We start from the raw sequence: 56479 nt of genomic DNA, 5'->3' as shown, positions 1-56479 counted from the left end.
GCTGATTGCCGATGTGGGTCAGCAGTACCACCTTGTTGACGCCGTGGGCCTTCAAGTTGTCGATGGTGGCCTGTGCGGTGGCCACTTCCTTGGCAAAGTGCAGTTTGCCGGTATTGGGTGCGATGTCTGGCATATCCTCCAGCACCAGACCTACCACGGCCACAATCTGTTTGCCGGCCGGCAGGTTCTCAAGGTTGGCGACCGGGGTTTTCTGATTACCATCAAAGGCAAACAGCACATAGGGCTTGAGATTGGTCGCCGCCTTCAAATCCGGATCCTGGCTGGTATCGACGTTGGCCGCCAGCACCGGGAAGTTCACCGCCTTGATAAAGCGGGCCAGTTTCTGGTTGGTCAGATCGAACTCGTGGTTACCGAGCGCCATGGCGTCAAGGCCAAATTGGCTCAGCAGGTCGGCATTGGCCATTCCTTCATTGAGCTTGAAATAACCACTGCCTTGCCAGGCATCCCCGCCGTGCAGGGTCAGCAGAGCCTGATTTTGGCGCTGGGCATCGGCTTGCATGGCCTTGGTCATGGTCAACAGCCGGGGGTATCCGCCAAAACGCGTGTAGAGCGTGTCTCCCTGCTTGTTCCCGTCGACATTCAGCGCCGGGTTACTGATGGTGGCGTTGACCGGATCGAACTGGGAATGGGTGTCATTCATGTGGGCAATATTGAGCACAAAGCTGTGCTCTTCTTTGCCCTGCTGGCAGGCAAACAGCAAGCTGCACAGGGTTGCGACAAGCAGGGGGCGGGATGGAAACATGGCGTACTTCCTCACGGCCTTAACAATTAACGGGGAAAAGGGAGGTCGATAATAACGCATCAGAAAAGCGAAAACCGCCCTCAGGCGGTTTTCGTTAGAATCTTTTTATCAATGCTCAAACATGGCAGAGATAGATTCTTCATTACTGATGCGGCGAATGGCTTCAGCCAGCATGGAGGCCAGGCTCAGTTGCTTAACCTTGCCGATAGCCTTCATCTCTTCGGTCAGCGGGATCGAGTCAGTGATAATTACTTCGTCAATCACGGAGTCCTTGATATTTTCCAGTGCATTACCGGAGAAGATCGGGTGAGTGGCATAGGCAAACACGCGCTTGGCTCCGCGCTCTTTCAGCGCTTCGGCAGCCTTGCACAGGGTACCGCCGGTATCGATCATGTCATCAACGATGATGCAGTCGCGATCCGCCACGTCGCCGATCAGGTGCATGACCTGGGAGACGTTGGCGCGCGGACGGCGCTTGTCGATGATGGCGATGTCGGTGTCATCCAGCAGCTTGGCGATAGCACGGGCACGAACCACGCCGCCGATGTCCGGAGAGACCACCACCGGTGACTCCAGGTTTTTGACCAGCATGTCTTCGAGCAGCACCGGGCTGCCAAACACGTTGTCCACCGGCACATCAAAGAATCCCTGGATCTGTTCAGCGTGCAGATCCACGGTCAGTACGCGGTCAACCCCGACACTGGAGAGGAAGTCAGCGACTACCTTGGCAGTGATGGGCACCCGGGCAGAACGCACGCGGCGGTCCTGACGGGCATAGCCGAAGTAGGGAATCACGGCGGTGATCCGGCCGGCAGAAGCACGACGCAGCGCATCCACCATCACGATCAACTCCATCAGGTTGTCGTTGGTCGGGGCACAGGTGGATTGAATGATGAAGATATCGCCACCGCGTACATTCTCGTTGATTTGTACGCTGATCTCGCCGTCGCTAAAGCGACCTACGGCAGCATTGCCGAGCTTGATAAAGAGGCGGTCTGCGATCTTCTGAGCCAGCTCCGGTGTAGCGTTACCGGCAAAGAGCTTCATGTCAGGCACGGTTTGAAACCTCAGGGTTGCATCCAGTAGTGGGGGTGGACTTGTGGTCCAATCATTCGGGGCAAACGATTCATCAAGCTGACGAACCAACAGCCTGGCCTGGGAAATGGACCGCTCACAGTTTAACCGATTGTGAGCCCCGCCGCGACGCCTTCACGAACCTGTTGCAAGGTGTTGGCCAGAGGTGATATGTTCACGCCCTTGGCGACAAACCCCGCCAACCCGTCCGGCAGTTTTGCCAACACTTCCCGAGCCAGGCTCTCGTCTTCGAATGCTGCGAAGACGCAGGCTCCAGTGCCCGTCATTCTTGACGGCGCGTATTCTAGCAACCAGCCGAGCGCATTGGCAACCTCGGGGTGGCGCTTTTTGACAAGCCCTTCGCAATCGTTTTTCCACTCTCCTGCCAACAAATCCTGCAATCCCATTTTGGGGGTATTTCTCGGCAGATCCGGATCCTTGAAAATGGCGGCGGTGGCTACATGGCAATCGGGTTTCACCACCAGATACCAGCGTTCGGGCAAGGTGACAGGCTGTAATTTTTCCCCCACGCCTTCGGCAAAGGCCGCTACACCCCGAACAAATACCGGCACGTCGGCACCCAGCGCGACACCCATTGCAGCCAGCGCTTCGGTATCGAGGCCCGCGTGCCAGAGCTCATTGAGTGCGACCAGTGTCGTCGCCGCGTCCGATGAGCCGCCACCAATTCCGCCCCCCATCGGCAGCCGCTTGGTCAGCGTGATCCGCGCGCCTTTGGGGCTTGGGAGCCTTGCCTGCAACATGCGGGCGGCGCGGATAATCAGATTCTCTTCATCCGGCACACCCGGCAGGGCCGGAGAGAGGGTCAGCTCTAACGATCCGTCCAGCACCTCAACGTGCAGGGTGTCGCCATGCTCGAGGAAGATGAACAGGGTTTGCAGCTCGTGGTAGCCGTCAGGACGGCGGCCATTGACGTGCAAAAACAGGTTCAGCTTGGCGGGTGCCGGCCAGGCAGTGGCACTCATTTCAGGCTCCACTCGTTGACTTGCAGCTTGATGCGGGTGCCCTCACCTTGCAGTGACAGCTGTTGCGGCAGGCGATAGCCATCCTGATCCTGATAACTCTGATAATCAATTTGCCAGTCGCCATCTTTCACGCTAGCCAGGCTCTGGTCTGGATTGAGGGTGAAATCGGCCGAGCCGGGTAGCCCTTTAATCCAGAGCGGCAGGCCGTCGATGGGGAGATCCCAGCCGGTCAGCTCATAAACCAGTTCACTGGCATTGTCGCTCTGATGCACCTTGCCTTCCCGATCCACCAAGGTGAGCTGGCCATGCTGGCGAGTCAGCTCGAGGATGTGGGTCCCAATCAGGCTGGTCAGATTGAGGCGGTAGTCATCCCCATCCTGCTGCCAGTTGAGGCGGGCGCTGCCCTTCTCCTTAGCGGTGATGATGGCCAGTTTGCCCGAGAGCTGCCAATGGTTCAGTTGCTCAAGACGAGTGCGCTCCTGAGTCCAGTTGACTTGTGAGCGCTGGGGTTGAGGTGTGGTAACACAGCCGGTGGCCAACAAGGCGGCAACCAGCAGAAGAAAACGAAAACGCACGCTAATCTGCTCCGGATGGGAATTTGCCACAGTATAAGTGGCAGCTCAGTTGCTTTTAAAGGGGCGCCCTTTCCCGTAGAATTGATGACCCTGATATTGTCCTGTTTCAAGGATTATCCGACTGTCCCATGAGTCTGCTTGCGCTAGGAATTAACCACAAGACGGCCAGTGTCTCCCTGCGTGAGCGGGTAGCATTCGGGCCTGACAGCATCAAGCAGGCGGTGCACGAGCTGGTGCAACAGCCTGGGGTCAACGAGGCGGTGATCGTCTCGACCTGTAACCGTACCGAACTCTATTGCAACCTCGAGTCGGGCCAGGGTGAGCAGGTATTGCAGTGGCTGCAGCAGTTCCATGCCCTCGAGGCAGGCGAGCTGGCCAATGCGATTTATACCCATCATGACGAAGAGGCGGTGCGGCACCTGATGCGCGTCTCTTGCGGGCTGGACTCCCTGGTGTTGGGAGAGCCGCAGATCCTCGGCCAGATCAAGCAGTCTTACAACACGTCGCAGCAGGAAGGCGGCCTCAAGGCGATTCTGGAGCGGTTGTTCCAGAAGGCGTTTTCGGTGGCCAAACGGGTGCGAACTGACACCGAAATCGGTGCCAGTGCGGTGTCGGTGGCATTTGCTGCCGTGACGCTGGCGCGCCAGATTTTCCCCGACTTGTCGCAAACCCGGGTACTGCTGGTGGGTGCCGGCGAGACCATCGAGCTGGTGGCCCGTCATCTGTATGAGCAGAACGTGACCCGGATGATGGTGGCAAATCGAACCCTGCAGCGTGCCCAAGGGTTGGCGCAGGCGTTTGGTGCCCAGGTGATGACGCTGGATGCGATTCCTGAGCACCTGCACGAAGCGGATATTGTGATCAGCTCGACGGCGAGCCCGCTGCCGATTATCGGCAAGGGGATGGTCGAGCGGGCGCTCAAGCAGCGTCGCCACCGGCCTATGTTCCTGGTGGACATCGCAGTGCCGCGTGATATCGAGGCCGAAGTTAACGAGCTCTCCGATGCATACCTCTACACGGTCGATGACCTGCAGGGGATCATCGAGCAAAACCTCGAAGCGCGCCGCCGCGCTGCCCAGCAGGCAGAGCGTATCGTGCTCGAGGAGCGCGACGAGTTCATGGGTTGGTTCCGCTCGCTGCATGCGGTTGACCTTATCCGGGATTACCGCCAGCAGGCGCAACGGCATGCCGATGACGAGCTGGTGCGTGCCTTGCAAGGGCTGCAACAGGGCGAATCGCCTGAGGCTGCCCTGCGTCAGCTGGCTCACCGGCTGACCAACAAACTGATTCATGCTCCGACCCAGGCGCTGCGCGATGCCGGCCAGCAAGGGGATCAGGAGCGCTTGGCCCTGCTGCGAAGTGCCCTCGGCCTGCAGCAGGAGTGACCTTGCGGCCATTCTTGGCCATATCTAATTTTTTCGAGAGAACCATGCATCCGTCAGTGATCCGCAAACTGGAGGGGCTCATCGAGCGCCACGAAGAAGTTCAGGCCCTGCTCGGCGAGCCCGATGTCATCAACGATCAGGATCGCTATCGCGGTCTGACCCGCGAATACTCCCAACTTGAGGAGATCGTGACCGGCGTGCGCCGCTACCGTCAGGCCGAAGAGGACCTCGAAACCACCAAGCTGATGCTGGAAGAGGATGATCCCGAACTGCGTCAGATGGCGCAAGAGGAGCTGCCAGAGGCGAAGGCCAATCTGGAAACGCTGGAGCAGGAGCTGCAGATCCTGCTGCTGCCCAAGGATCCCAAAGATGACAACAACTGCTATCTGGAAATCCGCGCCGGCGCCGGTGGCGATGAAGCCGCGATCTTTGCTGGCGACCTCTATCGCATGTATTCCCGTTATGCCGAGCGCCAAGGCTGGCGTATCAGCATCGTCAGCTGCAACGATGGCGAGCACGGCGGCTACAAAGAGGTGATTGCCAAGGTCGATGGCGAGCATGTGTACGGTCGCCTCAAGTTTGAATCCGGCGGCCACCGGGTGCAACGAGTCCCCGAAACCGAGTCGCAAGGGCGGATCCATACCTCGGCCTGCACCGTGGCGGTGTTGCCCGAAGTGCCGGAAGCCGAGCAGATCGAGATCAATCCGGCGGATTTGAAGGTTGACACTTTCCGTGCCTCCGGGGCTGGCGGCCAGCACATCAACAAGACCGATTCGGCCATCCGGATTACCCACCTCCCGTCCGGGTTGGTGGTGGAGTGCCAGGACGAGCGCTCCCAGCACAAGAACCGCGCCAAGGCGATGGCGGTGCTCTCTGCCCGTCTGCAGGCCGCCGAGGATGAACGCCACCGCGCCGCCGAGCAGAGCACCCGTCGCAATCTGGTCGGCTCGGGGGATCGCTCTGAGCGCATTCGCACCTACAACTACCCGCAAGGACGTTTGTCGGAGCACCGCATCAACCTGACCCTCTACCGCCTGACCGAGATTCTGGAAGGGGATCTCGACTGCGTGATCGTGCCGCTGGTACAGGAGTATCAGGCCGATCAGCTGGCCGCGCTGGCGGAAAACAACTGATGCAGATTGGGCAGGCGCGCGCCTGGTTGCTGGCCGAGCTGGCGGGTGGCGAATCGCCCCGTGCCGATGCCGATGTGCTGCTGTGCCATCTGCTTGGTTGCGACCGCGGCTATCTGATGACCTGGCCCGAGCGCGAGCTGACCCCTTTGCAGCATCAGACGCTGGTGCAGTGGCTGGCGCGCCGCCAAGCCGGTGAGCCAGTGGCTCATATCATTGGCGTGCGCGAGTTCTGGTCTTTGCCGCTGAATGTCACCCCCGCGACTTTGATTCCGCGTCCGGACACCGAAGTGCTGGTCGAACAAGCGCTGGCGCGTCTGCCGGCAACGGCGGCCCGGGTGCTGGATTTGGGCACCGGCACCGGTGCCATTGCGCTGGCTATCAAGTCGGAGCGGCCACACGACGAGGTGTGGGCGGTTGATGCGTCGGCAGATGCCGTCGCTCTGGCACGGCAAAACAGCGCACAGTTGCAGCTGCCGCTTACCCTGCGTCACGGCTCCTGGTTTGCGCCGCTGGGTGATGCCGGCCCCTTTGATTTGATTGTCTCCAACCCCCCCTATATAGATGCGAGCGACCCCCATTTGGGCCAGGGAGATGTACGCTTTGAGCCGCTCAGCGCGCTGGTCGCCGCTGACGAAGGGCTGGCCGATTTGCGCCATATCATTGATGTGGCTCGTCTTCATCTTGCTGAAAACGGCTGGTTACTGCTGGAACACGGCTGGCAGCAGGGCGATGCTGTGCGCCAGCTGTTGGCTGATGCAGGCTATCAGGCGGTGGAGACGGTGCGCGACTACGGCGACAATGATCGGGTCACGCTGGGGCGCTGGTCTGCCCGACGTTGAGGGCGCGATTGCCGCTAGTATCACTACTGCCAATGTCAACCTCAGATACCCATTTTGCGAGGCAGCCGTGAATAACGCTGTCTGTAACTGGCTGACCATTCACCTCGAATATATCCTTTTGAGGCTCATCTGTTTCCCCGCTTACTGCTGCCCGCAACCAGAGGTGCAGTCCCGTCGAGTAAGGAGGCAATGGAGGCTAAGGCCGCCTGATAGGCGGTATCAATAACAGCTGTAGCATGCAGCTGAGGCAATGATGAAAATAGTGCACATAGACGAATGGACCGATTTCGACACCGAGGCGATTGCCGATCTGGCATTGTCGGTGGCCGATGAGGTTTATGGTAATGACAGCGCCTTGTTTGGGCAGGCTCGCCTGACCGAGCTGAGCCACCGGCTGGAGAAGACGCTGCAGGCCAACGATGCCAGCGAAGGGCGCCGGCAACTGCTCGGTTTGCTCTATCGCGAGCTCGGGTTCAGTGGTGACTGGCAGGACTATTTCGCCCCCGGCCACTGTAATCTCGATGCCGTGTTGCAAAACCGGCGCGGCATTCCGGTTAGCTTAGGCATTGTGTTGATGCAACTGGGGCGTGATTTGGGCCTGCAGGTGCATGGCATCTGCTTTCCCGGCCATTTTCTGGTCTGCTTTATCGAGGCCGGTCAACCCGTCTATGTGGATCCTTTCAATGGAGAAGAGCTGTCACTGCATCAAGTAGAGTTGCTGCTACGCGGCGCACTCGGTAATCTTGCCACCCTCAGCAGCCATTATCTGAAACCTTCCAGCCATTGGGAGATCATTGAGCGATTGCTTAATGTCTGTAAGGCTGCGTTGCTGCGCGAGAATCGTATGACCGAAGCACTGCGCTGCAGCGAGCTGCTGCTGCGCATGAAACCGGGTGATCCGCTCGAAACCCGCGATCGCGGTTTTATTTACGAGCAGCTCGAATGCCCGCAATTTGCGGCAGACGATTTTGAATACTTTATTGAACAGTGTCCGGACGATCCGGTGGCCGACATGCTGCGCCTGCAGCTGCAGACCCTCGACCTTCGTCCCAGAATCCTCCATTAAGGAACCGTGATGGAACAGAAAACCGTCAAGATCAATGGGCTTGAAGTGGCCAACGACAAGCCGTTCGTGCTGTTTGGCGGCATGAACGTGCTGGAGTCGCGCGATATGGCGATGGCCGTGTGCGAACGTTATGTAGAAGTGACCACCAAGCTGGGTATTCCGTTCGTGTTCAAGGCCAGCTGGGACAAGGCCAACCGCTCTTCCATCCACTCCTATCGGGGGCCGGGTCTGGAAGAGGGGATGAAGATTTTCCAGGAGCTCAAAGCGACCTTCGGTATGCCGGTGATCTCTGATCTGCACGAGCCGTGGCAAGCCAAACCGGTGGCCGAGGTGGTGGACGTGATCCAGTTGCCGGCTTTCCTGGCGCGCCAGACCGATCTGGTGGAGGCGATGGCCCGCACCGGTAACGTCATTAACATCAAGAAGCCGCAGTTCCTGAGCCCCAGCCAGATGAAGAACATCACCGAGAAGTTCGAAGAGTGCGGCAACGAGCGCCTCATTCTGTGCGAACGCGGTGTGAACTTCGGCTACGACAATCTGGTGGTCGACATGCTGGGCTTTGGTGTGATGCAGCGCAGTACTGGCGGCTATCCGGTGATTTTCGACGTGACCCACTCCCTGCAGTGCCGCGATCCGCTGGGTGCCGCCTCCGGTGGTCGCCGTGATCAGGTGACCGAACTGGCCCGTGCAGGTATGGCTATCGGTCTGGCGGGGCTGTTTATCGAGTCTCACCCCGATCCCAAGGCGGCCCGTTGTGATGGCCCGAGCGCCCTGCCGCTGGAGAAGTTGGAAGGGTTCTTGCGTCAGATGAAAGCGGTCGATGATCTGGTTAAGAACTTCGAGCCGCTCGATACCGCTTCCTGATCTGCCGATTCTGATCGTCATAGCATCAATGCCCCGCACTGCGGGGCATTTGCATTTTTATATCTCTTCGGAGGTGTTTTTCTTGGCAGATAAAAATAATCAAAGACCAAACATGTGGTGGTTGCCGTGGTGTTAATGTTGTTAAATCTGTTGCGTGATTGATGTCGCTAAAATGTCTTTTTTTAACATGTAAAAGTAGCGCCTGTTGTGATGAGTGAACGGCATGATTCGGGCAGAGCAGGTATATCGCCGCGAATGCTGCATCCGTATTTCTTGCCATGACACAACACATTCTATTAATGACAGGACGTTAAGCATCATGAGCAAGAAAATAGTCAGCAGCCTCTACTTTCAGGTGTTGTTAGCCATTACATGCGGGGTCATCCTCGGGCACATATATCCGGATCTTGGCACCGACATGAAACCGCTCGGCGATGGGTTCGTGAAACTGATCAAGATGGTCATCGCACCGGTCATCTTCTGTACCGTGGTCACCGGCATTGCCGGCATGGAAAACATGAAGGCCATCGGCCGCACCGGCGCCATTGCGCTGCTCTATTTTGAAGTTGTCAGCACCATCGCCCTCATCATCGGGCTGTGTGTGGTTAACCTGTTGCAGCCGGGCTCGGGCATGCATGTCGATGCTGCGACGCTCGATACCAGCGGGATTGCCGCTTATACGGCGCAGGCAAAACAGCAAGGCATTGTGGCGTTCCTGCTGGATGTGATCCCAGCCAGCGTGATCGGCGCCTTTGCCAGCGGAAACATTCTGCAGGTGTTGCTGTTTGCCGTACTGTTTGGCTTCTCACTGCATCATGCTGGTGAAAAGGGCCAGCTGGTGTTCAACGTGATTGAGAGCTTCTCCCAAGCCATCTTCGGCATTATCAACATGATCATGCGTCTGGCTCCTATTGGCGCCTTCGGTGCCATGGCCTTTACCATCGGCAAATACGGCGTTGGCTCGCTGGTGCAACTGGGCCAGCTGATCATTTGTTTCTACATCACCTGCCTGTTGTTTGTGTTTCTGGTGCTGGGTTCGATTGCGCGTGCCTGTGGTTTTAGCATCGTGCGCTTTATCCGCTACATCCGTGAAGAGTTGCTGATCGTGCTGGGTACCTCTTCTTCCGAATCGGTGCTGCCGCGCATGCTGACCAAGATGGAGCAACTGGGCTGCAAGAAATCGGTGGTGGGTCTGGTGATCCCGACCGGCTACTCGTTCAACTTGGATGGCACCTCTATCTACCTGACCATGGCGGCCATATTCATTGCCCAAGCCACCGATACGCCGCTGGATCTGTTCCATCAGATCACCCTGCTGCTGGTGCTGCTCATCTCCTCCAAGGGGGCCGCCGGTGTCACCGGCAGTGGTTTCATCGTGCTGGCGGCGACCATTTCGGCGGTGGGTCACCTGCCTGTGGCCGGTCTGGCGCTGATCTTGGGGATTGACCGTTTCATGTCAGAAGCGCGCGCCCTGACCAACTTAGTGGGTAACGGCGTCGCCACCGTGGTCGTGGCCCGTTGGTGTGGTCAGCTCGATAGCCAGCAGTTGCATGCCGAGCTGAATGCCTCCGGTAACGCGTCTGCGGCAGGCTCACTTGAGCGTCAAGGCAGCGATGCCTGATTGAACCGTGCCGGCCCTTGCGCCGGCACTTTCCTCTCCAGCCGCCGGCTCTGGCGGCTATCCGGTTGTTCTGTCGCCACTTTCCCCCGCAGTTTGCCGCTACGCTTGCTTTTGTCTTTCCCGCGAATATGGGAAACTAGGCCGCTTGAAGGAGACACATGGCATGCGGCTATTTACCCTGATTCTGCTGGCCCTGCTCGGCGGGCTGCAATATCACCTCTGGCTTGGCAAAAATGGATTGCAGGACTACTACAAAATGTCCGACACCGTGGCGCGCCAACAGCAGGACAATCAGGCGCTCAAAGAGCGTAATGGCCTGATTTACCGTGAAATTGCCGATCTGACCAGCGGCCTCGAAGCAATTGAGGAGCTCTCGCGCAACGATCTGGGCTACATCCGTCAGGGCGAAACCTTCTATCGCATCATTCCCAAACACGACGACAAGAAGAGCGAGGAGCTGGCCGATGACTGAGTCAGTTCAGCTGGCTGTGGTCGTGCCTGCGGCGGGTGTGGGTAGCCGAATGGGCGCCGACGTGCCCAAACAGTACCTGGCACTGGCCGGTCAGACCATCATCGAACATACCCTGTCACGACTTCTGTCGCATCCGGCTATCAGCCGGGTGATTGTGGCGCTGGCGCCGGATGACAACTGGTTTTCCCGTTTACCGCTGGCCTGCGATCCCCGTATCGAGCGGGTGGTAGGTGGCGCCGAGCGCGCCAGTTCGGTCCTCAATGCCCTGCAGGTCGTGACCGAATCCTGGGTGCTGGTTCACGATGCCGCCCGTCCCTGTATTACCCATGCAGATCTGGATCGGTTGCTGGCTCAGCGCAGTCATCTGGATGGCGCCATTCTCGGCAGCCGGGTGCGTGACACCATGAAGCGCAGCGATGCCGAGGGTGCCATCATCGCAACCGTGGATCGTGACCAGTTGTGGCATGCCCTGACTCCGCAGATGTTCCCGACGGTGCGGCTACGCAATGCACTGCAGCGTGGTCTTGAGCAGGGCGCCCTGATTACCGACGAGGCGTCGGCCATCGAGCTGGACGGCGGCTATCCGCGCATGGTGGAAGGGCGAGCGGATAACATCAAGGTCACCCGTCCCGAAGACCTGGCTCTGGCCGCACTCTATCTGCGTCAGCAAGACGCGCACTGAATTTTCTATCTGGCGGGGTCAGCCCCGCGTCTTGGAGGTGTTAGCGTGATCCGGATTGGACATGGTTTTGACGTGCACAAGTTCGGTGGCGAAGGCCCCTGCATGCTGGGCGGCGTGGCCGTTCCCTACGTGCAGGGTCTGGTCGCCCACTCCGACGGTGACGTGGTTCTGCACGCCGTCAGCGATGCCCTGCTCGGCGCGATTGCTGCCGGTGACATCGGTCGCCACTTCCCCGATACCAGTGCCGAATTCAAGGGTATCGACAGCCGGATCCTGCTGCGCGACGTGTTCGCCCGGGTCAAGGCGGCCGGTTATCGTATCGGCAATCTGGATGTCACCATCATCGCCCAGGCCCCCAAGATGGCTCCGCATATCGACGCCATGTGCGCCGTGCTGGCGAGCGACTTGGAGTGCGAACTGAACCGGGTCAACGTCAAGGCGACCACGACCGAACAACTCGGCTTTACCGGCCGCAAAGAGGGCATCGCCACCGAAGCTGTGGTGCTGCTGGTGAAACAATAATGCTGGAACAACTTACCTATCTGCATGGTCAACCGGCCGCCCGTGGCGTACTCAAGGCTGAGCCCGCTGATTTTATTGTGCTCGAAGATCTGGGTTTTGAGCCGTGTGGCGAAGGGGAACACATCTTCGTGCGGGTGCGCAAAACCGGTGAAAACACGGCGTGGGTAGCAGGACTGCTGGCCGATGCGGCAGGCGTTGAGCGTCACGCCGTCACCTGGGCGGGTTTAAAGGATCGCCATGCCGTGACCGAGCAGTGGTTCGGCATTCATCTGCCGGGCAAGGCCGAGCCGGATCTGCGGGTCATCGAGAGTGACAGCATTCAGATCCTCGAGATCAAACGCCACAACCGCAAGCTGCGTACCGGTTATCTCAAAGGTAATCACTTCACCCTGCGCCTGACTGCGCTAGAGCAGACCGATGGCTTGGACGCGCGCCTGCAGGCCGTTGCTGCCGCCGGTGTGCCTAACTACTTTGGCGAGCAGCGTTTTGGTCGCGGCGGTAATAACCTCGAGGCCGCCAAGGCCATGTTTGCCGGTAAGCGGATCAAGGATCGTAACAAGCGCTCGCTCTACCTCTCTGCGGCACGCAGCATGCTGTTCAATACCGTGGTGACGGCCCGCATCGAGCAGGGTTTGGCTCACACGCTGCTCGCCGGTGACTGCCTGATGCTCAAGGGGTCGCACTCCATTTTCAGCGAGGCTGAGGCTACGCCTGAGCTGGCAGCGCGTCTTGCCAGTGGTGACGTGCAGCTGACCGCTCCGCTGTGGGGTCGTGGCCGACTGGCTAGCCAAGGCGATGCCGCTGTATTTGAAGAAACAGCACTCGAGGCGCTGGCCGAGTGGCGTGACGGGCTGGAAAAAGCCGGTCTGGAGCAGGAGCGTCGTCCTCTGCTGCTGCGCCCCGAAGCGATGAGCTGGTCGCTCACGGCTGAGGCGCTCACGCTCTCTTTCTTCCTGCCGGCCGGTGCATTTGCCACCAGCGTGGTGCGTGAACTGCTCGATGCCCGCGAAGCTGACCATCAAGCCCCGGAGAGCCGCGATGCGCATTCTGGTGAGTAATGACGATGGCGTGCATGCCCGCGGGATCAGGGTGCTGAGCCAGGCACTCAGTGAGTGCGGCGATGTGACGGTGGTGGCGCCGGATCGCAACCGCAGTGGTGCGAGCCACTCGCTGACACTGGAAGTGCCGCTGCGGGTCAGTCGTATTGAAGAGACCGGTTTTTATGCGGTGAAGGGCACACCCACCGATAGCGTGCATCTGGCGGTGACCGAGCTGCTCAAACCGGAGCCGGACATGGTGGTGGCCGGTATCAATCACGGCGCTAACCTGGGCGATGATGTGATCTATTCCGGTACCGTGGCCGCGGCGACCGAGGGGCGTCATCTTGGTTTCCCTTCACTGGCGATTTCGCTGGTGGGCGAGACCCATTTCGAGACGGCCGCCCATTTTGCTGCCAAGCTGGTCAGGGCGTTGATACGCCATCCATTGCCGTCGGATCAGATCCTCAATGTGAATGTACCGGATCTACCGATTGACCAGATCCGTGGCATGAAGGTGACTCGACTGGGCAACCGGCACCGTGCCGAAGCGGCGATCCGTGAGCAAGATCCCCGTGGCCAGAATATTTACTGGATTGGCCCCCCCGGTCCGCGTCAGGATGCAGGCGAGGGGACTGATTTTGCTGCGATTGAGCAGGGGTATGTCTCAATCACTCCGCTCACCATCGATATCACGGCATATCGCAGCATGAGCAACCTGGAGGCCTGGTTGGCACAACAAGGATGAAGGTGTGATTGAGCAGCGCCTTTTGAATCAGTTGATTGCGAAGGGGATTTCGGATTATCGCGTGTTGGCTGCGATAGCCGAGATCCCCCGCGAGCTTTTTGTGGATGAAGCCATGGCCCATCAGGCGTGGGATAACACCGCGCTGCCTATTGGTCATGGTCAAACCATCTCCCAGCCCTATATGGTCGCCCGTATGACCGAGCTGGTGATGGAGAACAGCCCAGGTCGGGTGCTCGAGATTGGTACCGGCTCTGGTTACCAGACCGCGATATTGGCGCGCCTCGTTCAACATGTGTACACAGTTGAGAGAATAAAATCACTTCAATATCAGGCGCGTAGGCGATTGCGTAACCTGGATTTGCACAACATCTCGACCAAGCACGGCAATGGTTGGGAGGGATGGCCGTCGAAAGGTCCGTTTGATGCGATTCTGGTTACGGCGGCTGCCAGCGAGATCCCTGAGGCCCTGACCGCTCAGTTGGCCGACGGTGGACGTCTGGTGATCCCGGTCGGGGAGAACCAGCAGGCCCTGATGCTCATCGAGCGGGCCGGTTCCCAACTGCTTTCACGGGCGCTGGAGCCCGTTCGCTTCGTCCCTCTTGTCAACGGAGAGCTGGAGTGAAACTTTTTTCGCGCCTCTATCAGGGCGTGATGCAGTGGTCGCGCCACCGTCATGCCTCTTACTATCTGTCTGGTACTGCATTTATTGAATCCATTTTCTGGCCCATCCCGGTCGATGTGATGTTGGCGCCCATGGCGCTCGGCAAACCCGACAAGGCGTGGCGCTATGCCATGCTGGCAACCCTGTTTTCGGTGCTGGGGGCTCTGTTTGGCTATGCACTGGGCTATGCACTGTGGGATCCTGTGGTGCAACCCTTGGTGGAGGCGGTGGGCTATCAGGATAAAATCGGCGTTGCTGAACAGTGGTTCCAGCAGTGGGGGATCGGTGTGATCTTCATTGCCAGTTTTACCCCCATCCCTTACAAGGTATTTACCGTCACCGCCGGCCTGATGCACATGGCATTGCTGCCGTTTCTGCTGACCTCACTGGTGGGTCGGGGGCTGCGTTTCTTCCTGGTGGCAGGGCTGATGCGCTGGGGTGGTGAAAAGATGGAGCGCAAGCTGATGCACTATATCGATGTGCTTGGCTGGCTCTGTATTGTATTGGCCGTCGTGGCCTATTTCTGGTTGAGGAAGTAAGGAAAGATTATGAGTCTGTACCTGTGGCAAAAGAGCGGGGTGCTGCTGTTGTCCGGTCTGCTGTTTGCCTGCGTCAATAGCCAGGCACCTGCACCCGTCGATAGCGTCGGTGGCGATGGATCACCCAGCATGGGTGGGCGCTTTGCCGGTGCCAAACGTTCCATGACCGGCAACAGCTACACGGTACAGAAGGGGGACACCCTCTACTCCATCGCCTTTAACGCCGGAACCAACGTGTCAGCATTGGCTGGCCTTAACAACATTTCTCCTCCCTATAACATTTTCCCCGGTCAGACGCTGCGCCTGCACGTGTTTGAATCGCAGGCACCGGGCTACCAGCGCAAGGCAGCTGGTTCGGCGGTGGTGATGTCTACACCCGCTGTCAAACCTGCTGGTCAGACCAATCAGTGGGTCGAAAAGAAAACGATTGCTCCTCCGGTCGCAAAAGAATACCCTGCAGTTAAAGAACAACAAAATAATAACACTCCGGCAACGACAGGTTCGCCAGATTGGCGATGGCCTACCGAAGGGAAGGTGGTGGAAGGGTTCTCTACGGCCGAACAAGGCAATAAGGGGATCGATATCGCCGGATCTAAGGGGCAACCTGTGTATGCAGCAAGTGACGGCAAGGTTGTTTATGCCGGTAGCGCGCTCAGAGGGTATGGCAAGCTGATTATTCTCAAACATGACGAAGATTACCTCTCTGCCTATGCCCACAATGACCAATTGCGGGTACAGGAGGGTCAGACAGTCAAGAAAGGGACAGTCATTGCCGATATGGGAAGCACGGACGCGCCGGATGTGAGGTTGCACTTCGAGATCCGGTATAAAGGCAAGTCGGTCAACCCGATGAGCTATCTGCCCACGCGTTAACCCAGAGCAGATGTTGACTCTGGTTCTGGTCAGGGAGGAATACCATGAGCCAAGAAGAAAAGCTGGACCTGCAGGAAGCCGAGTTCGAGTTTGATGAGGAGATGGAGCAAGTTGAAGACGAGGAGGAGACCCTCGCCGAGGCCGCTGACGAGATCGCTGCCGAAGCTGAAGAGGTGTTTACTCCCGAGCTCAACAAGGTCATGGATGCGACCCAGCTCTATCTTGGCGAGATAGGATTCTCGCCACTCCTCACCGCCGAGGAAGAGGTCTATTTTGCCCGCCGCGCCTTGCGTGGGGACAAGGCCGCTCGCAAGCGCATGATCGAATCGAATCTGCGCCTCGTCGTCAAAATTGCCCGCCGCTATAACAACCGTGGTCTCGCTCTGCTCGATTTGATCGAAGAGGGGAATCTCGGCCTGATCCGTGCCGTTGAAAAATTCGACCCTGAACGGGGCTTCCGTTTCTCAACATATGCCACTTGGTGGATCCGCCAAACCATTGAGCGGGCCATCATGAACCAGACTCGCACCATTCGTCTGCCGATCCATGTGGTCAAGGAGCTCAACGTCTATCTGCGTACCGCCCGTGAGCTGGCACATCGCCTGGATCACGAACCGACTGCAGAAGATATTGCACTGGCCCTTGACAAGCCGGTCGAAGACGTCAACCGCATGCTCAAGCTCAATGAGAAGATCACCTCGGTTGATACTCCTATCGGTGGTGACAAGGAAAAAGCGCTGCTGGATGTCTTGTCTGACGAGCGTGGTGTGGGCCCCGAGCTGGAGACCCAGGAAGATGACATGCGCAGCAGCATCGTCCACTGGCTCGGTGAGCTTAATCCCAAACAGCGTGAAGTATTGGCTCGTCGCTTTGGTTTGCTCGGTTATGAAGCGGCCACCTTGGAAGATGTCGGCCACGAAATTGGTCTGACTCGTGAGCGGGTTCGTCAAATCCAGGTTGAGGCGCTGCGCAGATTGCGCGAGATCCTGATGTCACAAGGATTGAGTATCGAGGCGCTGTTCCGTACGCCGTGATAACTATGCAAACAAGATGAAATATCACAGGGGCCGAAAGGCCCCTGTGCGTTAGAAAATGACCACTTGTTGTACCTGCCGTGATGGTTATGTGATTGTTTCCGCAGATCTTGATGAAAACCGCGTCACTCAAGGGCTGGAAAGGGATAAAGGCTTTGCCTGAGTGCTGCTTTTTGCATAGAGTGAGGCAGTGCTAATTGCCAGTTGATAAAGGAAAACTTATGAACAAAGCGCAACTCGTCGATGCAATCGCCGCCAAAGCGGATCTGAGCAAGGCCCAAGCTAAGGCTGCCTTGGAAGAGATGTTGGCTGCTGTTACCCAGAGCCTGAAAGAAGGCGATGCCGTTCAGCTGGTTGGTTTTGGCACCTTCAAGGTAAGCCATCGCGCCGGTCGTACCGGTCGCAACCCGCAGACTGGTGCCGAAATCCAGATCGCAGCAGCCAATGTTCCGGCTTTTGTTGCTGGCAAGGCGCTCAAGGATGCCGTGCAGTAAGGCATTAAAAAACCCGACTTGAGTCGGGTTTCTGATTAACCCGGCACAGTGCCGGGTTTTTTATTTCTTCTTCTTTTTGGCCTTGGCGCCCTTCTTGTCGTCCTTGGCTTTCTTCTTCTTGGTCGGCACGCGCGCTTCTTTGTGCTTGGGGCGCAGCTCGTCGATTACCCGGCGCTTGAGGCGCTCCTCGGTATAACGCTCGATTTTGCCAACCACGGCCATATCGTGCGCCTCAACCAGACTGATGGCGCAGCCGCGGTTACCCGCCCGACCGGTACGACCGATCCGGTGCACATACACATCAGCGCTGTAAGGCATGTCGTAGTTGATGACGTGGCTGACGTTGGGCAGATCGATACCACGCGCCGCAACATCGGTGGCAATCAGGAAGGGCACATCCCCTTCACGGAACTTGCGAATTGCTTCGACCCGTTTCTCCTGCTCCATCTCACCGCGGATCCACGAGCAGACGATGCCAGCAGTTTGTAGCTGGCCAGAGAGTTCGCTCAGACGCTCGCGGGTTTTGACGAAGATAATGGCCTTGCTGATCTCTTCCTGCTTGAGCAAGTGGGTCAGTAGCGCCAACTTGTGCTCTGCGCTGTCAGCCAAGTGGAGCCATTGGGTTATCTTGCGCCGTTCGCTGCGTGGCGGCTCGGCGTGCAACTCGACCGGGTCTTTGAGAATTTCGTTGGCAAAACGAGTCAGTCCAGCGCCTTCCAGTGTGGCGGAGAACAGCAGAGTATGTTGGCGATAACGCGCTTCGTTGGTAATGCGGGTGACATCGTCGATAAACCCCATATCGAGCATGCGGTCGGCTTCATCCAGCACCAACACTTCAATGTCGTCACTTTCAAACTCGCCGTTATCGATGTATTCCAGCAGGCGCCCTGGGGTGGCGACCACGATATCGGTGGTACGAGTCAGGGCCGGGCGCTGCTCTTCATGGTTGACACCCCCGATGATGGTCTCAACAGAGAGCGGAGTATGAACTGCCAGCGCCTTGGCGTGCGCTGTCACCTGCATGGCCAGCTCACGGGTTGGGGTCAGCACCAGCACTCGGCAGGGGCCAGGTTTGCGACGGGGAAAATCGAGCAGGTGTTGAATGGCTGGTAGCAGAAAGGCGGCCGTCTTCCCGGTGCCGGTTGGGGCAGAAGCCAGAATATCGCGCCCATCCAGAGCGGGCTCCAGCACCATTTGCTGAATAGTGGTGGGGCGGGAGAAGCCCATCTCGGCCAAGGCCTGATTGAGGGAGGGATGCAGGTCGAAGTCGTCGAAGGACATACTCATGGCGATACTCGGTAACAGGGAAACACCGTATTATAGGGGATCATGGCCGTGACTCCTATGGCGATGCGGTGACAATCGCTATAATCCGCGCCAATGTTGGAGGAGTGTAGTGATGGCCAGTCCCGGTTTTACGTTCAAACAGTTTCATGTGGCCCATGATCGTTGTGGCATGAAGGTGGGAACTGATGCTGTGTTGCTGGGGGCCTGGACCCCGGTCGATTCGGCGCGCCGGATCCTGGATATCGGCACCGGCTCCGGTGTGATTGCCCTGATGCTGGCCCAGCGCAGCCACCCCGATACACACATTGATGCTATCGAGATTGATGCCAATGCTTCCCTTCAGGCCAGTGAAAATATTCTCGCCTCCCCGTGGCCCGATAAGGTGCTGGTTCATCATGTCTCGCTGCAGGCTTATCAGAGCGAACCTTACGATCTGATTGTCTCCAATCCACCCTATTTCGGCGCTGGCCAGTCGTTTTCAGACCCTGCCCGGGCCACGGCCCGCCATGATGGCGCATTAAGCCAACACGAATTACTGCAAAGCGCAGCGCGGCTGCTCGCTCCTGCAGGGCGGTTGGCATTAGTGATGCCGAAAGAGGAGGGCGAGCGGTGTTGTGCACTGGCAGCACAATATGGCCTACATTGCCTGCAGATAGATAGAGTGAGAAGCACACCATCAAAAGAGGTAAATCGTCTTTTAATGTTATTTTCCAGAGAATGTGTTGGTGTTGAATGCAATGAAATCTGCATTCACTCTGCGATTGGCTCGTATTCTGAAAGATATATCCAGCTAACGTCCGCCTTCTATCTCAAGATGTAAATCCCGCTTTTAAGTTGCCTTTCACTCCTTTATCCTTTTGTTAAATTAATCAACCGCCGTCGCTCAGCAAAATATCCTGTTGCTGATGCACTTCACGGCGGTACTTTTTTCTGTGGCCTGAGTGTGCGCAAGCTGTATCGCGCAGTCTGAGCATGGCAGTCACACGCGACAGACGAGGTTTAATCTTGACGAAATCACTGACGCTCTCCGATGTTCTCGGACTGGGTTTTATGACATTTGCTTTTTATCTGGGGGCGGGCAATATCATTTTCCCGCCTCTGGCCGGTTTTATGGCGGGGGAGAATCTGCTGCCGGCCATGTTTGGTTTCCTGATTACGGCGGTGGGTTTGCCACTGGTGACCATTCTCGCCGTTGCCAAAGCCGGTAATGGCTGGGCCGGGATGACTCGTTTGCTGCCGACTGGTGTTGCGACCGTGATGGCAACCGCCATCTATATCGTGATTGGTCCGGCGTTTGCCGCACCTCGCACCGGCTTGGTGGCTTATGAGATGGGTTTGAAACCTTTCCTTGGTGATGCAGGTCAGGCAGGGTTGATTGGTTACAGCATCGTGTTTTTTGTGCTGGCGATGCTGGTCTCCCTCAATCAGGGCAAGCTGATGGATGCCATCGGTAAGTATCTGACGCCGGTATTGATTGTACTGCTGCTGGTGCTGGCTGGCGGTGTCTTGCTGAATCCGCAAGGCGCTATGCCGCCTGCATCTGGCGAATATGTGAATCACCCTCTTATTAAAGGGATGCTGGAAGGCTACAACACCATGGATACCCTGGCGTCCCTGATGTTTGGCGCCTTGATTGTCGATCTGCTGCGCAAGAAGGATATCCACGATTATCGTAGCCAATTCAAGTACCTGGCTATTGCCGGTTCTATTTCGGCGCTGGGTCTTAGCGTGGTGTATGTCTCTTTGTTCCAGTTGGGTAACACCGCCATGGGCGTGGTTTCTGCTGCCAGCAATGGTGGCGTGATTGTCAGTGCCTATGTACTGAGCCTGTTTGGTATGCCGGGCCAGTTTATTCTGGCAGCCATTATCACACTGGCCTGTTTTACCACTGCCGTGGGCCTTATCTCGGCCTGCTCTGACTATTTCCATCATCTGACCGGCGTCTCCTATCGCACGCTGGTGCTGATCATGGGGGTCATCTGCGCGCTGGTAGCTAACGTGGGATTGAGCCAGCTCATCAGCATCTCGATCCCGGTGCTGGTGGCCATCTACCCGGTGGCCGTGGCGCTGGTGCTGGTGACTTTCCTCAAGCAGCAGTTTGCTCGCCCGACGCTGAGCGTTCGCGTGGTGCTGACTATCGCCTTCATGTTTGGCTGTCTGGATGGGCTGGGTGCTGCCGGGATGAAGATGAGTGCGTTCTCCTTCCTGCCCCTGTTTGATAAAGGACTGGCCTGGTTGCTGCCCACCTGCGCCGCCTGTGTCTTCTTTATGCTGTTGCCACGTCGCAGTGGTGAGGTGGTCGGCGAAGCGGCCTGATAGCATCAGAACGTAAAAAGGGCCTGCCAGCGTGCAGGCCTTTTTGCTATCAATGAGATACAAAAAAGCAGCACTTAAACGCGCTGCTTTTTGCCAAGAGACTTGGATGTCGTGACTTATTCGAAACAGATTTCGATGGTGGCGCGGCCAAAATCGCATTCAAAGGGCATCATGATCTTCATGCCGTCTGCACGGTGGGTGATGGTGTGGCTCGGGCCTGCCACCACAATCGGGGTGGCCATATCAAACTCATAACCCTTTTCGCCCAGCATCCGCTTGGCGCCGCCGGTCACCATGTTGGTGATTTCACCCACCATGTCGGTCACTTCGTCGTTGATGCCCGTTGGCGCTTCGCCCAGCATCCGACGCATGATTTCCAACGCCAGCGGTTTATCGAAGGTGATGGAGAGTGAGCCGCGGGTCTGCGGGCCAACCATGCCGATCAGACCGGACACGTCACCGCGCGCCAGTTCATCGGTCTTGCGTTTGGGCTTGCCGGGTTTTAGCTCAATCTGGGCCATGGTGGTCATGACGTTGAGCAGCGATAAGAGAAAAGGATTAATGAAATCAGCCTTCATTGTGATTCCCCTGGGTGGGCGCACACTGGGCACACTGGCCGTGAGCCTCGATTGTCTTATTGGTAATAGTAAAGCCGTGCAAGCGGGCTTGCTCGAGAAACGCCCGATCAATCGCGGAATCATGAAGTTCGACCACATTTCCGCAACCGTCGCAAATGAGCAGTTGCATCGGGTGGGCGTGATCGAAATGACAGCAGAAAATATAGGCGTTTAGTGACTCGACCTTGTGGGCAAAACCCTGTTCGAGCAGAAAATCGAGGGCTCGATAAATGGTCGGCGGTTTGGCTCCGGGCTCGGTGAGACGCAACTGATCGAGCAGTTCATAGGCGCTGATGGCATTGCCGTGCTGGGCCAGCAAGCGAAACACCTGCTGCCGAATGGCTGTAAAGCGCAGACCGCGCTGTTCGCACAAATGCTGGGCACGGCTGATTAGCTGTTCCTGATTCATCACTCGACAACATTGATTCCCATACGAGTTCTCATAGTATCACAGGGTTATGGGGAAAATGAGCCAACCCCCACGCTGATTTTTGTAAGGATTGGGCGCCGATATGAAAAAAACGCCCCCGCACAAGGCAGGGGCGTGACATAACCAAGGTTCAGATTATTTCATGCTGGCGGCCAGCTCAGGCTCGGCAACCATGCGGGTACGTGGATGGCGATTCCACAGTTCACGCCATTTGCGCAGGGCGGAAATCATGATCACGATCCCCAGCACCAGCATGATGAGGGAGATAACACCGTTGGTCGGGTTATAGCCTTTGGCTGCGGGATTGAAGTAAACGTGGCTCATCATCCAGTAACCGGCATAGTTCACGGTAACAAACAGATAGGCCAGCGGGATCAGGCAAGTCAGCGCATAGCTGCGACGCTTGGCCAGGCGCAGGATGATGGTGGCACCGATGATAAGACCAATCGAAGCCATCAACTGGTTAGATACCCCGAACAGCGCCCACACCGAGCCGATATCACCGGACATGAGCAGATAGCCCCACATGACACAGGCCACCACGCTGGCACCGATGGCACCCGGCATCCAGTCGATGCGCTTGAGCGGGGAGTAGAACTCGCCGAAGAAGTCCTGGATCAGGTAGCGCGAGACGCGGGTACCCGAGTCTACGGCAGTCAGGATGAAGACCGCCTCAAACATGACCACGAACTGGAAGAAGTAGGAGGCGAGGTTACTAAACCAGGGCACCTTGGTGAAGATGTAGGACATGCCGACCGCCAGGGTCACGGCACCACCGGTACGACCGTTCAGGTCCATGCCGATCTCTTGTGAGAGATAGGGCAGATCGACCACCTGCATACCCAGCTTGGCAAACACCTCGGGTGAAGCGTTGATAGCGAAATAGTCAGCCGGATGCAGCGCAGTGGCCGCAATCAGCGCCATGACGCCGACCACACATTCGGCCAGCATGGCACCAAAGGCAACTGGCAGGATGTCGCTCCACTTGTCTACCAGCTTGGGAGTGGTGCCCGAGCCGATAAAGGCGTGGAAGCCGGAGATAGCGCCACAGGCGATGGTGATGGAGATAAAGGGCCAGACCGGGCCGCCCAGCACCGGACCACCGCCATGAATGAACTGGGTCAGCGCCGGGAATTGAATCGTCGGGTTGATGAAGATAACGCCGACAACCAGCGCACCAAACACCCCTATCTTCATGAAGCTGGAGATGTAGCCGCGCGGGGTGAGCAGGATCCACACCGGCAGTGCGGTTGCGAAGAAAGCATAAATTGGTAGGGCCAGACTGATGGTTTCGGCGCGCAGGGTCAGCCACTCGCCAAAGGCGCTTTGCTGCACATACGGACCGATAAAGACGCAGGCCAGCACGGCGGCGAAACCCACCCAGGAGGCAGCCTTGAGGTTACCGGTAGCTTTGTGCCACAGACCGACCACCATCGAGATGGGAATGGTCATAAAGACGGCAAAAACGCCCCAGGCGTTACGCTCCAGCGCATGCACCACCACCATGGAAAGACCGGCCATGGTAATGGTGATGATGAACAGCATGGCCAGACCGGTACACCAGCCGGCGATCGGGCCGAGTTCAGATTTGGCGACTTCCGACAGAGATTTGCCCTGATGCTTCATGGAGGCAAACAGCACCACGGTATCGTGGACGGCGCCACCGATCACGCAGCCAATCAGCAGCCACAGAAAGCTCGGCAGGTAGCCGAACTGGGCAGCCAGAACCGGGCCAACCAGCGGGCCGGCGGCGGCGATAGCCGCAAAATGCTGGCCGAAGTTCACCCAGCGGTTGGTCGGAACATAGTTTTTGCCGTCTTCCAGCTCATGGGACGGCGTAATGTGTTGATCGTCGGCCTGCAGCACCTTGCGCACAAAGAACACACCGTAGAGACGGTATGCAATGGCAAGGATGCACAGTGCGGCGATGACGAATGTAATGGCATGTTGCACGATGACTCTCCCTTTCTCCTCTCCGCCTATAGCGGGACATCGGCTACTCTACTCAGCCAAAAAGGGAAAGGGAGTCATCATTCAGTGAGCGGTTACTGGCGCCGATGAGTGGTCGAAATCGGTACCTGAGTGGATCAGTCGATACTGAGTTGTTCCTTGAGTGGCTTGAGATAACGGCGGCTCACTTGAACCTTATGTCCCGAGCGGGTCACCGCCTCCGCCACGCCGCCGTCGAGCAGCAGCAATTCGGCGATCTGATCCGGATTGATCAACACCTGGCGATGGCAGCGTAAAAAGCCGGTCTTCTCTTCCAGGGTCCGCAGGGTCAACTCGGTGATGCCCTGACCCGACCCCGTCACCACCTTGTTGCCAGCCAGTTCGCTGTGGACGAACTCCACATCGGCCAGCGGCATCAGCAAAATCCGGTTATGGCCGATGCAGGGAATGCTGCGTAGCGGCATACCGACGCCGACGGTTTGCTGGGTAGTGGATTGCCCTTGGCGTAGCCGCTGCACCGTGCGCTCAAGGCGCTCGGCACTGACCGGTTTGAGCAGATAGTCGAGTGCCCGCTCTTCAAAGGCGCGCAGGGCAAACTCATCGAAGGCGGTGATAAAGACAATCTGCGGCATCTTCTCGGGGTCGAGCATGCTGACTAGCTCGAGACCGCTGATACGCGGCATCTCGATATCGAGAAACAGCACGTCAGGGCGCAGACGATGAACCGCCGGCAGCGCCTCGACCGCGTTGGCGGCCTCGGCCACGATGTCCACATCGTCGTACTCTTCCAGCATCAGCCGCAGCTCTTCGCGGGCCAGTGGCTCGTCGTCCACGATCATGACGCTCAGCATGCGCTCTCCTCGGCAGGCAAAATGATGGTGACCCGGGTCTCTTCATCGGCGATACAGCTGACTTGCAAACCGTACTGGCTGCCATAGCGGGCTTTGATCCGGCGATCGACGATGTTCATGCCCAGACCGCAGGTACTGCCACTGGGGCGGTAGAGTCCTGCGTTATCGCATACCTCCAGTTGCAGGAGCTGGCCGCGCCGCTGCGCCGTTAGAGAGAGCTCCCCTTGTCCAAGGATTTGCGACAGACCGTGTTTGATGGCGTTCTCCACCACAGGTTGCAGTGAGAAGGCCGGTAGCCGCAGCTCCTGCAACTCGTCGGGGATGGCAAGGTTGACCGTCAGCCGATCGCGAAAGCGGGCCCGCTCTATCTGCAGATAAGCTTCCACATGCTCCATCTCTTCTCGCAGTGACACCTCATCTTCCTGGCGTTTGAGGTTCTTGCGAAAGAATGTCGACAGGTGTTGCACCAGATTCCTTGCTTCCTGCGGGTCGCGGCGGATCACCGCCGACAGGGTGTTAAGGGCGTTAAACAAAAAGTGTGGATTGATCTGGGCTTGCAGCAGCTTGATCTCCGATTGCGCCAGTAGGCGCTTCTGTTCGTTGTACTTGCCCGAGAGGATCTGGCCGGAAAGCAGCCGGGCGATCCCCTCGCCAAGGGTCCGGTTCATTGAAGAGAACAGTTTGCGCTTGGGCTCGTAGAGCTTGATGGTCCCCACCACCTGATCTTCTTCACCGCGTAGCGGAATCACCAGCGAAGAGCCCAGCTTGCAGTTGGGATGCAGGGTGCAGTTGTAGGGGATGAGGTTGCCGTCGGCATAGACCACCTCATTGTGATCAATGGCCCGCAAGGTGTGCGGTGAGGTAATTCGGGTGCCGGGCAGGTGATGGTCTTCGCCAATTCCGATAAAGGCCAATAACCGCTCCCGATCGGTGATGGCGACGGCGCCCACGCCGGTCTCTTCAAACAGGATGCGGGCCATCTGGTTGCAGTGCTGCGGCGTGAAACCCTTGTCGAGCACGCCCAGAGTGCGTTCGGCAATCTTGAGTGCCTTGGCCGAAAAGGCCACCGAGTACTTTTCCAGCATGGCGCGCCGGTCGAGGATCATGCGCATAAACATAGCGGCCCCCACTGTGTTGGCGATCAGCATCGGCAACATGATGGTGTGTACCAGCGCCAGCGCCTCTTCATGAGGGCGGGCGACCAGGATGATGATGCCCATTTGCATTAACTCGGCGACCAGGGCCACTGAACCCACAACCCAGGGATTAAACAGCAGTTCAAAGCGATGACGGCTGACGAAATGGCGATGCACCAGGCCGCCCAGCACGCCTTCTGCCACAGTCGAAAAAGTGCAAGCTAGCGCGGTGAAGCCACCGAGAGAGTAGCGATGCAAGCCGCCGGTCAGTCCCACCAACAGGCCGACCACGGGGCCGCCGACGATGCCACCCAGTACGGCACCGATAGCGCGGGTGTTGGCGATCGAGTTGTTGATGCGCAGTCCAAAATAGGTGCCCATCACGCAGAAGGTCGAGAAGATGAGGTAGCAGACCAACTTGTGGCGCAGGGTTAGCGTCACTTGGGTCAATGGCATAAACAGGGGGGTCTTCGAGAGTAGCCAGGCGATGACCAGATAGACGCACAGCTGCTGGAACAGCGAGGTGACCAGCTCCAGTTGCTCAATATTCATGCACTTCTCCTCTCTTTAGCGCGCCGTTATAGCAGATGAGAGGAGCGGACTCGGAGTGTTGTTACGTCAAAATGTGGCGTAGCGCACACCCTTAAAACGTGCCCCCGGACTGGGCCGGGGGCAAGAGAGGTCAGAATTGCAGGGAGAGCATGCTGCGCACCAGCGTGATGACGGGCTGCGGCATGATACCAAACAGCACCACAGCCAGAGCGGAGAGCCAGACCACCACACCGCCAGATGAGAGGTGCCAGCCCGGCTCTGCATCGCGGCGCACCATACCGGGTTCACGCAGGAACAGCGTGATCATGACCCGCAGGTAGTAGAACAGACCGAGGGCACTGCCGAGCACGATGGCACCGGCCAGCCACCAGAGTTGCGCCTCCACGCTGACGCCAATCAGGTAGAACTTACCGATAAAGCCAAGTGTCAGCGGAATACCGGCCAGCGAGAGCAGCATGACGGTCAACACAGCGGTCAGGTAGGGGCGCTTCCAGAACAGGCCACGATAGTGATGCAGGCTGTCGGCATCCTTGCCCTGATAGGGGCTGGACATCATGCTGACGACGCCAAACGAGCCGAGACTGGTCAGCAGGTACATCAGCAGATAAACCCCCGCCGCTTCTTCCGGGATCTGGCCAAGACGGCTGGCCACAACCACGGTCAGCAGGTAGCCGAAGTGGGAGATTGAGGAGTAACCCAGCATCCGCTTGATATTGCCTTGCAGCAGCGCCAGCAGGTTACCGAGCACGATCGATACCACCGCCATTGCCGCCAGCAGCCAGTGCACGGCCGGTTCAGCCGTAGCCGGAACCGCCAGATAGAAGCGCAGCAGCACGCAGAACACCGCCACCTTGCTGACCGTGGCCAGGAAGGTGGCAACCGGAGCCGGCGCCCCTTCGTAAACGTCGGGAGTCCACAGGTGGAACGGCGCCAGCGACAGCTTGAAACCAAAACCGACCAGCATCAGACCGATACCACCGAGCAGCAGCGGTTGGTGGGCCGGGCTGGTGGCCAGCGTCTTGCCAATGTCGGCAAAGCCGAGGCTGCCAGCCTGTGCATAGAGCAGTGCCATACCAAACAACAAGAAGCCGGTGGAGGCCGCTGACAGCACCATGTACTTAATGCCGGCTTCCAGGCTGTGGCGCTCGGCACGGGCGTAACCAACCAGGCCGAACATCGGCAGGGTCAGCATTTCGATGCCAATAAAGAGCGATGCCAGATGACGAGAGCAGGCCAGCACCAGACCACCGGCAGTGGCGATCAGCAGCAGCAGGTAAAACTCTTCGTGGTTATCCGGCAGCGTCTTGAGCCAGCTGCGGGCAAAGGTACAGGTCGCCAGTGCCCCAACCAGTACCAGCGCCGAGTAGAACATGGCATAACGATCGACATGCAGCAGCGGAGTGACCGCTTGCGGCAAGCTCTCGAGCAGGAACGGAATCGAGATCAGAGCCAGGTTAAGGCCAACGACCGTCACGGCAAAGGCGAGCTCATGATGACGGCGCCAGGCGATGGCCAGCATCAGCACCACCAGGGTGGTGCTGGTGAGCAGCAGAGGCAGCAAGGCCAGCAGTTGAGATGCAGTAAACGTCATTGCAGCACTCCGGCAGTGGGGGTCATATACCAGTGCAGCACCTGGGCCACACTGGCACTGGCGGTGTCGATAATCGGCTGGGGATAGAGGCCCAGCAGCACCAGAAGGCCTGCGATTACCAGCATCATGGTGATTTCGCGGCCATCCAGCGCTTGCAGCGGGCTGGCATCACGGGCCGGACCAAAACTGGCGCGGTGCAGCATGATGAGCGAATAAACCGAAGCCAACACCAGACCAAAGGTGGCCAACGTGGTCATCAGCGGTGCTACCGGGAAGCTGCCGAGCAGGATCAGGAACTCGCCGACGAAGTTACCGGTGCCAGGCAGACCGAGCGAGGCGACCGAGAAGAACATCATCAGACCTGGCAGATAGCGCAGGCGGCTCCAGAGTCCACCCATTTCACGCAGGTCACGGGTATGCAATCGCTCGTATACCTGACCGCACATGATAAACAGACCGGCAGCAGAGAGGCCGTGAGCAATCATCTGCACGATGGCGCCCTGGATAGCCAACTCGGTACCCGAATAGATGGCGATCATCACAAAGCCCATGTGGGAGATGCTGGTGTAGGCCACTAGACGCTTGATATCGGTCTGCGCAAACGCAGCCAGCGCACCGTAGAAGATACCGATGGCACCGAGCACCATGGCATAGGGCGCGAAGGCAGCCGATGCTTCGGGGAAGAGCGGCAGCGCAAAGCGCAGCAAACCGTAAGCCGCCGTTTTCAGCAGGATCCCGGCCAGGTCAACCGAGCCCGCGGTCGGTGCCTGACTGTGCGCATCGGGCAGCCAACCATGCAAGGGTACCAGTGGCATCTTGACCGCAAAGGCGATGAAGAAGCCGAGCATCAGTACCCATTGCACACCACTGCTCATCTCGGTATGCAGCAGATCCTGATAGTTGAAGGTGAACACACCGGTCGCATGGTAGTGAGTCAGCACTAGACCGATAATTGCAACCAGCATGATAAGGCCGCTAGCCTGGGTATAGATAAAGAACTTGGTGGCGGCATTGATGCGAGAGCGCCCATCACTGACCGAGTGGCCCCACAGGGCGATCAGGAAGTACATGGGAACCAGCATCATTTCCCAGAAGAAGAAGAATAGGAACAGGTCCACCGCCATAAAGACCCCGAGCACGCCGCCCAGAATCCACAACAGGTTGAGGTGGAAGAAACCAATCCGCTCAACAATCTCCTTCCAGGAGCAGAGGATAGCCAACACGCCGATAAAGGCGGTAAGCACCACCATCAGGATGGAGAGACCATCTACAGCCAGGTGCAGGTCGATACCAAAGCGCGGCACCCAGGCAAGACGCAATTCGCTGCTCCATTGCACCAGACCGTCCTGGGGCAGGGCATAGTTGCCGCCGAGCCAGAGCGATCCGCTGATGAGCAGCACCAGAGTCATCGAGAGCAGGGCTACGATGCGAACAAAGCGGGCGCCGAAGCGCTCGCCCTGCCAGCACAGCAGGCCGCCGATGAAGGGGATGAGCAGGATCCAGAGTAAAGTCACGATATCAGCTCTCTTATTTTGGTGACGGCCAAGCCGTCACACCAACAACAGCACGGCCAGCACCAGCACAGCGCCCGCGCCGATCGAGGCGGCGTACCAGCGCAGTTTGCCGGTGACGCTGAGCGCCACCACACGGTTACCGAGCAGGGCCAAGGCGCCGCTCCATTCCATCACCTTGTCCACCGGGTCCGGGCCGCTGAGGCGGGCTAGCAACAGGAACGGACGGACAAACAGGCGGTCATAGAGCCAGTCAAAGCCCCATGCATGCAGCCAGAGGGTGCCAATCGGGCGGCCCAGCGCACTCTGTCCCAGTGCTGTAGTAAAACGGCGTTGACCGAGAAATAGCAGGGCGGAGACGGCTATACCGGCGATGGCCACGATACCAGAGAGGATCTCGAGGCTATGGCGTCCCTCTTCCACATGATCCCCGGGGCCTGCCGGCAATACTCCTGCTAGCGGCGGCACAATCAGGGCGCCGATACCGGTCGAGAGCACCAGCAGAACCAGCAGTGGCAGATGGTGAGCCAGACCGTGGCCGGCGTGGGCATGGATCTTCTCTTCGCCGTGGAAGGCGATAAAGATGAGACGGAAGGTGTAGACCGAGGTCAGGAACGCACCCACCAAACCAGCCCAGAGCAGGGGTGACTGACCCGCCGCCTGCACTTGCCACAGGATGGCGTCTTTACTGTAGAAGCCCGAGGTCACCAGCGGCAGGGCAGAGAGCGCAGCACCACCGACCAGGAAGCAGAGGTAAACAAGCGGCAGGCTTTTACGCAGGCCGCCCATCTTGAAGATGTTCTGCTCATGGTGGCAGGCGAGGATCACCGAACCGGACGAGAGGAACAGCAGCGCCTTGAAAAAGGCGTGAGTCATCAGGTGGAAGATGGCGCCTTGCCAGGCTCCGACGCCAAGCGCCAGGAACATGTAGCCGATCTGGCTCATGGTGGAGTAAGCCAGAATCCGTTTGATGTCGGTTTGTACCAGTGCCGCAAAACCGGCCAGCAACAGGGTAATTGCCCCGACCACGCCAACCAGATGCAGCACATCCGGCACCATTACAAACAGACCGTGGGTGCGGGCGATGAGATAAACACCTGCGGTCACCATGGTAGCGGCGTGGATCAGTGCCGAAACCGGAGTCGGACCCGCCATCGCGTCAGCCAGCCAGGTTTGCAGTGGCAGCTGGGCAGATTTACCGACCGCACCACCGAGCAACATCAGGCAAGCCAGCGACAGCGCCGGGGAGCCCTGCTCGAGCATGGTCGGCGCCCGCACCAGCAGTTCATGCACGTTGAGGGTGCCCAGTTCGCGATACAGAATAAACAGGCCGATGGCGAGGAATACGTCGCCAACCCGGGTGACCACGAACGCCTTGAGGGCAGCTGCGCCGTTGTTTCTGTCCTTGTAGTAGAAGCCAATCAGCAGGTAGCTGCACAGACCGACACCTTCCCAACCCAGATAGACAAACAGCAGGTTATCGGCCAGCACCAGGAAGATCATGCTGGCGATAAAGAGGTTGGTGTAGGCAAAGAAGCGTGAATAGCCCTCTTCACCACGCATATACCAAGAGGCAAACAGGTGGATGAAGAAGCCCACCCCGGTCACTACTCCCATCATGGTGAGCGAGAGCCCATCCAGCGACAGAGTAAATGCGGGGGTGAGATTGCCGATGGCGATCCACTGCCACAGGGTTTGGGTAAACACGCCACTTTCGGGTGTGTTGCCGAGAAAGTCGATGCCCACCCACAAGGTGGTGAGTGCCGACAGACCAATGCTGCCCACGCCAACAAGCGCCGCACGTTGCTCGCTCCAGCGTCCTTGGGAGAAGGCCAGCAGCAGCCAGCCAAGCAGCGGGTATACGAAAGTCAGGGTTAGCAGGCTCATCCGCGCATCTCGCTCACTGTATCCACATTCAGGGTGTGGTAACGACGATAGAGCAGCAGCACCATCGCCAGACCGATACTGGCTTCGGCGGCTGCCAGGGAAATCACCAGGATGTACATGATCTGGCCATCAGGCTGCAGCCAGCGACTTCCGGCCACGACAAATGCCAGAGCAGAGGCGTTCATCATCACTTCTAGGCTCATCAGGATGAACAGCAGGTTGCGCCGAATAAGCAGACCGCACAGGCCGATACAGAAGAGGATGGCTGCCAGCAGCAGACCATGCTCCATGGGGATATTGATCATGCCTCGCCTCCTGATTGTCCTTTTGGTTTCGGTACCGAGATGACTTCACCGGGTTTCTCTTCACGGCCCAGATGCCAGGCTGTGACCAGACCGGCCAGCAGCAGGATGGAGGCCAGCTCGACGGCGATGACATAAGGGCCAAACAGGGCAATACCGACCTGCTTGGCAGTGACTTCATCAACACCCAGTTGACCACCGGTGACACCGGTAATGCCATGAACCAGACAGCCCAGCAGCACGGCTGAGAGCAGCGCCGGTCCCACCCAGGTAGAAGGCGACAACCAGCGTTTTTCCTGATCATTGGCCGAGCCCAGGTTGAGCATCATCACCACAAACACGAACAGCACCATGATGGCGCCGGCATAAACCACCACCTGCATGGCACCGGCAAATGCCGCACCGAGCACAAAGAAGATCACCGCGACCGAGATCAGAGAGACAATCAGGTTCAGCAGCGCGTGCATCGGGTTGCTGGTACTGATGACCCGGAAGGTGGAGTAGATGGCGACCAGGGCCGCCACGTAAAAAAGCAGTTCCATGCTCGCTCCTCAGGGCAACAGGCTCTTCACATCGATGGGCTTGGCTTCGTTTTCGGCACTGCCCTTGGGCTTGCCGTCGATTGCCATCCCGCTCATGCGGTAGAAGTTGTAATCCGGGTATTTGCCGGGGCCGCTGATCAGCAGATCCTCTTTCTCGTACACCAGATCCTGACGGCGATACTCGCCCATCTCGAAATCGGGGGTCAGCTGAATGGCTGTGGTCGGGCAGGCCTCTTCACACAGGCCGCAGAAGATGCAACGCGAGAAGTTGATGCGGAAAAACTCCGGGTACCAGCGTCCATCTTCCCGCTCCGATTTTTGCAGCGAGATGCAGCCCACCGGGCAAGCTACGGCGCAGAGGTTGCAAGCAACGCAACGTTCGTCGCCGTCCGGGTCGCGGGTCAGCACAATACGACCACGATAGCGTGGCGGCAGCGGGACCTGTTGCTCCGGGTAATTCAGGGTTTGACGCGGCCGCCAGGCGTGGGAAAACACCATGGCCAGGCTGCGCAGCTGGGAGCCAACTCCCTCGATAATGCTGAAGATTTTCATCTCATTTCGCCTCACGCATTGACCAATACCACTGCCCCGGTGACCAGCATGTTAAGCAGCGTCACAGGCAAGCAGACCTTCCAACCAAACGACATCACCTGGTCAAAACGCGGACGCGGCAGCGAGGCCCGCAGCAGGATGAAGAAGACGATGAAACAGGCGGTTTTCAGGGCAAACCAGATGATGGGCGGCAGCCAGGGGCCATGCCAGCCACCAAAGAAGAGGGTCACGATGAGCGAGGAGACCAGCACGATGCCGATATATTCGCCCACGAAAAACAGACCCCACTTCATACCGGCGTATTCGATGTGGTAACCGTCGGCCAGCTCTTGTTCTGCTTCCGGCTGATCGAAGGGGTGGCGGTGAGTGACCGCCACCCCGGCAAACAGGAAGGTCATAAAGCCAAGGAACTGGGGAACCACATTCCAAAGCTCCCGTTGCGACTCGACGATATCACGCAGGTTAAAGCTACCGGCCTGGATGACGACCCCCATCAGCGACAGACCCAGGAACACCTCATAGGAGAGGGTTTGGGCCGAGGCGCGCAGGCTACCGAGCAGCGAGTATTTGTTGTTGCTCGACCAGCCGGCGAACAGCACCGCATAAACCGCCATACCGGCAATGGCCAGGATGTAGAGCAGGCCAACGTTGAGGTTGGACACACCCCAAGTCGGGGTCACCGGCACCACGGCAAAGGCCAGGATAAAGGCGGTGAACGCGATGATCGGCGCCAGAATAAACAGACGGCGATCGGCGAAGGGTGGGATCCAGTCCTCTTTGAAGAACATTTTGACCATGTCGGCGGCCAGCTGCAGCAGACCGAATGGACCAACCCGGTTGGGGCCGTGGCGATCCTGCCACAGACCGAGCAGACGGCGTTCGATAAAGCTCATGAACGCGCCCGCACCGATCACGGCGACCAGGATCACCAGTGCCTTGCCCACCTCAATTAGCATGTTGAGCACGTCATCACTCATGCAATCGCCTCCTTGAGATTGGTCAGCACGCAGTGCTGCAGGGCAGTCGGCAAGCCGTCCATGCCGAGCGGCAGCCCCAGTAGGCCATGGGGGAAGTGTTCATCCAGTTGCAGGGTAAATTGCCAGTGACGGCCGCCCCAGCCAAAGGCGATCTTGTCGCCCACGGCCAGCTGTAATCTGGCGGCATCAGCCGGGTTCATGACCCCTTGCGGGATGCCCATGCGTTTTTGGAATACCGGACTCTTGGCCGACAGCTCTTCGCTGCCAAACAGCTGGGCCAGACTGGCAACTTGAACGCCTTCTTGCACCGCACTATAGGCAGCGGGAGCGGCAAACCAGCTCAGTTGCTGATTACCCGGCTCAATCAGGCGGCGACCCGGATCACCGGCACGCAGGTGGCCACCCACTTCATCCTGGAACTTGTTCCAGGCCGACGGAGAGTTCCAGCCCGGCGCCCAAGCGAAAGGCACTTGAGAGACGGCTTGACGAGAGCCCGCATAGCCTTCCATTGAGAAGACAAACGGCGAGTCCTGATCTTGCGCCACTCTTGGCTCGTGAACATCCTTGTCAGCCAGCATCGAGGTGCGGCCACTGTAGCGGTGCGGTTCACGCGCCAGCTTCATGCCGCGAATGCGCAGGTTGGCGTTGGGATCGGCTTCGTTCATACGAGCCAGCAACGGATGGACTGTTGCGCACAGCTCGCTGATCTGTTGCCACTGCGGCCAACGCGGTTGTTCGCCTTGCAGGGCGTCGAGCCAGCGCCAGCTCTCCTGCACCAGCAGATCTTGCTGGTACCACTTGGGATCAAACACCTGGAAGAAACGCTGGGCGCGCCCTTCCATATTGACCAGGGTGCCATCACCTTCGGCGAATGTGGCTGCCGGCAGTACCAGATGTGCCTTGGCGGTCGTGGCCGTTTCCTGATGGTCGACCACAATCAGATGCTGGGCCAGGGAGATGGCACGATCCACGCTATCGTGAGCAGCGCGGCGATAGAGATCATTTTCCAGCACAACCAGCGCTTGTTGCGGTTTCTCGGCCAGTTGTTCGAACGCTTGCTCAAGCGGCATGCCGCCGAGCATGGCCAGACCCAGCGAGTTGGCTTCAGCGCCAACCAGTGCCAGCGAGCTCTCCTGACCGCGCGCCTTAAGTGCACGAGCAAGGTTTGCTGCCGCTTCAATCAGTGCCGGAGTGCGGGCGTGGCTACCGGCGATAATCAGCGGTTTTTGTGCCTTGCCAAGTAGGTCGGCCCATTCGGTTGCCAGTTCGGTAGTTGTAGTATCTAGGCCAGCAACGGCCGGGGCATCGCTATGCAGCTGGTGGGCGATGGCAAAACCGAGGCGGGCCTGATCGACCGGCGCGCCGTGCCAAGTGGCTTCGGCGACATCATCGAGCCGGCTCTGATGGGTGCCGGTGATAAGCAACGGCCAGCGATCGTGTTGCCCCAACGTGGCAACCGCAGCAACTTGCCATTCATCAACCTTCATCGCCTTGGCTTTGGCTTTGGCCTTGCCCTTGACGGCTTGACGCAGGGCCAGCGCAATACGCGCTGCGGTTTGGGTCACATCTTCACCGAGCACCACAATGGCATCGGCCTCTTCCATGTCACGCAGGCTCGGAGTGCGCACGCCGCTCTCGGTCAGGACCTTGAGCATCAGTTGCAGACATTCCCATTCGCTGCGTTCAATCCCAGAGGAGAAGTTGCTGGCACCGACCAGCTCGCGCAGGGCGACGTTGCTCTCCAGGCTGGCACGCGGCGAACCGATACCGATGACGCCGGAGGCATTGCGCAGTGCGGTCGTGGCATAACCCAGCGCGCCTTCGCGGGTGATAGAACGGACTGTGCTGCCGTCACGCAGCAGCGGCTGACGCGGGCGCTCGGGCAGGTTGACCCAGCCGTAGCCAAAGCGGCCACGGTCGCACAGGAAGTAGTGGTTGATGGCGCCGTGGAAGCGGTTTTCAATGCGGCGCAATTCACCATAACGCTCGCCCGGGCTGATGTTGCAGCCCACTGAACACTGTTGACAGACGCTCGGAGCGAACTGCATGTCCCATTTGCGGTTAAAGCGCTCAGAGTGGGTTTTGTCGGTGAACACGCCGGTGGGGCAGACTTCAACCAGGTTGCCCGAAAATTCACTCTCGAGAGTACCGCTTTTGACCCGGCCAAAGTAGACGTTGTCGTGTGCACCATAGACGCCGAGATCTTCGCCGCCAGCATAGTCCTTGTAGTAGCGGACGCAGCGGTAGCAGGCGATGCAGCGGTTCATCTCATGGGCGACAAACGGGCCGAGATCCTGATTCTGGTGGGTGCGTTTGGTAAAGCGGTAATTACGGCTGTTGTGGCCGGTCATCACCGTCATATCCTGCAGGTGGCAGGCGCCACCTTCTTCACACACCGGGCAGTCATGCGGATGGTTGGTCATCAGCCACTCCACCACGCTTTTGCGAAACTCGATCGCCTCTTCATCTTCGATGGCGATATAGGAGCCATCGGTCGCGGGGGTCATGCAGGACATGACCAGACGGCCGCGCTTGTCATCGGCGTTTTGAAACTGTTTTACCGCACATTGGCGGCAGGCGCCGACGCTGCCAAGCGCCGGGTGCCAGCAAAAATAGGGAATATCCAGGCCAAGGGAGAGACAGGCTTGCAGCAGGTTGTCTGCGCCGTCTACTTCGTACTCTTTGCCATCAACATGAATGGTTGCCATACAGCATGATTCCTTCGCGACAGACTACCAGCGCTGATCCAGAAGATTGGGTTGCACGCCCTTGATTGCCATGCGGTTATCGCCAGCGCCTTTGATTCCGGCCTCAAATTCAGGGCGGAAATACTTGATAGCACTGCCAAGCGGTTCAACCGCACCGGGGGCATGGGCACAGAAAGTTTTACCCGGACCAAGCTGGCGACAGAGGCGCTCCAGCGTTTCCAGATCACCGGTTTGGCCTTCACCGTGCTCGATGGCACGCAGCAACTTGAGCGTCCAGGGCAAGCCATCACGGCAGGGTGTGCACCAGCCGCACGACTCGCGCGCAAAGAACTCTTCCATGTTACGCAGCAGGCTGACCATATTGATGCTGTCATCCACCGCCATGGCGAGACCGGTACCCATCCGGGTGCCAACTTTGCCGATGCCGCCGCTATACATCTGGGCATCAAGGTGTTCTGGCAGCAGGAAACCGGTGCCCGCACCGCCCGGTTGCCAGGCTTTGAGGGTGTAACCGTCGCGCATGCCGCCGGCATACTCTTCAAACAGGGTGCGGGCAGTAATACCGAACGGCAGCTCCCACAGACCGGGGTTGTTGACTCGGCCGGAGAAACCCATCAGCTTGGTGCCGTGATCTTCCGAGCCGGGCAACGCCAAGCTCTGATACCAGCTGACGCCGTTGCCGATGATGGCCGGTACGTTGCACAGGGTTTCGACGTTGTTAACACAGGTTGGTTTGCCCCACACACCCGAGACGGCCGGGAAAGGCGGTTTGGCACGCGGGTTGGCGCGGCGCCCTTCCAGTGAGTTAATGAGCGCAGTTTCTTCGCCGCAGATGTAACGACCGGCGCCGGTGTGAACAAACAGCTCGAAATCAAAGCCGGAGCCAAGAATGTTTTTACCCAGCAGGCCGGCGGCTTTGGCCTCTTCGACGGCGCGGCGCAGATTGGCTGCCGCATCGACGTATTCACCGCGCAGGAAGATGTAGCCACGATAGGCCTTGAGCGCTCGAGCGCTGATGATCATGCCTTCGATCAACAGGTGTGGCAGCTGCTCCATCAAGAGCCGGTCCTTATAGGTGTTCGGCTCCATTTCGTCGGCATTGCACAGCAGATAGCGGATGTTGAGACTTTCGTCTTTGGGCATCAGCCCCCACTTCACGCCGGTGGAGAAACCTGCACCACCACGCCCCTTGAGACCAGCATCCTTGACGGTGCTGACGATCTCATCCGGGCTCATCTGGCTCAATGCTTTGCGGGCAGCGTCATAGCCTTGCTTGCTCTGATACTCGTCGAGCCATACTGGCTGCCCGTCATCGCGCAGACGCCAGGTCAGCGGGTGGGTCTCGGCGGCGCGAGCCATCAGGTTGGCAGTACCTAGCGATGCCAGCTTCATTGGTAACCCTCCAGCGTCTGCTTGAGTGCTGCCGTATCCAGACCGCCATAAGTATCGTCATCGATCATCATGGCTGGGCCCTTGTCGCAATTACCCAGACAGCAGACCGGAAGCAGGGTAAAGCGGCCATCGGAAGTGGTCTGTCCCGGGGCGATACCAAGCTCGCTCTTGATGGTGGAGAGCACGTTTTCATGGCCGTTGATGTAGCAGACCATGCTGTCGCAAACCCGGATGATGTGACGACCCACCGGTTGACGGAAGATCTGGCTATAAAACGTTGCCACCCCTTCCACATCACTGGCAGGTATGCCGAGTTCGGCGGCAATCACAGGGATGGCGCCATCGGGTACCCAGCCGCGCGCTTTCTGCACGATTTTGAGTGCCTCGATGCTGGCGGCTCTGGGATCCTCGTAGTGATGTTTCTCATGGGTAATGGCGTCACGTTCGGCGTCAGAAAGGGTGAAGCCACCCTTTCCCTGACATCCGTGTGCGTCTTGTTGTAATGCGCCTTTCTGGCACTGACATTGGCTCATGTTTAGCGATCCACATCGGACATAACGAAATCGATACTGCCCAGATAGACGATGAGGTCAGACACCATCTGGCTGCGGATCACTGACGGGATCTGCTGCAGGTGGGCAAAGCTCGGGGTCCGCACCCGGGTGCGGTAGCTCATGGTGGAGCCGTCACTGGTCAGGTAGTAACTGTTGACGCCCTTGGTTGCCTCGATCATCTGGAACGACTCGGCAGCCGGCATGACAGGCCCCCACGACACTTGCAGGAAGTGGTTGATAAGGGTCTCGATGTGCTGCAGGGTGCGCTCTTTGGGCGGTGGCGTGGTCAGCGGGTGATCGGCCTTGAACGGACCTTCCGGCATGTGTTCAACGCATTGAGCGATGATCTTCAGGCTCTGGCGCATCTCTTCGAGACGCACCATGGCGCGGTCATAGGCATCACCGTTGGCACCCACCGGCACTTCAAATTCGAACTGATCGTAGCCGGAGTAGGGACGCCACTTACGGATATCGAAGTTAAGGCCGGTTGCACGCAGCCCACCGCCGGTGGTACCCCAGGCCAGTGCTTGCTCGGTGGTATAGGCTGCAACACCAATGGTACGGCCCTTGAGGATGCTGTTACGCATGGCCGCTTTTTCGTAATCCATGAGGCGGGATGGCAGCCAGTCGAGCAGGTTGTCCTTGACCAGTTGACGCCAGCCCTTTGGCAGGTCGTGAGCCACGCCACCGATGCGGAACCAGGCCGGGTGCATCCGCGCGCCGGTGATAGCCTCGATGATGTTGTAGATGCGCTGACGGTCGGTAAAGGTAAAGAACACCGGCGTCATGGCCCCCACGTCCTGGATGTAGGTTCCGATAAACAGCAGGTGACTTTGGATGCGGAACAACTCGGCCAGCAGCACTCGAATCATGTCGACCCGCTGCGGCACCTTGATACCCGCCAGTTTTTCAACGGCCAGCACATAGGGCAGGTTGTTCATCACGCCGCCGAGGTATTCAACCCGGTCGGTGTAAGGAATGTAGCTGTGCCAAGATTGCCGTTCGCCCATCTTCTCGGCGCCACGATGGTGGTAACCGATATCGGGAACGCAGTTGCGGATCTCTTCACCATCCAGTTGCAATACTAGGCGGAAAGCACCGTGTGCCGACGGGTGGTTCGGACCGAGGTTCAAGAACATGTAATCTTCGTTCTCGTTGCCGCGACTTAAGCCCCACTCTTCCGGTTTAAACAGCAGGTTCTCTTGCTCCATGTCCTGACGAGCGGCATCGAGCATGAAGGGATCGAACTCGGTGGCGCGCGCCGGATAGTCCTTACGCAGCGGGTGACCCTGCCAGCTTTTCGGCATCATGATGCGAGTCAGGTGCGGATGCCCATCAAAGGTAATACCCAGTAGATCCCATACTTCACGCTCGTACCAGTTAGCGTTGGGAAATTCACCGGTCACAGTGGGCAGATGCAGGTCACCTTCAAACAGCGGCACCTTGAGCATCAGATCGCTGTTACGGTCGATAGAGATGAGGTGATAGAACACAGTGAAATCGGCAGCGGGCAGCCCTTCGCGATGGGTACGCATGCGCTCGTCGACGCCATGCAGGTCGTAGAGCATCACATAGGGCTTGGGCTGGCTTTTGACAAAGCGCATGACATCGATAAGCAGCTCACGCGCCAGCCACAGAACCGGCACCCCGGTGCGGGTGGTCTGCACTGTGAAACGTTCTGCACCAAAGCGGGCAAACAGTTCCCCGATGATAGGTGCATCCTGATGATCGCTCGGTTGCCAGCGAGCCATCTCTGCATTGTTTGGAAATTGGTTGGTCAGGCGCATGAATCAGCTCTCGTCCGGGGTCCGCAGGTTCTTGACGGCGATTCGTTCGCCGCGTTTGAGCTCTTTCTGGGACTGCATTTGGGGCCGATAGATGCCCTGATCACCGACCACCCAAGATAGTGGGCGGCGCTCTTTACCGATGGAGTCCTGCAGCAGCATCAGGGCTTCCAAAAAAGCCTCCGGACGGGGAGGGCAACCCGGAATGTAGACATCGACCGGCAGAAACTTGTCGACGCCTTGCACCACCGAGTAGATGTCATACATGCCGCCCGAGTTGGCACACGAGCCCATCGAAATCACCCACTTAGGTTCAAGCAGCTGTTCGTACAGACGTTGGATGACGGGAGCCATCTTGATGAAAGGGGTACCGGCAATCACCATGAAGTCTGCCTGACGCGGTGAAGCACGGATAACTTCGGCACCAAAACGCGCCACATCGTGCGGCGATGTGAAGGCGGTACACATCTCCACATAGCAGCAGGAGATACCAAAGTTGTAGGGCCAAAGGGAGTTCTTACGGCCCCAGTTGACCGTGTCGTGCAGAACTTCTTCTACACGGCCAAGCAAAATGCCTCGCTCGGCGGTCTGGGCCAACGGGTCGTCAACGGTTTGTCGTTGTTCCTGGGGATAGCGCTCAATGGGCGCGTCTGGATCGATCCGGGTCAGGGTGTACTTCATGGGCGAGCCTCGGGCAAAACGGAACTAGTCCTGCGATTGGTTGAGCGGTTTCTTCTTGGGCGACCAGTCAAGCGAACCAATCCGCCATAGATAGAGTAGGCCAACTAACAGCAGCACGATAAAAATGGTGGCTTCGATAAAGCCCACCCAGCCGCTCTCACGCACCGAGACAGACCAGGCAAACAGATAGAGTGCTTCGACATCGAAGATGACGAAGAACATGGCGACCAGATAGAACTTGGCCGAGAAACGCAATCTTGCGTTTCCTACGGAGTCCACACCGGATTCAAAAGGTTTGTTTTTTGATCTTCCCTTGGCACGTCCCCCGAGTAGGGAGGCAAGACCGATCATGGTAAAGCAGATGGCAAACGCAGCTAGAACATAGACACTAAAGGCCCAGTGTTCGGCAATCACTCCGGAAAACATATATGGTGTTCCCTACCGAAAAGTGTTACGGCAAGGTAATGATGTCACGCATCGGCCATTTCTGATAGCCAAACGTGATAAAAATGTGACTGTTTTTAATTAATCGTTGTAGTGGTGGGGTGCGTGTTTTTCATTAATGTAAATGAAATCTTATATCATTTGCAATAATGAAAAAAACACGCGCTGAGTGTAAGGAATTATTTGAGAATCGTCATCTTCTCTTCAGAGGGATTGCCTTGGCTTAATGTGATCTCTACCCGGCGATTTCCCTGCCGGTGTTCATCCGTATCATTAGCAAAACGCGGCTGAGTATCGGCTTTGCCCTCTGCCACGATACGGGTGGCATCGAGATCGCGGTTGGTGATAAGCACATGCACGATGGCGGCAGCACGCAGCACCGAGAGTTCCCAGTTACTCTGGTAAAGCTCCTTGGGGGGTGGGGTTTGATCGGTATGCCCTGTCACCTGTATCTGTCCTGGAATGGTGGCCAGCACAGTGCCAATTTTTTGCACCAGAGGAATAAACTGGGGCTGTAAGAAGGCCGAGTCGGCGGGAAAGAGCGCTTTTTCTCCGATACGGATAATGAGGTGGTTACCCAACTGCTCTACTTCCAGCTGACTGGTTTCTATCTGCGCCTTGAGCTGCTCCTGCAGCTGCTTCTTGGTCTCCTGCACCCAGCCATTACTCTCCGGGCTGGGGTGAGGCCATGAGTTGGTATCGTCCGGTTTGGCTGATTGCCCAATGGTCTCGTTCATCGGATTGGAGGCTGGTGCATGGTCACTCTCCATCACGCTCGGTTTGTTTTCAGAGCTTACAGTGCTGCGTGACTCAGGCTCCAGGATCCCGGTTCCACCCTGCATGATAGGCGAGCCTGCTGGCGGTGAAATAAGACCAATCTTACCCAGCGACTGGATAAAGCCCTGGATGATGACTCGCACTTCGGACTGCTTGGCCATCGCAAAGGAGTAGAGCACCACGAATAGGGCAAACAGCAGGGTCATGAAGTCGGCATAGGAGACCAGCCAACGTTCGTGGTTCTCGGGGGCTTCAGCCTTTTTCTTTTTCATTGGCTTCATGTCCTAAGTAGGGGCTGAGGCTGACCTGGAGACGCTGCTGCGACTCACCGTCCATGATGCACATGATGCCGGTGAGGGTCATCTCTTTGTAGTGCCGGAGCTGGTGGGCAAATGCCTTATAGCGGTTACCAAACGGCAGGAAGATAAGGTTTGCTGCCGATACACCATAGATGGTTGCGATAAAAGCTACTGCGATGGCGCCACCCAATTTATCAGGTGCGTTGAGCAGGCCCATGGCGTGGATAAGGCCGAATACCGCGCCTACGATACCCATGGTGGGGCAATAACCACCCATGGCTTCATAGAATTTGACCGTCTGTTCGATGTCTTCCTGTTCGAACTCGATCTCTTTTTCCAGCACTTCGTAGATCTTATCTTTCTCATAGCCGTCGACCATCATCTGGATCCCCTTTTTAAGGAAAGGGTCCTGAATCTGCTCGGTCATACTTTCCAGAGCCAGCATACCGTTACGGCGAGCATTACCTGCCAGCTCTTGCAGCAATTCAGATTGGCCGCCCATATCGGTTTTCAGCGGGCTAAGCAGCCATTTGAAACGCTTGAGTGAAGCGCCAACGACGGAGAACGGGAATTGGGTCAGGGCTGCACCAATGGTACCGCCGATCACGATCATAAAGGCAGGCAAGTCGCCCAGGGCGCTGGGATGGCCCCCCTCGATGATGTTCCCCCCGAGTATGAAAGCAACGGCGATGATTAAACCGATAAGGCTCATGCGTGTTTATCCTTGCGCAGAGTTGGCTGGTGCGATGTCATATTCGGCTGGACAGCCATGGTAAAACGAGACGGTATGTTGCAAGAAAGCATGGTTTATATCCACATATAAAACAATAGATTAATCATGAGATGAGCAATATCTGCCAGCCATTTTGTGACTTCTGAAACCGCTCAGTTCTATGTATCGGCTGCCTCTCTTGCGCCTTAAGTCGCCTCTTGCCAGCCAGACCTTCCTCAACTCCGATGGTAGTGATTTAGGCTTCCATTGAGTCAATATCCACATCATTTCTCTGCCAGATGCTGGATTCATAATATTGTGTTCCATGTCACCAATTTGTTACTGGCATGTTTCGTTTTCCGCGATTCACCATCACTATCAGTGTAGATAAGGGGGCGAGAAGGAGAAGACCTATGAGTCATCGGGTCGGACTTGCCATCCTGTGGGGACTGTCGAGTTTTGGTATTGACGACGACTTTGTCGCTTGCAGGGAGGCAGAGAGGCTATCCGCCAAGGATGAGAGTTGCTTGCTGGCGGTGGAGGGGGTCCTGCTCAAGCAGTTGGAGGGCGCAAGTTGGCTGTTTGATGATGGTTCGCGCAGCTTGGTTGCACTGTTGCCTGAGGGAAGTTCACCGCCGCTTGGTGTGCCGCTGCGCCTTCATGGCCGCCTCTATCGTATGGCTCACTTAGATTATCTCGATGTTGAGCAGTTCACATGCCAACCGGTCATGGTAGCGTGAGGCGCTTGCCATGCAAGGGAGTTAAGCGAGGACGAGAAACTTTTTTCAAGAGTGCGAGATGGCTCGCAAACCCGATATATCAGGCTATGTAAAACGTTTGCGCGCATCTAGGATTGCCACGCCAGTTAGAAGGATTCTCCTTCTATATTGTTTCTTGCGATCCAATCGCAATTCCGTAGCACTTTTTCAAGGCCCGTTATCGCACGATAGTGGGCCTCGTTTTTATGGTCAGCCGGTATAGCTGCCGATGTGGGGACGGCGACTGGGGCCGGCCAGGTGGATATCGACCGGATTGAACGCCTTGATGGCTTCAAAGCTGAAGTCACCGATAGCCCGGTGCAGGCTGTCAGGTGCATGGTTGGTAATCAGAATGACGCTCTTGGAGAGGTTGCGGCGCCGACGCAGCAGGTGACCTAAAAAACTGGACTGGCTTTCGGCCAGTTTGGCCCGGTTGGCAGCCACCTCATCAATAATCAGTAGATCCACCTCTTCCAGTGCCCGGCGATACTGGTTGCGCTCTTCCTGATCCTCAATCACGTTGAAAAACAGCCGATCGACGATGGATGCCCATTGCTGGAAGATCACCGACTTCTGATGGCGCTCGATAAGCTCATGGGCAACTGCGCCGGCCAGCGTCGATTTACCCGTGCCGTAGTCGCCATAAATGAGCATGCAACCGCCACCGCTCTTTTCCCAATGCTCAAAGCCACTGATAAAATAACGGGCGGTCTCGATGGCATATTGCAAGGCCGGATCCTGATGATCCATGCGCTCGAATATCCACTCCGGATTCAGGTCGGCCTGGGCGATCAGGCGTTGGATGCGGGACTGCTGAGCCTGCTTTTGCAGCTCACGCACCTCGGCGTTGGCCTTGGCTTCATACTCTTTGCGCAGGGTTTCATAGTCATATTGCTGCCCGCCAGTTTGGGCTTGCAGGCGCTGAATGCGCTCCAGCAGGGTACCTACGTGCTGGCGAAGCTCCGGATCTGAAGGGGCTCGCCCGGGCTTGTCGCGGTTGATTTGCTGACGGCGGGCTTCGATATCAGCCAGATCCTGAGCCATCTGATCTTTGTCATGAGCCATGTTCTTGCTCCTTCTGCTCGGCCACGCGTTTAGCTTCTTCAATCATCTCAAGGGCCCGCTTGCTGGGCCTGCTATCAGTGGGTGCTGGCGCTACTTGTTGATAACCCAGCTCTTCTTTGGGCGTTCGGCGCACATAGCGGCGCGTTTTCAGGGCGCGGATAAACTTGAGCATCCACTGGTGCTGATTGTCATACACTTCGGGTCGCCCCAGCCAGTAGGCGATAAACTCGCCCAGCTCTTCTTCGCTATAGCTGCAATCAAGCACGCCACAGAGTTTGGCCAGTGCCGGTAATCCAGCATCCGGCCGCCACTGCAGGTGCATCGGGAAAGGGCGAGTCGGTAGCGGTGAATCAGGAGCCCTGCCCAATAAAGGCAAGATAAAGGATTGCTGGTGGAAATGGTCACCACAAGGTTCGCATTCAAGCAGTCCTGCCATGACTAGCTCTTCGAGCAATTGGGTGAGCTGCCGGGCATTGACCTGATAGCTAAAACCGGACGCATCTTCCGGATCCACGACGGCCAATGCTCTGCCCAGCACCGGATAGTTGAGCTGAGCTGGCTGATTTTCCAGTACCAACCGGCGCAGGTGCAGGCAATAGAGCGTTCGCGCCGGGTGGCTCAGACGCGGATGGGAGAGGGCGCTGTATTCGGCTGGGGTCATGGCTGGCCTGTATCGGAGGTTCGGCGCCATTATCACCGATGGTGAGGGTGGGTACAAACTATGGTGTACCTGCCTCAGGGTTATCGCAGCGGTCATGCCCATCACAAATGGAGGATGACCGTGTAAATGCTTGCGGTGGGACGCAAGTGAGAATCACTGTTAAGAAATGGTAAAGTTAGTTTTCTATTCTGCTGGATATTTCCCACCACCCGTTTAATTGCGATGAATTATTCACTGCAATATTCGCGCTGAGGCTAGTACTGGCGCTGTTTCGGCCAATTTTTGACGCAGTGATTGGGTTGTCAATGCTCTGGCGTGCTACTGCCAAACGTGAGCCGCACAAAATTTTGTACTCATATGGTAGGGAGGCAAACCACATCGGTTAGGCTAGTCTTACCTTATCTATCCACGTTGTTGATGTTGAGCTGTTCCATGTTACTAGCCGGAGTCCGAGTTCTGGTCATTGAGGATGAAACTGTGTTTCGCCATCAATTGGCTGGCTATCTTGAGCGTTGTGGCGCTGCCGTATTTCAAGCCGAAGATGGCATTGAAGGCATGGCCGCGGCTGCGCTGTCTCATCCGGATGTGGTGCTTTGCGATCTCAACATGCCTGCCATGGATGGACACGAAGTGCTGGCCTGTCTGTCAGCACGCTACCCCGACCTGCCGGTGATCGTCATCTCTGCTCAAAGCCGGATGGATGTGGTCGCTAGGGTGTTACGTGCTGGTGCCCGCGATTACCTGATTAAACCGATTCGGGACTGGGAATTGGTGAGCTATAGCATCAGTCAGTGTTTGGCTGAGCAACCCAGTGCCGTGCAGCAATTCGAGTTGCTGGAACACCTCGATGCTTTGCGCTCAGATGACCGGCTGGCCACCCGCATCGCTAATCAGATGACCAAGCCCTCTTTGCAAGAGTGGGGGCCGTGGGAAGTGACCAGTCAGGGGCGCGGTAATCTGTTTATACCAGAAAGCTTCAAAGTGGGTGAGCGGCTGCTAGTGCTCATCATGGAGTTGCCCGTTGGTGGGCGGGATGGTGCGTTCTGTTCGGCACTGGTGCGCATGCTGATGAACACGCCATTTCGGCAATATCAGCGTGGTGAAAATCGGCTTATTGAGCATCCTGGCAAATTGCTTGCTTACCTCAACTGGCATCTTGTGGAGTCTGGCATTCGTCAACCCATGAGCGTGGCAGCGCTGTTGTTCGACCAAGATGACAACCTGCTGTTTGCCAATGCGGGGTTAAGCTCACCACACTGGCTGGCTCGTCATGGCGGGTTGTCGCTTGGCTTGATGCGTGACATCACCTACCCGGTGCATCGCCGTAGCTGGCATGATCCCTTTATGCTCGATGTGAACAGCGACAGTGGTCAGTCGCTCAATGTTCGGGTTCATCACCACTGAGTTTTCGATGTATTTAAAAACAAAAAAGGGCGCCATCGGCGCCCTTCTTGTTATGAAGCATCATCAGACAGCGCTGGTTTCCAGCTTGCCCTTCTCTTCCTCTGCAACGGCTTTGCCTTCGGCGCCGTGCATCCAGTAGATAAGACGGTTGGACATCAGCAGCAGAATGGCTGCACTGATGGTTGCAGCGATAGCAATGCCACCGAAGATGGCCATGGCACCGGATTCGCCCACGAAAGAGCCGATGAAACCGGCAGCGTAGTTGGCGAGGGCCACAAAACCGAACCAGGCACCCATCATCAGGGAGGCGAGACGCAGCGGAGCCAGCTTGGTCACCATGGAGAGACCGATCGGGGAGAGGCATAGCTCGCCCAGGGTGTGGAACAGGTAGGCACCGATCAGCCAGAACATGGACGTCTTAACGGCGTTATCGCCACCTTGTTCCAGAACGGCACCGATCATGAACAGGAAGCCCAGCGCCAGGAACAGCAGACCCATGGCGAACTTCACCGGTGAGCTCGGCTCACGCTTGCCCATCTTGACCCAAATAGCGGCGATAACCGGAGCCAGGGTGATGATGAAGAAGGGGTTGAGCGACTGGAACCAAGCGGTCGGGACTTCGAAGCTACCGATCATGCGGTTGGTATACTGCTCGGTATAGAGGCTCATCAAGCCGCCCGCTTGTTCAAAACCGGCCCAGAAAATGATGGTGAACAGACCCAGGGTCAGGATGACCTTGATGCGGTCCACTTCCTGCTTGGTCAGCGGGGCTTTCTTCTGATTGCCTGCTGCTGCAGCGCGCTTGGCCGCCGGCTCTTTACCGATGTTGCCAAGGAAGCTCGGTGCCATGGTGGTCTGCAGCACCAGAGAGAGCAGCATGCCCAGACCGGCAGCAACGAAGGCAGCTTGCCAGCCGTAGGCGTTGGCAGCGGCACCGGCAACGAAACCGGCGATGAGGGCGCCCAGGTTGATACCCATGTAGAAAATGGTGAAGGCACCATCACGGCGGTGATCGCCCTCTTCATAGAGGTCACCCACCATGGTGGAGATGTTCGGCTTGAACAGGCCGTTACCGATGATCAGACCCGCCAGGCCCAGATAGAACATGGTGTTGACGCTGTCCGGGAACATGCTGTGCGGAAGGGCCAGAGTGAACTGACCGGCAGCCATCAGAATGGCACCAATGATAATGGCGCGACGCTGACCCAGGAAGGTATCAGCCAGCCAGCCACCGATCAGCGGAGTGATGTAGACCAGACCGGTGTAGATACCGTAGAGCTTGAGAGCATCTGCCTGGTTCCAGCCCAGACCGCCCTGAGTAGTTTGGGCAGTGAGATAGAGTACCAGTACGGCACGCATGCCGTAGTAGGAGAACCGCTCCCAGAGTTCGGTCCCAAAGAGCAAAAAGAGCCCCTTGGGGTGACCTAAAAAGGTCCCTTTCGACGGGTTATTCATGGAACTTCCACCTGTTTTTTTTGGACGTTGTATTAGTGTTTTTGCAAGGACTGAAAACAGCCGCCCAACCTTATAGAGCAAGAGAGATTTAATTACAAGAACAGGGTTTGGCAGGCGATTGTCTTTCTTTGATTGATTTTTTCTGGATCAAAAAAACAGCCGGGCATCGCATGACGCCCGGCTGTGATCTGGTAATTCAAAACAAAATTCTGAAATTACAGGTTTTTAGCGAAATTCTTGAGCCATTCAACAAACTCGCCATTGAGCTCACGGTGGCGCACAGCGTACTCCACATTGGCCTTCATGTAGCCCATCTTGCTACCGCAGTCGTGGCTACGACCCTTCATGAAGTAGGCGTTGACCTGCTCCTGCTCCATCAGCATGGCGATGGCATCGGTCAGCTGAATCTCATCACCGGCTCCGGGAGGCGTTTTTTCCAGCAGCGGCCAGATGTTGGCAGAGAGGACATAACGGCCCACCACGGCCAGATTGGACGGAGATTCATCTTTGGCCGGTTTTTCGACAATGGCCTGCATCGGCAGAGACATACCGGCAGTCAGGGTTTCGCCCTTGATGTCAGCAATACCGTACTTGTCGACTTCGCTGTGAGGAACTTCTTCAACCATGATCTGGCTGACGTTTTCCTCTTCATAGAGGTGGACCATCTCGGCCAGGTTATCCTTCTTCGGGTCACTGGCCACGTCGTCAATCAGCACGTCTGGCAGCAGCACGGCAAAGGGGTTGTCACCGATCAACGGACGGGCGCACAAAATGGCGTGACCCAAGCCTTTGGCCTCACCCTGACGCACATGCATGATGGTGACATCTTTGGGGCAGATGTTTTGCACTTCGGCCAGAAGCTGACGTTTTACCCGCTTCTCGAGAGTGGCCTCCAGTTCGAAGCTCTTGTCGAAGTGGTTTTCGATCGAGTTCTTACTGGAGTGAGTAACCAGAATGATTTCCTTGATCCCGGCAGCGATAGCCTCTTTGACCACATACTGGATCAGCGGCTTGTCGACGACTGGCAGCATCTCCTTCGGAATGGCCTTGGTGGCTGGCAACATGCGGGTACCCAGACCAGCCACTGGCAGGACGGCTTTGCGAACAATCGTTGGGTTCTTTTTCATTGAGATGATCCCGTGACACAAATTGCCTGCATGTTACCCCAACAATAACAAGGCGGCCACTGGCCGCCTTAGGGTTATTTTGCTACCAGCATCTCCCGATTGGCATTGAGTGTGGCGGGGCCGATGCCGCTCACTTCGGCCAGTTGATCGACCGAGCTGAATTTACCCTGTTTGGTGCGGTAGTCGATGATGGCCTGGGCTTTCTTGTCGCCAATCCCCTTGAGCTGGGTCAGCTGCTCCAGCGTGGCGGTATTGAGGTTGATCTTGCCCGCTTCGGCTACTTCGGTGGTGACTGCGGGTTTGGCCGCCGTGCTCTTTTCCGCCGCCTGTAAGGGCGCGCCCAACAGTGACAAGCTGGCGAGTAGCGTGGAGATCAGTAACGTCCTTGTCTTCATGGTGTCCTCCTTGGGGGACGGTGGATAGTGGAGTTAGGTTTAGAGCACTCCCCTCAGCACCTTTCTGTTTCTTTTGTCAGTATGATAACTCGGCACAAACAGCTATAAGCGCTGACATAGTGGCTGGGCTAATATGCAACCATATGAAAAAACACGAGATTAAAGAGATGCAGTGGAATGATGAGATTCGCGCCGAGGTGTGCTCACTGGCCCGACAAGCCGGGGAGCAAATTCTGGCCGTCTATCAGAGTGATTTCAGCGTCGAGCACAAGGCTGATGCTTCCCCGCTGACTGAAGCCGATCAGCGTGCCCATCGGACCATAGTGGCTGGCCTCAGTGCACTGACGCCGCAGTGGCCGGTGCTCTCTGAAGAGTCGGGTGATGCGGTGCTGGCGCAAAGCCGTGCGTGGGGACGCTATTGGCTGGTGGATCCACTTGATGGCACCAAGGAGTTTGTCTCCCGCAACGGCGAATTCACCGTCAATATTGCCCTGATTGAGCATGGTTTTCCGGTCTGGGGTGTCGTTTATGCGCCCGTGTTGGATGTGCTGTGGGAAGGCGGTGTGGGAATGGGGTCTCGGCGTGAGGCGGCCGGGGATAGCGTGTTGATTCACAGCCAGCCGCATCGCGATGGCGAGACCTGGCAGGTGGTGGGCAGCCGTCATCATCTGTCGCCAGAAACCCTCGAGTTCCTGGCTCCGCTTGGGGAGAATCTCAATCTGGTGTCGATGGGCAGTTCGCTCAAGCTCTGCCTGGTGGCGGAAGGTAAGGCGCATCTCTATCCGCGATTGGCTCCCACGTGCGAATGGGACACGGCAGCTGCACAGGCGGTGGTTGAAGGGGCGGGCGGCTCGGTGAACACCTTGCAGGGGGAGCGGCTTCGTTATAACAAGCCGGACATTCTCAACCCCTGGTTTGTGGTGAGCGCCTAATTAAGAAAACGCCGGGAAACCCCGGCGTTGTGCTATCAGAGTGCCCGTTTAAATGGCTTGATGGTCACGCTTGCGTAGATACCAGCAGCCACATAGGGATCGGCATCGGCCCAGGCGCGGGCGTCAGCATAAGAGGCAAACTCGGCGATCACGGTCGAGCCGGTGAAGCCGGCTTCACCGGGATCTTCAGCATCAATGGCCGGATTGGGGCCGGCAACCAGCAAGCGCCCCTCATCTTGCAGCTGTTGCAGGCGGGCAAGATGGGCCGGACGCGCTTCCTTGCGTTTGGGCAGGCTGTTGGGAACATCTTCGGCGTAGATGAGATACCACATGTGACACTCCTTGTTGGCGTTATTTTTTCTGATCCGCCGGCTGGTGGCGGTAGAGGTAAACCCCGCTTATCAGGGTAAACACGACGGTCATGCCCAGCAGGCCGAAGACCTTGAAGTTGACCCAGGTCTCCTGTGAAAGATGGAAGGCCACATAAAGATTGAGCAGACCACAGGTGAAGAAAAAGCCTACCCAGCCCAGATTAAGGCGATCCCATACGCTATCGGGGGCGCTTAACTCCTTGCCCAGCATCTGACGGATCAGATTCTTGCCAAAGCCATAGCGGCTAACCAGCAGGGCCAGTGCAAACAGGGCGTTGATGACGGTGACTTTCCACTTGATGAAGACATCGCTGTGGAAGATCAGGGTCAGCGAGCCGAAGAAGGCCACCATGATGAAGGTAATGAGCTGCATCTTCTCGACTTTGCGATAACGCAGCCAACCATACAGCAGTTGGGCGCCGGTAACGGCCACCAGAGCGCCGGTGGCGGCATAGATATCGACCAGCTTGTAAACCGCGAAAAAGACGATCAGCGGGAGAAATTCAATAAACTGCTTCATAACAGATCCATGGGTGAGAACGGGTCCAGTTTAACCGAGTCGTGCCGGCCGGCAAGTCATCAACGGAACAGCTCGGTTGCAACATGCTTGCCCAGCTCTTTCTGCTCGGCCAGCAATGCCGCGATGTCTGCCGAGCTTATCCGCGGATTGAGCAACACGGCACGCAGCAGAGTCAATGGCTGCTCGCCATAGCGGGCAACCGAACGCTGGGTGCGCGACACAAAGCTGTGCCCCGCAGCGCGCTGGCGTTTTTGCACGGCCATGGTGAATGCATTGACCTGAATATTGTCTGACTCATCGAGCACTTTGCCCTGCAGATGCGGCGGAATGCAGCGATAGGCCAGCAGGTTCATGACCGGCACCGCCATCAGCTCAAAGGCAGGATCGGCGGCGATCAGTTCGGCCATCAGGCGCGCCCGATCGTAGTTCTCTTCAATCAGCCGGGCATAGCCTTGCTGCCCAATCAGGTGAAATGCGGCATCCAAATAAATGGCATTGGCCGGGCGGGTGCCTTCCAGCGTAAAGCGGCCCTGATCATACGAGGTTGCGCGAATAGCGTAAGGCGCTTCCCGTTTGACGGCCATCATCAGATCCGGCTCGCGGCAAAGCAGCATGCCGGTGCCAAGCGGGATCAGCAGTTGTTTGTGACCATCCAGCGTGACGGTATCCGCTTGATCCATGCCTGCCAGCAGCGAGCGGTAGCGCAGCGAGAAACGGGTTGGGCCACCCCAGGCGGCATCGACGTGAAAATGCACGCCTTCACGGGCGGCAATAGCGGCCATCTCGGGCAGCGGATCGATGGAGCCAAAATCGGTGGTGCCCGCGACGCCAATCAGCGCGATAACCTTGATGCGTTCGGCCTTGCAGCGCGCCAGTTCAGCTTCCAGCGCCGCTAACCGCAACCGGTTATGTTCGTCCACCGGCAGCCGGATCACCTGATGGGCGCCGCCACCGAGCAAATCCATCCCCTTGTCGAAGGAGTAGTGCATCAGCCGCGAGCCGATCACGGCCATGCCACGCCAGCGCTGCTCAAACAGTCGGAACAGATTGTCTCCGCAGGCCCGATTGCGTGCCAGCCACAGGGCGGTGACGTTGGCGATGGTGCCACCACTGGTCATTACGCCCAGTGCAGCGTCTTTGCCGTGCATATGCTGCTGGTAAAAGTCGTCACTGCGCTCAAACACCAGATGATGCAACTTGGCCATCACCTCCCGCTCGAGGAAGGTAAGCAGGCGGGAGGACTCCATCTTCATCGGATTCTGGTTGAGCATCACCAGCAGACGGGAGAGCTCACCGGTAAAGGCCGGCAGCGGCGCCGTCATATGGCCCATATAGCGCGGCGAGGCCAGGTGCGATGCGCCCGGCAGCAATCTGGATAGGCGGGAGACATAGTCGGGCAGGCTCATCTCGCCGCCCGGCATGGTGGCCAAGGAGAGCCATTCGGTAAAGCGTGAACGGTCGTAGGGTTGCTGGCTGTCGTCCTGCTCGTGAAAATCCCGGATCAGATGGCTGATGTGGCCATCCAGGTCCTGATGGGGAGAGAGGAACAACTCATCTAGCTTCATGTCGGCACCAACTCCGTGACTGTGCGTCAGATTGGGCGCAGAGCATACCGCAAATGTGCAGGTGTGACAGTAAGGTGTCGCTGCAATAGCAGTGGACATTGCTCAAGATAGAGCATGAAAAGTAACCATTTATTGGTAGTTTTTTCGCGGCGAATTGTTAAAACGTGCACTCAGCCACAGTCCATTTTTCTGCTAACTGCCAAGCTAGTCTCAGTTTTCTTTCGGAGATACAAACAGATGAGCGATATCGCACTCGCCATCAGCATCCTGTCTCTGGTCGCTGTATTGGGGCTATGGCTCGGTAATTTACGAGTCTACGGAGTGGGCCTCGGGATTGGGGGAGTGCTGTTTGGTGGCATCATAGTAGGTCACTTTGCCGGTATGTATCAGCTGGAGCTTAATGCCGGTACCCTGCATTTTATTCAGGAATTTGGCCTTATCCTGTTCGTTTACACCATAGGTATTCAGGTCGGGCCGGGCTTTTTTGCCTCGTTGCGCAGCTCCGGCCTTAAGCTGAATGCCTTTGCATCGCTGTTGGTATTGCTCGGCGGTGTCATGGTGGTGCTATTGCACCGTCTGTTTGATGTGCCGCTGCCGGTGATCCTCGGGATCTTCTCAGGTGCGGTGACCAACACCCCGTCACTGGGTGCCGGTCAGCAGATCCTCTCCGAGCTGGGGGCTCAACCCGGCCTGACCGGCCTGATGGGGATGGGCTATGCGGTGGCCTATCCATTTGGTATCTGCGGGATTTTGCTCAGCATGTGGCTGGTGCGGGTGTTCTTTCGGGTCAAGGTAGAGGACGAGGCCGCACAGTTCGAGCTGCAGGCCGGCAAAACCAAAGAGAGCCTGCACACTATCAACATTGCTGTGCGCAACCCCAACCTCAACGGCCTGATGATCAACGAAATCCCCTGCATGAACGGGGCGGATATCATCTGCTCGCGTCTCAAACGTGGCGATGAGTTGATGGTGCCCAAGGGCGAGTCGCGGGTGCAACTTGGTGACCTGCTGCACCTGGTGGGTGAGAAGCATGCCCTGCATCAGGCCCTGTTGGTGATGGGGGAAGAGGTGGAAACCTCGCTCTCCACCCGTGGTACTGAACTGCGGGTCGAGCGGGTCGTCGTCACCAACGAGCAGGTGCTGGGCAAGAAGATCCGCGACCTCGACATCAAGCAGAAATACGATGTGGTTATCTCGCGCCTCAACCGTGCCGGCGTCGAGCTGGTGCCGACCAGCCAGACCAGTCTGCAGTTTGGCGATATCCTCAATCTGGTGGGGCGGCTGGATGCCATCGAAGCCGTGACCAATGTGGTCGGTAACGTGCAGCAGAAGTTGCAGCAAGTGCAGATGTTGCCGGTGTTTATCGGCATTGGCTTGGGTGTGTTGCTGGGGTCAGTGCCATTTTATCTGCCCGGTTTCCCTGCGGCGCTCAAGTTGGGCTTGGCGGGGGGGCCATTGGTGGTGGCGCTGATCCTGGCCCGGATCGGTAGCATTGGTCGTCTTTACTGGTTTATGCCGCCGAGTGCCAACTTAGCGCTGCGTGAAATTGGCATCGTCATGTTTCTGGCCGTGGTCGGTTTCAAGTCCGGAGATGGGTTCTTCGATACCCTGCTCAAGGGCGATGGGCTCTCATGGATGATGTATGGCGCTATCATTACCATCGTTCCGCTGTTGACCGTGGGCTGCCTGGCTCGTTTCTACGGCAAGCTCAACTACCTGACATTGTGCGGTATGCTGGCCGGCTCCATGACAGATCCTCCGGCACTGGCATTTGCCAATGCGATGCATCCGAGTAGCGGCGCTAGTGCCCTCTCCTATGCGACCGTGTATCCCTTGGTCATGTTCCTTCGCATTATCTCACCACAGCTACTGGCCCTATTGCTCTGGGCCGGAGCCTGAGTCCCTTCGTTCGTATATTTAAAAAGTCGCCATTTGGCGACTTTTTTCTCAACTCATTGATGAAATTCGATTTTTTTGAAAGATACGAGCACGCTTCGTTCGATATTTTGCGATGGTTTGTTGCGTCATTCTTTAGCTACAGTTAACGCTCGGTAATCCGCCTTCGGCCATTTTGGAATCTTTTATGAACATCATCACCACTGAGCAGAAAGTTGTTATCACTAGCTTTGTTGGCAAAGTTTACGTAATGGGTCCAGATGGCCATCAGATTGAACTCAAAGTGGGTGATGTGCTCCCCAAGGGAACCGCCATTTTTGTTGAAGATGGCGGCTCGGTTAACACCGCCGTTGCCATCGAGGCCGATGACCTGGCACAGCAAGCTGGCCAGCCAGGGGCAACCCCTGATGATGTCGCAGCCTTGCAACAGGCGATTGCCGATGGCGTCGACCCGACCAAAGCCTTTGACGCCACTGCCGCCGGTGCGGCGGCTGCCGGCGGTGGCGTTGCTGGCGCCAGCAGTAATGACGGTTATGTTGTGGTTGATATGGCGCTCGATCAAACCATTGCTATCGCCGGCTACGACACCACTCACGAGCAAGCTGCAGCTCAAGAGGAAATTGCTTCCGCTAGTGTGGATGTTGTTCAGATACCTGAGACTAGTAATGCACTTGTCATTGCCACTGACGACCGCTACGAGGTCAACGAGGATGGCTCGGTGACCCTGACCCTGCTGGCCAACGACAAGGCACCGGATGGCGGGCTGGCTATCCAGTCCATCAATGGGGTGGCGCTGACCGGGGCTGCGCAGAGCATTGCGGTGACCAACGGCACGGTGGAGATTGCGGCCGACGGCAGCATCAGCTTTGTGCCTGCGGCCAACTTCAACGGCGAGATCAGCTTTGACTACGTGGCTAAGGACGCTGACGGTGATACCGACAGCGCCACGGTCAGCATCCAGGTGGCGGCCCAGGACGATCCGGTCGATGCGGTGAACGACAGCTACGAGGTCAACGAGGATGGCTCGGTGACCCTGACCCTGCTGGCCAACGACAAGGCACCGGATGGCGGGCTAGCTATCCAGTCCATCAACGGCGTGGCGCTGACCGGCGG

57 protein-coding genes (1 of these 57 cut by a window edge) are annotated in these 56479 nt (G+C 57.5%); 23 read left to right on the top strand and 34 right to left on the bottom strand.

Translation table 11 applies throughout. The features are described from left to right. The 4 genes from BW958_RS16890 to lolB all read right to left on the bottom strand — a co-directional run. Nucleotides 1-763 carry the start of a bifunctional metallophosphatase/5'-nucleotidase gene (locus BW958_RS16890; RefSeq protein WP_076577060.1) on the bottom strand. The gene continues 1235 nt to the left of window position 1, outside the view, so 763 of the gene's 1998 nt are visible here — the first part of the coding sequence; its start codon is at nt 761-763; its stop codon lies off the left edge, out of view. Nucleotides 764-871: 108 nt separating this feature from the next. After that, nucleotides 872-1819: a ribose-phosphate pyrophosphokinase gene (locus BW958_RS16885; RefSeq protein ID WP_143233130.1), complete on the bottom strand. Its 948-nt coding sequence runs from the start codon at nt 1817-1819 to the stop codon at nt 872-874. A 122-nt stretch (nt 1820-1941) separates the two neighbouring features. After that, on the bottom strand, nt 1942-2820 hold the full coding sequence (gene ispE, locus BW958_RS16880) for a 4-(cytidine 5'-diphospho)-2-C-methyl-D-erythritol kinase (RefSeq protein WP_076577056.1): 879 nt from the start codon (nt 2818-2820) through the stop codon (nt 1942-1944). Beyond that, nucleotides 2817-3395 carry a lipoprotein insertase outer membrane protein LolB gene (gene lolB / locus BW958_RS16875; protein WP_076577054.1) on the bottom strand — a complete coding sequence of 193 codons (579 nt, stop codon included), beginning with the start codon at nt 3393-3395 and terminating at the stop codon, nt 2817-2819. Before lolB ends, ispE begins: the two co-directional genes overlap by 4 nt. Nucleotides 3396-3523: 128 nt before the next feature. Between lolB and hemA the strand changes: the two genes are divergently transcribed. From hemA to kdsA, 5 genes are all read left to right on the top strand, one after another. After that, the gene (gene hemA / locus BW958_RS16870) at nt 3524-4780 is read left to right on the top strand and encodes a glutamyl-tRNA reductase (RefSeq protein ID WP_076577052.1); all 1257 of its coding nucleotides are present in this window, start codon (nt 3524-3526) and stop codon (nt 4778-4780) included. 44 nt (nt 4781-4824) lie between these two features. Continuing rightward, nucleotides 4825-5913: a peptide chain release factor 1 gene (gene prfA / locus BW958_RS16865; RefSeq protein ID WP_076577050.1), complete on the top strand. Its 1089-nt coding sequence runs from the start codon at nt 4825-4827 to the stop codon at nt 5911-5913. After that, complete coding sequence (prmC, locus tag BW958_RS16860) at nt 5913-6752, top strand: peptide chain release factor N(5)-glutamine methyltransferase (RefSeq protein WP_076577048.1); 840 nt, start codon at nt 5913-5915, stop codon at nt 6750-6752. The genes prfA and prmC overlap by 1 nt, the downstream gene beginning before the upstream one ends. A 259-nt stretch (nt 6753-7011) precedes the next feature. Beyond that, nucleotides 7012-7818: a SirB1 family protein gene (locus BW958_RS16855; RefSeq protein ID WP_076577150.1), complete on the top strand. Its 807-nt coding sequence runs from the start codon at nt 7012-7014 to the stop codon at nt 7816-7818. Between the two features lie 9 nt (nt 7819-7827). Beyond that, complete coding sequence (gene kdsA, locus BW958_RS16850; RefSeq protein WP_076577046.1) at nt 7828-8682, top strand: 3-deoxy-8-phosphooctulonate synthase; 855 nt, start codon at nt 7828-7830, stop codon at nt 8680-8682. A 25-nt stretch (nt 8683-8707) separates the two neighbouring features. Here kdsA and BW958_RS20415 read toward each other — a convergent pair whose 3' ends face one another. After that, the gene (locus BW958_RS20415) at nt 8708-8962 is read right to left on the bottom strand and encodes a hypothetical protein (RefSeq protein WP_143233129.1); all 255 of its coding nucleotides are present in this window, start codon (nt 8960-8962) and stop codon (nt 8708-8710) included. 39 nt (nt 8963-9001) lie between these two features. On the opposite strand from BW958_RS20415, the gene BW958_RS16845 reads away from it, so the two are divergent. The 11 genes from BW958_RS16845 (at nt 9002) to hupA (ending at nt 17365) form a co-directional block, all read left to right on the top strand. Then, nucleotides 9002-10303 (top strand): dicarboxylate/amino acid:cation symporter, encoded by a 1302-nt coding sequence (locus BW958_RS16845; RefSeq protein ID WP_076577044.1) that lies wholly within the window; start codon nt 9002-9004, stop codon nt 10301-10303. Between the two features lie 163 nt (nt 10304-10466). Then, entirely contained in the window at nt 10467-10775 is a 309-nt protein-coding gene (gene ftsB / locus BW958_RS16840) for a cell division protein FtsB (RefSeq protein WP_076577042.1), read from the top strand. Continuing rightward, a complete protein-coding gene (gene ispD, locus BW958_RS16835; protein ID WP_076577041.1) occupies nt 10768-11457 on the top strand; it encodes a 2-C-methyl-D-erythritol 4-phosphate cytidylyltransferase in 690 nt (229 codons plus the stop codon). The genes ftsB and ispD overlap by 8 nt, the downstream gene beginning before the upstream one ends. Before the next feature lie 45 nt (nt 11458-11502). After that, complete coding sequence (gene ispF / locus BW958_RS16830; protein WP_076577039.1) at nt 11503-11979, top strand: 2-C-methyl-D-erythritol 2,4-cyclodiphosphate synthase; 477 nt, start codon at nt 11503-11505, stop codon at nt 11977-11979. Continuing rightward, the gene (gene truD, locus BW958_RS16825; protein ID WP_076577038.1) at nt 11979-13037 is read left to right on the top strand and encodes a tRNA pseudouridine(13) synthase TruD; all 1059 of its coding nucleotides are present in this window, start codon (nt 11979-11981) and stop codon (nt 13035-13037) included. The genes ispF and truD overlap by 1 nt, the downstream gene beginning before the upstream one ends. Next, nucleotides 13018-13764: a 5'/3'-nucleotidase SurE gene (gene surE / locus BW958_RS16820; RefSeq protein WP_076577036.1), complete on the top strand. Its 747-nt coding sequence runs from the start codon at nt 13018-13020 to the stop codon at nt 13762-13764. The genes truD and surE overlap by 20 nt, the downstream gene beginning before the upstream one ends. A 4-nt stretch (nt 13765-13768) precedes the next feature. After that, the gene (locus BW958_RS16815) at nt 13769-14386 is read left to right on the top strand and encodes a protein-L-isoaspartate(D-aspartate) O-methyltransferase (protein WP_076577034.1); all 618 of its coding nucleotides are present in this window, start codon (nt 13769-13771) and stop codon (nt 14384-14386) included. Beyond that, nucleotides 14383-14964, top strand: a complete 582-nt coding sequence (locus BW958_RS16810; protein ID WP_076577033.1) for a YqaA family protein — start codon at nt 14383-14385, stop codon at nt 14962-14964. The genes BW958_RS16815 and BW958_RS16810 overlap by 4 nt, the downstream gene beginning before the upstream one ends. A 9-nt stretch (nt 14965-14973) precedes the next feature. After that, nucleotides 14974-15837: a peptidoglycan DD-metalloendopeptidase family protein gene (locus BW958_RS16805; protein ID WP_076577031.1), complete on the top strand. Its 864-nt coding sequence runs from the start codon at nt 14974-14976 to the stop codon at nt 15835-15837. 44 nt (nt 15838-15881) lie between these two features. Then, entirely contained in the window at nt 15882-16871 is a 990-nt protein-coding gene (rpoS, locus tag BW958_RS16800; RefSeq protein WP_076577030.1) for an RNA polymerase sigma factor RpoS, read from the top strand. 221 nt (nt 16872-17092) lie between these two features. Next, nucleotides 17093-17365, top strand: a complete 273-nt coding sequence (gene hupA / locus BW958_RS16795) for a nucleoid-associated protein HU-alpha (protein WP_076577028.1) — start codon at nt 17093-17095, stop codon at nt 17363-17365. Between the two features lie 60 nt (nt 17366-17425). Here the strand turns inward: hupA and srmB are convergent, their stop codons facing one another. Further along, entirely contained in the window at nt 17426-18652 is a 1227-nt protein-coding gene (gene srmB, locus BW958_RS16790; protein ID WP_076577027.1) for an ATP-dependent RNA helicase SrmB, read from the bottom strand. A gap of 109 nt (nt 18653-18761) precedes the next feature. Between srmB and BW958_RS16785 the strand changes: the two genes are divergently transcribed. Together BW958_RS16785 and brnQ are read left to right on the top strand one after the other, a co-directional pair. Further along, a complete protein-coding gene (locus tag BW958_RS16785; RefSeq protein WP_143233128.1) occupies nt 18762-19472 on the top strand; it encodes a tRNA1(Val) (adenine(37)-N6)-methyltransferase in 711 nt (236 codons plus the stop codon). Between the two features lie 185 nt (nt 19473-19657). Beyond that, on the top strand, nt 19658-20968 hold the full coding sequence (brnQ, locus tag BW958_RS16780) for a branched-chain amino acid transport system II carrier protein (RefSeq protein ID WP_076577024.1): 1311 nt from the start codon (nt 19658-19660) through the stop codon (nt 20966-20968). A gap of 116 nt (nt 20969-21084) precedes the next feature. On the opposite strand, the gene BW958_RS16775 is transcribed toward brnQ, so the two are convergent. The 20 genes from BW958_RS16775 to BW958_RS16680 form a co-directional block, all read right to left on the bottom strand. Continuing rightward, nucleotides 21085-21546: a chemotaxis protein CheX gene (locus BW958_RS16775; RefSeq protein ID WP_076577022.1), complete on the bottom strand. Its 462-nt coding sequence runs from the start codon at nt 21544-21546 to the stop codon at nt 21085-21087. Next, complete coding sequence (zur, locus tag BW958_RS16770; protein ID WP_076577020.1) at nt 21536-21994, bottom strand: zinc uptake transcriptional repressor Zur; 459 nt, start codon at nt 21992-21994, stop codon at nt 21536-21538. The genes BW958_RS16775 and zur overlap by 11 nt, the downstream gene beginning before the upstream one ends. 156 nt (nt 21995-22150) lie before the next feature. Beyond that, nucleotides 22151-23968 carry a carbon starvation CstA family protein gene (locus tag BW958_RS16765; protein WP_076577018.1) on the bottom strand — a complete coding sequence of 606 codons (1818 nt, stop codon included), beginning with the start codon at nt 23966-23968 and terminating at the stop codon, nt 22151-22153. A gap of 134 nt (nt 23969-24102) precedes the next feature. Next, complete coding sequence (gene btsR, locus BW958_RS16760; RefSeq protein ID WP_076577017.1) at nt 24103-24816, bottom strand: two-component system response regulator BtsR; 714 nt, start codon at nt 24814-24816, stop codon at nt 24103-24105. Beyond that, on the bottom strand, nt 24810-26504 hold the full coding sequence (locus BW958_RS16755; RefSeq protein WP_076577015.1) for a sensor histidine kinase: 1695 nt from the start codon (nt 26502-26504) through the stop codon (nt 24810-24812). Before BW958_RS16755 ends, btsR begins: the two co-directional genes overlap by 7 nt. 130 nt (nt 26505-26634) lie before the next feature. Next, on the bottom strand, nt 26635-28095 hold the full coding sequence (nuoN, locus tag BW958_RS16750; protein WP_076577014.1) for an NADH-quinone oxidoreductase subunit NuoN: 1461 nt from the start codon (nt 28093-28095) through the stop codon (nt 26635-26637). Further along, nucleotides 28092-29609 carry an NADH-quinone oxidoreductase subunit M gene (gene nuoM, locus BW958_RS16745; protein WP_076577013.1) on the bottom strand — a complete coding sequence of 506 codons (1518 nt, stop codon included), beginning with the start codon at nt 29607-29609 and terminating at the stop codon, nt 28092-28094. Before nuoM ends, nuoN begins: the two co-directional genes overlap by 4 nt. A gap of 36 nt (nt 29610-29645) precedes the next feature. Continuing rightward, the gene (gene nuoL, locus BW958_RS16740) at nt 29646-31493 is read right to left on the bottom strand and encodes an NADH-quinone oxidoreductase subunit L (RefSeq protein WP_076577011.1); all 1848 of its coding nucleotides are present in this window, start codon (nt 31491-31493) and stop codon (nt 29646-29648) included. Then, nucleotides 31490-31798: an NADH-quinone oxidoreductase subunit NuoK gene (gene nuoK / locus BW958_RS16735; protein ID WP_076577009.1), complete on the bottom strand. Its 309-nt coding sequence runs from the start codon at nt 31796-31798 to the stop codon at nt 31490-31492. Before nuoK ends, nuoL begins: the two co-directional genes overlap by 4 nt. Continuing rightward, nucleotides 31795-32337, bottom strand: a complete 543-nt coding sequence (gene nuoJ, locus BW958_RS16730; protein ID WP_076577008.1) for an NADH-quinone oxidoreductase subunit J — start codon at nt 32335-32337, stop codon at nt 31795-31797. Before nuoJ ends, nuoK begins: the two co-directional genes overlap by 4 nt. A gap of 9 nt (nt 32338-32346) precedes the next feature. Continuing rightward, on the bottom strand, nt 32347-32889 hold the full coding sequence (gene nuoI / locus BW958_RS16725; protein ID WP_076577006.1) for an NADH-quinone oxidoreductase subunit NuoI: 543 nt from the start codon (nt 32887-32889) through the stop codon (nt 32347-32349). Between the two features lie 11 nt (nt 32890-32900). Continuing rightward, on the bottom strand, nt 32901-33866 hold the full coding sequence (nuoH, locus tag BW958_RS16720) for an NADH-quinone oxidoreductase subunit NuoH (RefSeq protein WP_076577005.1): 966 nt from the start codon (nt 33864-33866) through the stop codon (nt 32901-32903). Continuing rightward, entirely contained in the window at nt 33863-36574 is a 2712-nt protein-coding gene (gene nuoG / locus BW958_RS16715; protein WP_076577004.1) for an NADH-quinone oxidoreductase subunit NuoG, read from the bottom strand. Before nuoG ends, nuoH begins: the two co-directional genes overlap by 4 nt. Nucleotides 36575-36598: 24 nt before the next feature. Next, the gene (nuoF, locus tag BW958_RS16710) at nt 36599-37966 is read right to left on the bottom strand and encodes an NADH-quinone oxidoreductase subunit NuoF (RefSeq protein WP_076577002.1); all 1368 of its coding nucleotides are present in this window, start codon (nt 37964-37966) and stop codon (nt 36599-36601) included. Beyond that, entirely contained in the window at nt 37963-38499 is a 537-nt protein-coding gene (nuoE, locus tag BW958_RS16705; RefSeq protein ID WP_076577001.1) for an NADH-quinone oxidoreductase subunit NuoE, read from the bottom strand. Before nuoE ends, nuoF begins: the two co-directional genes overlap by 4 nt. Before the next feature lie 2 nt (nt 38500-38501). After that, nucleotides 38502-40307, bottom strand: a complete 1806-nt coding sequence (nuoC, locus tag BW958_RS16700) for an NADH-quinone oxidoreductase subunit C/D (protein WP_083687389.1) — start codon at nt 40305-40307, stop codon at nt 38502-38504. Between the two features lie 3 nt (nt 40308-40310). Further along, nucleotides 40311-40985: a NuoB/complex I 20 kDa subunit family protein gene (locus tag BW958_RS16695; protein WP_076576999.1), complete on the bottom strand. Its 675-nt coding sequence runs from the start codon at nt 40983-40985 to the stop codon at nt 40311-40313. A gap of 24 nt (nt 40986-41009) precedes the next feature. Further along, nucleotides 41010-41411, bottom strand: a complete 402-nt coding sequence (locus BW958_RS16690) for an NADH-quinone oxidoreductase subunit A (RefSeq protein ID WP_076576998.1) — start codon at nt 41409-41411, stop codon at nt 41010-41012. Between the two features lie 197 nt (nt 41412-41608). Further along, nucleotides 41609-42478 carry a MotB family protein gene (locus tag BW958_RS16685; protein ID WP_076576996.1) on the bottom strand — a complete coding sequence of 290 codons (870 nt, stop codon included), beginning with the start codon at nt 42476-42478 and terminating at the stop codon, nt 41609-41611. Continuing rightward, entirely contained in the window at nt 42459-43217 is a 759-nt protein-coding gene (locus tag BW958_RS16680) for a flagellar motor protein (RefSeq protein ID WP_076576995.1), read from the bottom strand. Before BW958_RS16680 ends, BW958_RS16685 begins: the two co-directional genes overlap by 20 nt. 413 nt (nt 43218-43630) lie before the next feature. On the opposite strand from BW958_RS16680, the gene BW958_RS16675 reads away from it, so the two are divergent. Beyond that, nucleotides 43631-43957, top strand: a complete 327-nt coding sequence (locus BW958_RS16675) for a hypothetical protein (protein ID WP_076576994.1) — start codon at nt 43631-43633, stop codon at nt 43955-43957. A gap of 228 nt (nt 43958-44185) precedes the next feature. On the opposite strand, the gene BW958_RS16670 is transcribed toward BW958_RS16675, so the two are convergent. Beyond that, nucleotides 44186-45040 (bottom strand): DnaA ATPase domain-containing protein, encoded by an 855-nt coding sequence (locus BW958_RS16670; RefSeq protein WP_076576993.1) that lies wholly within the window; start codon nt 45038-45040, stop codon nt 44186-44188. Further along, nucleotides 45030-45701 carry a DnaT-like ssDNA-binding domain-containing protein gene (locus BW958_RS16665; RefSeq protein WP_076576991.1) on the bottom strand — a complete coding sequence of 224 codons (672 nt, stop codon included), beginning with the start codon at nt 45699-45701 and terminating at the stop codon, nt 45030-45032. The genes BW958_RS16670 and BW958_RS16665 overlap by 11 nt, the downstream gene beginning before the upstream one ends. 432 nt (nt 45702-46133) lie before the next feature. Here BW958_RS16665 and BW958_RS16660 point away from each other — a divergent pair, with 432 nt between their 5' ends. Continuing rightward, nucleotides 46134-47105: a response regulator gene (locus BW958_RS16660; RefSeq protein ID WP_076576989.1), complete on the top strand. Its 972-nt coding sequence runs from the start codon at nt 46134-46136 to the stop codon at nt 47103-47105. Nucleotides 47106-47168: 63 nt separating this feature from the next. On the opposite strand, the gene BW958_RS16655 is transcribed toward BW958_RS16660, so the two are convergent. The 3 genes from BW958_RS16655 to BW958_RS16645 all read right to left on the bottom strand — a co-directional run bounded on the left by BW958_RS16655 (nt 47169) and on the right by BW958_RS16645 (nt 50082). Then, a complete protein-coding gene (locus BW958_RS16655) occupies nt 47169-48560 on the bottom strand; it encodes a peptide MFS transporter (protein ID WP_076576988.1) in 1392 nt (463 codons plus the stop codon). Between the two features lie 215 nt (nt 48561-48775). Continuing rightward, the gene (gene galU / locus BW958_RS16650; protein ID WP_076576987.1) at nt 48776-49687 is read right to left on the bottom strand and encodes a UTP--glucose-1-phosphate uridylyltransferase GalU; all 912 of its coding nucleotides are present in this window, start codon (nt 49685-49687) and stop codon (nt 48776-48778) included. Between the two features lie 74 nt (nt 49688-49761). After that, nucleotides 49762-50082 carry a ComEA family DNA-binding protein gene (locus tag BW958_RS16645; RefSeq protein WP_076576985.1) on the bottom strand — a complete coding sequence of 107 codons (321 nt, stop codon included), beginning with the start codon at nt 50080-50082 and terminating at the stop codon, nt 49762-49764. 167 nt (nt 50083-50249) lie between these two features. Between BW958_RS16645 and cysQ the strand changes: the two genes are divergently transcribed. Beyond that, entirely contained in the window at nt 50250-51014 is a 765-nt protein-coding gene (cysQ, locus tag BW958_RS16640) for a 3'(2'),5'-bisphosphate nucleotidase CysQ (RefSeq protein ID WP_076577148.1), read from the top strand. Nucleotides 51015-51049: 35 nt separating this feature from the next. Here cysQ and BW958_RS16635 read toward each other — a convergent pair whose 3' ends face one another. Genes BW958_RS16635 through BW958_RS16625 form a run of 3 tightly spaced genes read right to left on the bottom strand, consistent with a single transcriptional unit; the run spans nt 51050 to nt 53470 of the window. Continuing rightward, nucleotides 51050-51346 (bottom strand): YciI family protein, encoded by a 297-nt coding sequence (locus BW958_RS16635; protein WP_076576983.1) that lies wholly within the window; start codon nt 51344-51346, stop codon nt 51050-51052. Nucleotides 51347-51365: 19 nt separating this feature from the next. After that, on the bottom strand, nt 51366-51905 hold the full coding sequence (locus tag BW958_RS16630; RefSeq protein WP_076576982.1) for a septation protein A: 540 nt from the start codon (nt 51903-51905) through the stop codon (nt 51366-51368). A gap of 59 nt (nt 51906-51964) precedes the next feature. Then, nucleotides 51965-53470, bottom strand: a complete 1506-nt coding sequence (locus tag BW958_RS16625) for an aminotransferase class V-fold PLP-dependent enzyme (protein WP_076576981.1) — start codon at nt 53468-53470, stop codon at nt 51965-51967. A gap of 237 nt (nt 53471-53707) precedes the next feature. Between BW958_RS16625 and BW958_RS16620 the strand changes: the two genes are divergently transcribed. Continuing rightward, nucleotides 53708-55369 (top strand): putative transporter, encoded by a 1662-nt coding sequence (locus tag BW958_RS16620; RefSeq protein ID WP_076576980.1) that lies wholly within the window; start codon nt 53708-53710, stop codon nt 55367-55369. A gap of 184 nt (nt 55370-55553) precedes the next feature. Further along, nucleotides 55554-56479 (top strand): retention module-containing protein (locus BW958_RS16615; protein WP_143233127.1); only part of this gene is annotated, 926 nt, incomplete at its 3' end.

The sequence above is a fragment of the Aeromonas sp. RU39B genome (assembly GCF_900156095.1).
Lineage (GTDB): Bacteria > Pseudomonadota > Gammaproteobacteria > Enterobacterales > Aeromonadaceae > Aeromonas.
This window is presented reverse-complemented; position numbering and strand designations above follow the sequence as displayed.

What these genes read in the sequence shown, in the direction of transcription:
- rpoS (WP_076577030.1), top strand. Translation starts at nt 15,882, where the DNA reads ATGAGCCAAGAAGAAAAGCTGGACCTGCAGGAAGCCGAGTTCGAGTTT.
- BW958_RS16695 (WP_076576999.1), bottom strand. Translation starts at nt 40,985, where the DNA reads ATGAAGTACACCCTGACCCGGATCGATCCAGACGCGCCCATTGAGCGC.
- prmC (WP_076577048.1), top strand. Translation starts at nt 5,913, where the DNA reads ATGCAGATTGGGCAGGCGCGCGCCTGGTTGCTGGCCGAGCTGGCGGGT.
- srmB (WP_076577027.1), bottom strand. Translation starts at nt 18,652, where the DNA reads ATGAGTATGTCCTTCGACGACTTCGACCTGCATCCCTCCCTCAATCAG.
- BW958_RS16675 (WP_076576994.1), top strand. Translation starts at nt 43,631, where the DNA reads ATGAGTCATCGGGTCGGACTTGCCATCCTGTGGGGACTGTCGAGTTTT.
- nuoI (WP_076577006.1), bottom strand. Translation starts at nt 32,889, where the DNA reads ATGAAAATCTTCAGCATTATCGAGGGAGTTGGCTCCCAGCTGCGCAGC.
- nuoL (WP_076577011.1), bottom strand. Translation starts at nt 31,493, where the DNA reads ATGAGCCTGCTAACCCTGACTTTCGTATACCCGCTGCTTGGCTGGCTG.
- BW958_RS16660 (WP_076576989.1), top strand. Translation starts at nt 46,134, where the DNA reads ATGTTACTAGCCGGAGTCCGAGTTCTGGTCATTGAGGATGAAACTGTG.
- hemA (WP_076577052.1), top strand. Translation starts at nt 3,524, where the DNA reads ATGAGTCTGCTTGCGCTAGGAATTAACCACAAGACGGCCAGTGTCTCC.
- BW958_RS16620 (WP_076576980.1), top strand. Translation starts at nt 53,708, where the DNA reads ATGAGCGATATCGCACTCGCCATCAGCATCCTGTCTCTGGTCGCTGTA.
- ispE (WP_076577056.1), bottom strand. Translation starts at nt 2,820, where the DNA reads ATGAGTGCCACTGCCTGGCCGGCACCCGCCAAGCTGAACCTGTTTTTG.
- nuoC (WP_083687389.1), bottom strand. Translation starts at nt 40,307, where the DNA reads ATGCGCCTGACCAACCAATTTCCAAACAATGCAGAGATGGCTCGCTGG.
- zur (WP_076577020.1), bottom strand. Translation starts at nt 21,994, where the DNA reads ATGAATCAGGAACAGCTAATCAGCCGTGCCCAGCATTTGTGCGAACAG.
- cysQ (WP_076577148.1), top strand. Translation starts at nt 50,250, where the DNA reads ATGCAGTGGAATGATGAGATTCGCGCCGAGGTGTGCTCACTGGCCCGA.
- btsR (WP_076577017.1), bottom strand. Translation starts at nt 24,816, where the DNA reads ATGCTGAGCGTCATGATCGTGGACGACGAGCCACTGGCCCGCGAAGAG.
- galU (WP_076576987.1), bottom strand. Translation starts at nt 49,687, where the DNA reads ATGAAAAAGAACCCAACGATTGTTCGCAAAGCCGTCCTGCCAGTGGCT.
- nuoE (WP_076577001.1), bottom strand. Translation starts at nt 38,499, where the DNA reads ATGAGCCAATGTCAGTGCCAGAAAGGCGCATTACAACAAGACGCACAC.
- kdsA (WP_076577046.1), top strand. Translation starts at nt 7,828, where the DNA reads ATGGAACAGAAAACCGTCAAGATCAATGGGCTTGAAGTGGCCAACGAC.
- ftsB (WP_076577042.1), top strand. Translation starts at nt 10,467, where the DNA reads ATGCGGCTATTTACCCTGATTCTGCTGGCCCTGCTCGGCGGGCTGCAA.
- hupA (WP_076577028.1), top strand. Translation starts at nt 17,093, where the DNA reads ATGAACAAAGCGCAACTCGTCGATGCAATCGCCGCCAAAGCGGATCTG.
- ispD (WP_076577041.1), top strand. Translation starts at nt 10,768, where the DNA reads ATGACTGAGTCAGTTCAGCTGGCTGTGGTCGTGCCTGCGGCGGGTGTG.
- BW958_RS16630 (WP_076576982.1), bottom strand. Translation starts at nt 51,905, where the DNA reads ATGAAGCAGTTTATTGAATTTCTCCCGCTGATCGTCTTTTTCGCGGTT.
- surE (WP_076577036.1), top strand. Translation starts at nt 13,018, where the DNA reads ATGCGCATTCTGGTGAGTAATGACGATGGCGTGCATGCCCGCGGGATC.
- BW958_RS16625 (WP_076576981.1), bottom strand. Translation starts at nt 53,470, where the DNA reads ATGAAGCTAGATGAGTTGTTCCTCTCTCCCCATCAGGACCTGGATGGC.
- BW958_RS16635 (WP_076576983.1), bottom strand. Translation starts at nt 51,346, where the DNA reads ATGTGGTATCTCATCTACGCCGAAGATGTTCCCAACAGCCTGCCCAAA.
- nuoK (WP_076577009.1), bottom strand. Translation starts at nt 31,798, where the DNA reads ATGATCAATATCCCCATGGAGCATGGTCTGCTGCTGGCAGCCATCCTC.
- nuoH (WP_076577005.1), bottom strand. Translation starts at nt 33,866, where the DNA reads ATGAGTGATGACGTGCTCAACATGCTAATTGAGGTGGGCAAGGCACTG.
- nuoF (WP_076577002.1), bottom strand. Translation starts at nt 37,966, where the DNA reads ATGAAGCTGGCATCGCTAGGTACTGCCAACCTGATGGCTCGCGCCGCC.
- BW958_RS16805 (WP_076577031.1), top strand. Translation starts at nt 14,974, where the DNA reads ATGAGTCTGTACCTGTGGCAAAAGAGCGGGGTGCTGCTGTTGTCCGGT.
- BW958_RS16680 (WP_076576995.1), bottom strand. Translation starts at nt 43,217, where the DNA reads ATGAGCCTTATCGGTTTAATCATCGCCGTTGCTTTCATACTCGGGGGG.
- nuoN (WP_076577014.1), bottom strand. Translation starts at nt 28,095, where the DNA reads ATGACGTTTACTGCATCTCAACTGCTGGCCTTGCTGCCTCTGCTGCTC.
- BW958_RS16645 (WP_076576985.1), bottom strand. Translation starts at nt 50,082, where the DNA reads ATGAAGACAAGGACGTTACTGATCTCCACGCTACTCGCCAGCTTGTCA.
- BW958_RS16685 (WP_076576996.1), bottom strand. Translation starts at nt 42,478, where the DNA reads ATGAAAAAGAAAAAGGCTGAAGCCCCCGAGAACCACGAACGTTGGCTG.
- BW958_RS16775 (WP_076577022.1), bottom strand. Translation starts at nt 21,546, where the DNA reads ATGAAGGCTGATTTCATTAATCCTTTTCTCTTATCGCTGCTCAACGTC.
- nuoG (WP_076577004.1), bottom strand. Translation starts at nt 36,574, where the DNA reads ATGGCAACCATTCATGTTGATGGCAAAGAGTACGAAGTAGACGGCGCA.
- BW958_RS20415 (WP_143233129.1), bottom strand. Translation starts at nt 8,962, where the DNA reads ATGGCAAGAAATACGGATGCAGCATTCGCGGCGATATACCTGCTCTGC.
- BW958_RS16845 (WP_076577044.1), top strand. Translation starts at nt 9,002, where the DNA reads ATGAGCAAGAAAATAGTCAGCAGCCTCTACTTTCAGGTGTTGTTAGCC.
- BW958_RS16690 (WP_076576998.1), bottom strand. Translation starts at nt 41,411, where the DNA reads ATGTTTTCCGGAGTGATTGCCGAACACTGGGCCTTTAGTGTCTATGTT.
- BW958_RS16755 (WP_076577015.1), bottom strand. Translation starts at nt 26,504, where the DNA reads ATGAATATTGAGCAACTGGAGCTGGTCACCTCGCTGTTCCAGCAGCTG.
- BW958_RS16655 (WP_076576988.1), bottom strand. Translation starts at nt 48,560, where the DNA reads ATGAATAACCCGTCGAAAGGGACCTTTTTAGGTCACCCCAAGGGGCTC.
- truD (WP_076577038.1), top strand. Translation starts at nt 11,979, where the DNA reads ATGCTGGAACAACTTACCTATCTGCATGGTCAACCGGCCGCCCGTGGC.
- BW958_RS16665 (WP_076576991.1), bottom strand. Translation starts at nt 45,701, where the DNA reads ATGACCCCAGCCGAATACAGCGCCCTCTCCCATCCGCGTCTGAGCCAC.
- prfA (WP_076577050.1), top strand. Translation starts at nt 4,825, where the DNA reads ATGCATCCGTCAGTGATCCGCAAACTGGAGGGGCTCATCGAGCGCCAC.
- nuoJ (WP_076577008.1), bottom strand. Translation starts at nt 32,337, where the DNA reads ATGGAACTGCTTTTTTACGTGGCGGCCCTGGTCGCCATCTACTCCACC.
- BW958_RS16670 (WP_076576993.1), bottom strand. Translation starts at nt 45,040, where the DNA reads ATGGCTCATGACAAAGATCAGATGGCTCAGGATCTGGCTGATATCGAA.